Below are 56,715 nucleotides of genomic sequence, written 5' to 3' on the forward strand. Positions count from 1 at the left end.
TGTGAGAGTAGGGAACTGCCAGGCATCAAATAAAACGAAAGGCTCAGTCGAAAGACTGGGCCTTTTGTTTTTGCGTTTTAAAAAGAACCCCGTCCCGAAAGGTGCGGGGTTTTTTGCTGTGTGGGTATGTCTCCCCGGTGGCGCTGCGCTTACCGGGGCTACGGATTCGCACCCGCCCTGCACGACCTGTAGCCCGGACAAGGTGCGCTGCACCGCCTCCGGGGAGGCCCCTGTCTGCCGATGCCATTCATTAACGTCTGTGTTAAGAAGCAACCCTACCGATAAACTGCTAATGCCTCTCTAACCAATTCGCAATAAATGTCGCGATCTGTTGAATATCATTTAAATCCAACTGCGGAAGCGAGGTCGCGATGGGCATATCGCTGGCCACGGCGATGGTATGTTCATCAATTATCAGCTCTTCTACACGATGGCCGCTGTTTTGCCGAAAAAGTAGGATCTTCGGCACGGGTTCATGCTTGAACCCCTCCACTAAAACCAGGTCCAGTTTGCTGGCATCCATTCGACTGACAAGCCACGTGAGATCTAATTCCGGCGTCTCTGGCGTCTCCGTCATCAACGCCCAGCGCTGTTCGCTGGCGACAATAGTCTGCGCAGCGCCCGCCTTACGTAATTCATAGCTATCTTTGCCGGGTTTATCGACGTCCATATCATGATGGGTATGTTTTATCAGCCCGGGACGCAGACCTCTGACGCAAAGCTCAGGGATAAGACGCTTTAATAATGTTGTTTTTCCAGTACCGCTCCATGCGGCGATCGCCAGTAATGGGGTCATGATGGCTCCTGCATCTGCTGCAAATCTTCAAGCGTATTTACATTGATGAACGCTGATTTCACATCGCTGAAATTCACCGGGCGCCCACCCACTTGTCGCATAAAGACCATCACCCTGCGCTCTCCATGAGCCAGATAAGCCTCCAGTTCCGGAATGATTTGACGATGAACTAATGCAACGGCGGGATGATCCCGTTCGCCGTCATGGGCCCAAACGACCGGTGCGGCCCCTCTCTGCTGGATAAAGCGCTCCACCAAAAAGGACGGAATGAACGGCGTGTCGCAGGGGCAAAAAACAAACCATGGGCTCGCGACCTGCTGCATCACAGCAAGCATTCCGGCCAGCGGCCCCTGATAACCCTTCTGTATGTCTCGAAAGACCGGATATCCGCTGGCACGCCACTGTTCAAGATGACGATTGGCGCTAATGACTAACTCATCTACCTGCGGGGCTAATGTCTCCGCGACGTGACGCCAGAGAGGGCGACCATTTAGCGCCTGTAATCCTTTATCAATGCCGCCCATTCGCGTGGCTTTGCCGCCTGCCAGCACGACGCCGGTTATCGCCTCGCTTTGCATCTGAATATCGCCTCTTTCATTGTGGGATTGACCCTGTTAACTTGTCCCTATCAAGAGTAAGGAGCATGACCATGAAATGTAAACGTCTGAATGAAGTAATTGAACTCCTCCAGCCTGCCTGGCAGAAAGAGCCTGAACTGAATCTGATGCAATTTTTGCAGAAACTGGCGAAAGAGGCTGGCTATGATGGCGAACTGAGCGATCTTTCCGACGATATTCTGATCTATCACCTGAAGATGCGTGACTCTTCTAAAGATGCTGTCATTCCCGGTATTCAGAAGGATTATGAAGAGGACTTTAAAACCGCGCTGCTGCGCGCCCGCGGGGTAATAAAAGAGTAAAAGGTTGTAAGCGCTGCCGCGTAAAGTGCAATGAGATGATATCCTGAACTATTCGTACGATTATCGGAAGTCAGGATGCACGATAAGGCTTTTACTTTTCAGACGCTTCGCCCGGATACCATTATCGATGGGTTATTCGATCTGGGTATGCGGGTGGACTCCGGTCTCACCCCGCTAAACAGCTATGAGAACCGCGTTTATCAGTTCCAGGACGAAGAGCGCCATCGCTATGTGGTAAAGTTCTATCGTCCTGAGCGCTGGTCCGCAGAACAGATCCTTGAAGAACACCAGTTTGCACTTCAGCTTGTAGAAGATGAAGTGCCCGTTGCTGCGCCGCTCTTCTTTAACGACAGCACGCTTCATCAGCATCAGGGATTCTACTTTGCCGTTTTCCCAAGCCTTGGCGGTCGTCAGTTCGAAGCGGATAACCTTGATCAGATGGAATGGGTTGGCCGCTATCTGGGGCGCCTGCACCAGACGGGCCGCAAACAGCGCTTTACTGCCCGCCCGGAAATTGGCGTCCAGGAGTACCTGCTGGAACCGCGCCAGGTGTTTGAACAGGCGACGCTGATCCCCTCTGGCCTGAAGGCCGATTTCCTGAAGGCGACCGATAAACTCATTGCTGCCGTCATGGAGCAATGGCACGGCCGCGGGAACACGTTACGCCTGCACGGTGACTGCCATGCGGGTAATATCCTCTGGCGCGACGGGCCACTGTTTGTCGACTTAGACGATGCGCGAACCGGCCCGGCGATTCAGGATCTGTGGATGCTGCTCAACGGTGATAAGGCTGAACAGCGTATGCAGCTGGAGACCATTGTCGAGGCCTATGAGGAATTCAGCCCCTTTAACAGCGATGAAATCGCGCTAATTGAACCTTTACGCGCTATGCGACTGGTTTATTATCTGGCGTGGTTGCTCAGACGCTGGGACGATCCCGCTTTCCCGGTCAATTTCCCCTGGTTAACCGGGGAGGATTACTGGCGGGGGCAGACGTCGACTTTTCTTGAGCAGGTGAAGGTTCTACAGGAACCCCCTCTTCAGTTAACGCCAATGTATTAATGTGATATATCCAGGAGAGAGTAAATCATGAAAAAAGTTTGGCTGGCGCTGGCTGGTATGATTCTGGCTTTTAGTGCATCCGCTGCCCAGATCACCGATGGCAAGCAGTACATCACCCTTGATAAGCCGATTGCTGGCGAGCCGCAGGTGCTCGAGTTCTTCTCATTCTACTGCCCGCACTGCTACCAGTTTGAAGAAGTGCTGCATGTTTCTGACAATGTGCGTCAGAAACTGCCGGAAGGCACCAAAATGACCAAATACCACGTTGAGTTCCTGGGCCCTCTGGGCAAGGATCTGACGCAGGCGTGGGCGGTGGCCATCGCGCTGGGTGTTGAAGATAAAATTACTGCGCCGATGTTCGAAGCCGTGCAGAAAACCCAGACCGTGCAGAGCGTGGCTGACATTCGTAAAGTGTTTGTCGACGCTGGCGTGAAAGGGGAAGACTACGATGCCGCATGGAATAGCTTCGTGGTGAAATCTCTGGTCGCTCAGCAAGAGAAAGCGGCAGCCGATCTGCAGCTGCAGGGGGTACCGGCTATGTATGTTAATGGTAAATACCAGCTGAACCCGCAGGGGATGGACACCAGCAATATGGATGTCTTCGTCGCTCAGTATGCGGATACCGTGAAGCAACTGGTAGAGAAGAAATAAAAAAAACGCCGGTCACTGACCGGCGTTACCTTAGCTGTTCTGGCAGTGGCTATCTTTCTTTGTCCCGCATGATGTCAGTCAACTGACGGTCTTTCTCTTCCCATAGCCCATTGAGCCAGCGCTGGAAGCCGCGCTTAAAGTTCTTATCGTTAACGTAATCGCCGTGCAGCTCTTCACCGATAGGAACCAGATTGATACGTACTACAATGCGCGTCAGGCGGCCGCTTAACATATCGTAAAACGGCTTTGTATTATTCTCCGGGTAGCACAGCGTGACATTCAGTAGTTTATCGAACTGCGAACCGAGCACGTTTAACGCCATGGCGATACCTGCCGCTTTAGGCGGTAGCAGGTTATCGTAAGGCGAGCGCGTCTCGTGCTTTTTGGCTTCGGTAAAACGCGAGCCTTCCACAAAATTGACGATAGTCGTCGGATGCGCGCGAAATTTTTCACATGAACGGCGGGTGGTTTCGACATCTTTACCGCGGCGTTCCGGGTGTCTAATAAGGTAACTGCGTGAATAGCGGCGCATAAAGGGCATATCCAACGCCCAGCAGGCGAGGCCGATGAAGGGTACCCACGCCAGCTGTTGTTTAAGGAAGTACTTATTCATCGGAATATGCTTGCGGAACAGCACGCACAGCACCACGATATCTGCCCAGCTATGGTGGTTACTGATCAGCAGATACCAGTTCTTTTTATTTAAGCCTTCCAGACCCTCGACGTCCCATTTAAGCCAGGGATTGAGATGCAACAGCAGCGCCAGCCCTTCGCACCAGCAATACATCATAAAATTGCAAAAAACAGATATAGAGCGCCATACCGCTGGAATGGGGACCAGCAGTTTAATCAGCCCGGCGACGATGATCGGTACAGAGCAGATAATGGTGACTAAGATGGTTAAGGCGATACTCAGCGGAAGTGTTATCGCAGCGAGTAATCTCGACATAGTTAGTTTATTCAGAAAGTTAGGCTGACAAAGAGCGCCTTTAAGCTGCGCAAGGGGCTGATTTTACCAGAAAACGCGGCAAATGACGGGTCTTACGAGAACAGAAAAAAACAAGGATCTTCTATCCACATGGAACATTGGGTCATCAAATTGATGCCAGGATCGTCGATCTGTTTTTAATTAACTGATATATAAAGAGTAATAGTATTTGTTCATTTATTTTCAGGGGCGGTAAAGCTGACGCTGTAAAACTATGCACAAAGTTATCCACAAGCAAAGTTCTTATGCGATCGCGACGATCGTTGAATCTTTTCCGCGAAATGCGGGAAAAATTCAGGATTTCATGCCCGTCTGTGGCATCCTTTACCCATAATCTGATAAACAGGCACGGAAATTATGGTTCAGATCCCAGAAAACCCTCTCATCCTCGTTGACGGCTCATCCTATCTTTATCGGGCGTATCATGCGTTTCCGCCGCTGACTAACAGCGCAGGGGAGCCGACCGGGGCTATGTACGGCGTACTGAATATGCTGCGCAGTTTGATCCTGCAGTATCAACCGACTCACGCCGTCGTGGTCTTTGATGCGAAAGGGAAAACCTTCCGTGATGAATTGTTCGAACATTACAAGTCCCACCGCCCGCCGATGCCGGACGATCTGCGCGCGCAGATTGAGCCGTTGCATAAGATGGTGAAAGCGATGGGGCTGCCGCTAATGGCAGTTCCGGGTGTTGAAGCCGACGATGTGATTGGCACCCTGGCGCGGGAAGCGGAAAGGGCGGGTCGTCCGGTGCTGATCAGCACCGGTGATAAAGACATGGCTCAGCTGGTGACGCCGGGGATCACCCTAATCAATACCATGACTAACACCATCCTTGGACCGGATGAGGTGGTCTCCAAGTATGGCGTCCCGCCGGAGCTGATTATCGATTTCCTGGCACTGATGGGCGACTCTTCGGATAACATTCCTGGCGTGCCGGGCGTGGGCGAGAAGACCGCCCAGGCGCTGCTGCAAGGCCTTGGCGGCCTTGATACGCTGTATGCGGAACCGGAGAAAATTGCTGCACTGAGCTTCCGCGGCGCGAAAACGATGGCGGCGAAGCTGGAGCAGAACAAGGACGTGGCTTATCTCTCTTATCAGCTGGCGACCATTAAAACCGACGTCGAGCTGGAGCTCACATGCGAAGAGCTGGAGGTGCAGCCACCGGCGGCTGACGATCTGCTGGCGCTGTTCAGGCAGTATGAGTTTAAGCGCTGGACAACCGACGTCGAGGCCGGGAAATGGCTGCAAGCGAAGGGCGGCAAACCGGCCGCTAAACCTGCAGAGCCTGCGGCAGCGGCACAGGCAGAAGCAGAGGATGAACCGGCCTCCGCCCTTTCAGCAGAGCACTACGTCACTATCCTTGATGAGGCCACGCTGGTCACCTGGATCGATAAGCTGAAGCAAGCGCCGCTCTTTGCCTTTGATACGGAAACCGACAGCCTGGATAATATCTCTGCCAATATGGTCGGTCTTTCATTCGCGGTTGAGCCTGGCGTGGCCGCCTATGTCCCTGTGGCGCATGATTATCTTGATGCGCCGGATCAGATCCCCCGCGAGCGCGTACTGGCGTTACTTAAACCGCTGCTGGAGGATGAGAAGCTGCTCAAGGTCGGGCAAAATCTCAAATACGATCGCGGTATTTTGGCCAACTATGACATTGAGCTGCGCGGGATTGCATTCGATACCATGCTGGAATCCTACATTCTCGACAGCGTGGCGGGCCGCCACGATATGGACAGTCTTTCCGACCGCTGGCTGAAGCATAAAACCATTACCTTTGAAGAGATCGCTGGTAAAGGTAAGAACCAGCTCACCTTTAACCAGATTGCACTGGAGGAGGCTGGCCGCTACGCGGCGGAAGATGCCGACGTCACGCTCCAGCTGCATCTGAAGATGTGGCCGAAGCTGCAGCAGCATGAAGGTCCGCTGAATATCTTTAAGCATATCGAAATGCCGCTGGTGCCGGTGCTGTCTCGGGTTGAGCGCAATGGTGTGAAAATCGACCCTGCCGTGCTGCATGCGCATTCCCAGGAGATCGCCCAGCGTCTGGTTGAGCTGGAGCAGCGCGCACATGAGATTGCCGGGGAAGCGTTTAATCTCTCCTCCACTAAACAGCTGCAAACGATCCTGTTTGAGAAACAGGGTATCAAGCCGCTGAAGAAAACGCCGGGTGGTGCGCCATCCACGTCTGAAGAGGTCCTGGAGGAGCTGGCGCTGGATTATCCGTTGCCAAAAGTGATTCTGGAGTATCGCGGGCTGGCGAAACTGAAGTCGACCTATACCGATAAACTGCCGCTGATGATTAACCCTAAAACGGGGCGCGTGCATACCTCCTATCATCAGGCGGTCACTGCCACTGGCCGTTTGTCGTCTACCGATCCAAACCTGCAAAATATTCCAGTGCGTAACGAAGAAGGACGGCGCATTCGCCAGGCGTTTATCGCGCCGGAAGATTACGTCATTGTCTCAGCGGACTACTCGCAAATCGAACTGCGTATTATGGCGCACCTGTCGCGGGATAAAGGCCTGCTGACCGCCTTCGCTGAAGGGAAAGATATTCACCGGGCGACGGCGGCTGAAGTGTTTGGCTTACTACTGGACAGCGTCAGCAGCGAACAGCGCCGCAGTGCGAAAGCCATCAACTTCGGTCTGATCTACGGCATGAGCGCCTTCGGCCTGGCCCGCCAGCTGAACATCCCGCGTAAAGAAGCACAGAAGTATATGGATCTTTATTTCGAGCGTTACCCGGGCGTCCTGGAGTATATGGAGCGCACCCGCGCTCAGGCGAAAGAGCAAGGGTACGTTGAAACGCTGGATGGCCGTCGACTCTATCTGCCGGATATTAAATCCAGCAATGGTGCCCGTCGCGCCGGCGCGGAACGTGCGGCGATCAACGCCCCGATGCAGGGGACTGCGGCAGACATTATCAAGCGGGCGATGATTGCTGTTGATGAATGGCTGCGGAAGGAGCAACCTCGCGTGCGGATGATCATGCAGGTTCACGATGAACTGGTCTTTGAAGTGCATAAAGATGAGCTCGATGCCGTGTCGAAAAAGATCCATGAACTGATGGAAAACAGCACTACGCTGGCGGTGCCGCTGCTGGTGGAAGTCGGTAGTGGTGAAAACTGGGATCAAGCGCACTAAGTATACAAAGCGCAAAGCGATTTTCTGTAAGTAAGCAACATAACTTATAGCGTTTTGTGAGGATCATTTGAATTTGCTATGTAAATAGTGAAAAAAAACTACAAAAAATGCTTTATCCGTGAGCGAAAGAAGAGTAGAGTTAATCGCGTAGGGTACAGAGGTAAGATGTTCTATCTTTCAGACCTTTTACTTCACGTAATCGGATTTGGCTGAATATTTTAGCCGCCCCGGTCATTTATGACCGGGGCGTTTTTTATTGCGCGAAAGAAAAGTTTGATGCAGTTAAAAGCGCGTAATATGAACGTCCGGATAGGGCGCTACGCGCCGTTATCCGGAAAAAGCGGGGGTTACTCGGCGTCTTCAACGGCTTCTTGCGGCGGGATTTCGTTAAACCAGCTATCCAGCTTCTGTCGCAGCTTATCCACGCCGGATTTTTTCAGCGAAGAGAAAGGTTCAACCTGAATATCGCCATTGAAGGCCAGTACCGCTTCACGCACCATATTCACTTGCGCTTTACGCGCGCCGCTGGCGAGCTTATCGGCTTTGGTCAACAGCACCAGCACCTGAATATCGCTTTCTACCGCCCACTCGATCATTTGCTGATCGAGATCTTTAAGCGGGTGGCGAATATCCATTAGCACCACCAGGCCCTTCAGGCACAGACGTTTTTCCAGGTACTCTCCCAGCGCGCGCTGCCACTTGATCTTCATCTCTTCAGGTACTTGCGCATAACCATAGCCGGGCAGGTCAACCAGGCGTTTGCCCTCGGCGACTTCGAACAGGTTAATCAGCTGCGTACGTCCAGGAGTCTTGGAGGTACGCGCCAGGCTCTTCTGGTTGGTCAGCGTATTTAGCGCGCTGGATTTTCCCGCGTTGGAGCGGCCGGCGAACGCCACTTCAATGCCGGTATCGGCAGGAAGATGGCGGATATCTGGCGCGCTAGTGACAAAGTGCGTCAGTTGATAATTCCAGTTGGTCAAGACGGTCGTCTCCGTTAAAACAGGCTATGGCAGGGATTATACCTGAACAGCAGAAAAAGGCTGTTTTTACCGCACGCCGTTCCTGTAAGTAAAAACCATATGGTTTGTGAGACATTGACTATTCTTCGTATAGGACATACCTGAGAAAAATAAGACGATACAGATGTAATTAACTGAAAAAAAACAAGTTATAAAAATAGAGAAATCTGAAAATGTTTTTTTAACGGCCTGGCTGGTTGTCGATTTTTGTCAACAGGGTAAAGTAATACACAACGGCGGGGACGCTGAAAGGATTAAGACTCAGGACGAGGGGTCAGGAAGCGCCAGGAGGCGAAGACCACAGGATAGTCAGGATGACGCGCGTCTTGGAGACGTTTCAAAGGGAAAAGGAAGAAACAGGGACCGTTGGACGCTAAGGGAAAGACAGGGTAAGTCGTTAGCGAACAGGGAAAGAAGAAGCCCGTTAAGGGTGGTCAGTGAGGAAAAAGGCGACAGAGTAATCTGTCGCCTTTTTTCTTTGCTTGCTTTCTGCTAGATTCCGCCTCAATTCTATACTGAATAATACTGTCTGAAGATTACACACCATGAAAAAACCGACATCCGCCACCCGTGGCAAATCCGGCCGCAAGTCGCGTGAAGAGTTAAATCAGGAAGCTCGCGATCGCAAACGGCAGAAGAAACATCGTGGCCACGCGGCAGGCAGTCGCGCGAACGGCGGCGATGCGGCTTCAGCGGGCAAAAAACAGAGCCAGACGCAAGACCCGCGCGTCGGCAGTAAAAAACCGATCCCGCTGGGCGTGAGCGAAAGCAGCACCCCAGCCCCCAAGCAGCATAAACCAAAGAGCGAGAAACCTATGCTTTCACCGCAGGCTGAGCTGGAGTTGCTGGAGAATGATGAGCGCCTGGACGCGCTGCTGGAACGTCTGGAAGAGGGGGGCACCCTGAATGCTGAAGAGCAGAGCTGGGTGGACGCCAAACTGGATCGCATTGATGAGCTGATGCAGCAGCTCGGCCTCTCTTACGATGACGAAGATGAAGAAGAGGAAGAGCGTCAGGAAGATATGATGCGTCTGCTGAAGGGTGGAAACTAACATTTGCATCCCATCGGATTCCCGGTACTGCTTATAACCCTTCTGGTTATATGTTATCTGCTGTGGTTATTCGTTAAACTACGACGGTTGTCGCGGCGTCAGAAATGGCTGCGCAACCGGCTCATGACCCGCGGTGCGGTGGGGCCGGGACGGCGTACCCGTCGGCGGCACCATCGGAAGGAGTGAGCATGTCTGAGCAGATAATCGACTGGGATCTGGCCCTGATCCAGAAATATAACTATTCCGGGCCGCGCTATACCTCGTATCCCACCGCGCTGGAGTTTTCACCGCAATTTGGCGCGGCGGAATTCGATGCCGCTGTGGCCCGTTACCCACAGCGTCCCCTGTCGCTGTACGTGCATATCCCGTTTTGCCATAAGCTGTGTTATTTCTGCGGCTGCAATAAGATAGTCACCCGCCAGCAGCATAAGGCCGATCAATATCTCGATGTCCTTGAACAGGAGATCATCCACCGCGCGCCGCTGTTTGCCAGTCGCCAGGTTAAGCAACTGCACTGGGGTGGCGGCACGCCAACCTATCTCAATAAGGCGCAAATCAGTCGCCTGATGGATCTGTTGCGCAGCCACTTCCATTTCAGCGCGGAAGCCGAGATCTCCATTGAGGTCGATCCACGTGAGATCGAGCTGGATGTCCTCGATCATTTACGCACCGAGGGTTTCAACCGCCTGAGTATGGGCGTGCAGGACTTCAATAAAGAGGTTCAGCGCCTGGTTAACCGTGAGCAGGACGAAGCGTTCATCTTTGATTTGCTCCACCATGCGCGGGAGATTGGTTTTACCTCAACCAATATCGACCTCATCTACGGCCTGCCGAAGCAAACGCCGGAGAGCTTCGCCTTTACCCTGCAAAAGGTCGCCGAGCTCAATCCTGACCGCCTGAGCGTGTTTAACTATGCGCATCTGCCCACGCTCTTTGCCGCACAGCGCAAAATTAAAGATGCCGATCTCCCCTCCGCTGAACAGAAGCTGGAGATCCTCCAGGAGACCATCGGCTCGCTGACGGCGGCAGGCTATCAGTTTATCGGCATGGACCACTTTGCTCGCCCAGACGATGAATTAGCGGTCGCGCAACGTCATGGCATACTGCACCGCAATTTCCAGGGTTACACCACCCAGGGGGATACCGATCTGCTGGGGATGGGCGTGTCCGCGATCAGCATGATTGGCGACAGCTACGCCCAGAACCAAAAAGAGCTGAAGCTGTACTACCAGCAGGTGGCAGAGCAAGGGGACGCTCTATGGCGCGGGATCGCGTTAACCCGCGATGACTGTTTACGTCGCGACGTGATTAAGGCGTTGATCTGTAATTTCCGTCTGGATATTGAGGCTGTAGAGGCGCAGTGGGATGTGGATTTTCAGTCTTATTTTGCCGAAGACCTGAAGCTGCTGGCGCCGCTGGCGCATGACGGGCTGGTGGCTGTGGATGATAAGGCCATTCAGGTGACGGCGAAAGGCCGACTGCTGATCCGCAATATCTGCATGTGCTTTGATGCCTATCTACGGCAAAAAGCTCGGATGCAACAGTTCTCCCGGGTCATTTAATGTTTTCCCCTCTCCCGCGGCCGCAGGAGAGGGGAACCATTAGCTGAACAGCCCGACCAGCGCAGCGCACAACACGGCAGCGACTGCCGTTTGTGGCGTGTGACTGGCTGCGGCGCCGCTCGATATCATACTCACCAGTGATTCAAACATGATGCTCTCCCCTAATGCCGGGCACGATCATACTCAACTCATCGGAACAGTAAAGTACAAAATAGCAGCACTTTGCGCTGAACGGCTAATTTTCATAATGCCGTTAATCACTACTCCATTCCCAGCTCTTTTAGCTTACGCGTCAGGGTATTACGACCCCATCCCAGCAGACGCGCAGCCTCCTGCTTGTGCCCCTGGGTATGGCGCAGGGCGGTCGTCAGCAGCGTGCGCTCCATTTCGGGTTGCGCTTCTGAGAGCAGGTTTTGATGACCGGATCGCAACGCCCGATCGGCCCACTGACCCAGCAGCGTCGCCCAGCTGTCGGGCTGCATCTGCGTCGGGCTGTCCGGAACCGTGGTCTCAAACAGTTCGCTCGGCAGATCCTGCGTCAGTACCTCCTGGCCGGCGGCCATGACGGTGAGCCAGCGACAGGTGTTTTCCAGCTGACGGACGTTGCCAGGCCACGCCAGGCGTGTCAGCGCTGTCTCCGTTTCCGGATGCAACTGTTTGGCTTCAACACCGAGCTCGCGGGCGGCTATCTGCAGAAAATGGCGGGCCAGGCGTGGAATATCTTCCCGGCGCTCGCGCAGCGGCGGTAAATGCACTCGGATCACGTTCAGGCGGTGGAACAAATCTTCACGGAATTTCCCCTCCTGCACGCGCTGTTCCAGGTTCTGGTGGGTGGCGGCGATGATCCGCACATCGACCTTCACCGGCGCGTAACCGCCCACGCGATAAAACTGGCCATCCGCCAGCACGCGCAGCAGACGAGTCTGGACATCAAGCGGCATATCGCCAATTTCATCCAGGAATAGCGTGCCGCCGTCAGCCTGTTCGAAGCGTCCCTGGCGGACGGTATTGGCGCCGGTAAAGGCCCCTTTTTCATGCCCGAACAGCTCGGACTCAATCAGGTCTTTGGGTATTGCCGCCATATTCAGTGCGATAAACGGCGCTTTTGAACGTGGGCTATGACGATGCAGGGCGTGAGCGACGAGCTCTTTACCGGTACCGGATTCGCCATTAATCAGCACGCTGATGGATGATCGCGACAAACGGCCAATAATGCGAAAGACATCCTGCATTGCCGGCGCTTCGCCGATGATGTCGGCAGTTGGGCTGCTTATTGGCGCATTTCGCGGCTGTTGCTGCTCCTGATAGTGGCTTATCGCCCGGTCGACCAGGGCGACGGCTTCATCAATATCAAAAGGTTTGGGCAGATAATCAAACGCGCCTTGCTGATAAGCGCTGACCGCAGCGTCCAGATCGGAATGTGCGGTCATTATGATGACCGGAAGCATTGGATGACGCTGCTTAATCTGTTTGAGCAGCGCCAGACCATCCATTCCCGGCATACGGATATCTGACAGCAGTACATCCGGGGTTTTGGTGGTGAGGGCATCTAGCACCTCATTGCCGCTTTCGAACGTTGTGCAGCTCAAGCCGGCTCCGGTGAGCGCGCGTTCAAGCACCCAGCGGATGGAGCTATCGTCATCAACGATCCAGGCTATCCCTCGTTGCATAAACACCTCTACTTCCGAATAGGCAGGTATACCGAAAATTCGGTATGACCCGGCCAGCTGGTGAATTCAATTTTGCCGGAGTGCTGATCGATAAGGCTGCGGGCGATAGATAAGCCCAGGCCGGTACCGCCTTCGCGGCCGCTGACCATCGGATAAAACAGCGTATCCTGGAGATGGGGCGGAATACCCGGGCCATTATCTTCAACGTCAATACGTGCGGCGAGGCGATAACGCACCCCGTGCAGCGTCAGCTGGAAAGCGGTGCGGGTGCGGAGAACAATTTCGCCCCCTTCCGGCCCCAGCGCCTGCAGCGCATTACGGACGATGTTCAGCAACACCTGTTCAATTTGATCCGGGTCGTGGGGCAGCTCTGGTAGGCTGGGGTCGTAATCACGGATTAACTTCACGTTGTCCGGTAACTCCATGGAGACCAGTTTCACTACCCGCTCGGCGACTTTATGGATACTTTCAGTAACGTGCATGCCCGGATGCTGTGGCCCAAGCAGGCGATCGACCAGATTTCTCAGCCGGTCAGCCTGCTCGATGATCACTTTGGTATATTCCGTTAGCGCCGGGTCGGGCAGGGCTTTGCTGAGCAGCTGTGCCGCGCCGCGCAGGCCGCCTAACGGATTTTTTATCTCATGTGCCAGGCCGCGGACCAGATCGCGGGCGGCGACCTGCTGCGCGTGCTGCAGCTGCTCCTGGCTCAGGCGGCGCTGGTTATCCATCGGCGCCATTTCCAGCAGAATAAAGCCTTCCGGCAGCCGCTGGGCGGTCAGCGACAGGATGTGCGAGCGGCCATCAATAACCAGCGTGACTTCGTTATCGGTAAACCCCTGGCCCGCCTGCAGGCTCTCCTGCATCAGCCCGATATTCAACGAAAAATAGCTCAACAGCTCAGGTAACGGGGTGCCAAACAGCTTGCGTGAACTTTGCGCCAGCAGCTGCTGCGCCGCAGGATTGGCAAAGTGCACCGCCAGGTCATCATCGACCAGTAAGATACTGTTGATAAGAGAGTTGAGGATCTGCCCAGCATCGGGCAGTGTGCCTGTTGCCATTCGACAGTCTCCTGAAAAAGAGTGCACCAATTTAGTGCAGTATAGCTTTTTATCGGTAAAAAGCTCGCGAGATCAGCGTGTTGGTGGAGAAAAAAGCCCATCCTGAGATGGGCTGAAAGTTTCCACGGCAACAAAATATCCCGGGCATCCCGCGCCACAACACGACATACCCTGGATTTACAGCAAAATTAGACGCTGTAGTACAGTTCGAACTCAACCGGATGCGGAGTCATGCGTACGCGGTCGTTCTCTTCCAGACGCAGGGCGATGTAAGCATCGATAGCGTCATTGGTGAACACGCCGCCAGCCGTCAGGAACTCGCGGTCAGCATCCAGGGCCTGCAGGGCTTCTTCCAGAGAGCCTGCAACCTGCGGGATCTCTTTCGCTTCTTCCGGCGGCAGGTCATACAGGTTTTTGTCCATTGCTTCGCCCGGATGGATTTTGTTCTTGATACCATCAAGGCCAGCCATCAGCAGCGCCGCAAAGCACAGGTACGGGTTGGCAGCCGGGTCCGGGAAGCGCACTTCGATACGACGCGCTTTCGGAGAGGTCACCACCGGAATACGGATGGAGGCAGAGCGGTTACGCGCAGAGTAAGCCAGCATAACCGGCGCTTCGTAACCCGGGACCAGACGCTTGTAGGAGTTGGTGGTCGGGTTCGCCAGGGCGTTGATAGCTTTAGCGTGTTTGATTACGCCGCCGATGTAGAACAGCGCCTGCTCAGACAGACCTGCGTATTTGTCGCCGGAGAACAGGTTAGTCCCGTTTTTCGCCAGAGACATATGGCAGTGCATGCCGGAGCCGTTATCGCCGAACATTGGTTTCGGCATAAAGGTCGCGGTTTTACCGAAGCGGTGAGCGACGTTGTGAACAACGTATTTGTAAATCTGAATTTCGTCCGCTTTTTTGGTCATGGTGTTGAAGCGGGTTGCCACTTCGTTCTGACCTGCGGTAGCCACTTCGTGGTGGTGAGCTTCAACAACCAGGCCCATCTCTTCCATGATCATACACATGGTGGAACGGATATCCTGAGAAGAGTCTACTGGCGGAACCGGGAAGTAACCCCCTTTCACGCCCGGACGGTGACCTTTGTTACCGCCTTCGTATTTGGTGGAGGAGTTCCACGCACCTTCGATGTCATCGATCGCGACATGGGAGCCGGAGATAGAGGCGCCAAAACGGATGTCGTCGAACAGGAAGAATTCTGGTTCTGGCCCGAACAGGACGGTGTCAGCGATGCCGGTGGCGCGCAGGTACTCTTCAGCGCGTTTCGCGATGGAGCGCGGGTCACGGTCATAGCCCTGCAGGGTGCCTGGCTCGAGGATATCGCAGCGGATGATCAGGGTCGGTTCTTCGTAGAACGGGTCAATGACCGCGGTGGAAGCGTCCGGCATCAGGACCATGTCAGATTCGTTGATACCTTTCCAGCCACCGATCGAGGAGCCATCAAACATTTTGCCTTCTTCGAAGAATTCGGCATTTACCTGATGAGACGGAATCGTGACGTGCTGTTCTTTACCTTTGGTATCGGTGAAGCGCAGATCGACAAACTTCACTTCGTGCTCGTTCAGCATCGTCAAAACGTGTTCAGCGGACATACTTAAACTCTCCCGGATTGGTCATTGTCGTCGTGGTAACGAAAACTTCATACTGCTTAAAAGTGGCGTTGTTGCCTTAAAAAATATAAAGCGAAATCTGTGCCAACTTTTAAATGCCCTATAAAACGCTGTATCATGCGCACCATAGTGCAAAAGGACTGCACCATGATGGAGATAATGCACCAAAGTAGTGCCTCAGTGTGAACATTGAGCACCATTTTGGTGCAATTTTTGTTACGGTGCCCTTTTATCGCTCCGTGAAAGCGGTCACAAAGAAACTCTGCAATACTTGTTTGCGGAGGATGTTTGTGATCCTGTTCAGTCCTTCGCTTAATACGTGTACAATAACGCGCTATTTCTAATGCCTGAGGCAAAGTTGTGATCGAAAATCTGCGTAATATCGCCATCATCGCGCACGTTGACCATGGTAAAACTACCCTGGTTGACAAGCTGCTACAGCAATCCGGTACGTTCGACGCACGTACTGAAGCACAAGAACGTGTGATGGACTCCAACGATTTGGAGAAAGAGCGTGGGATTACCATCCTCGCGAAAAACACCGCAATCAAATGGAATGATTACCGTATCAACATCGTTGATACCCCAGGGCACGCCGACTTCGGAGGTGAGGTTGAGCGTGTTATGTCCATGGTTGACTCTGTGCTGCTGGTGGTCGATGCCTTTGATGGCCCGATGCCGCAAACGCGCTTCGTGACCAAAAAAGCTTTTGCCCACGGCCTGAAGCCGATCGTGGTCATCAACAAAGTTGACCGCCCGGGCGCCCGTCCGGACTGGGTTGTCGATCAGGTCTTCGACCTGTTCGTTAACCTTGATGCGACCGACGAACAGCTGGACTTCCCGATCGTTTACGCGTCCGCGCTGAACGGTATCGCGGGCCTGGACCACGAAGACATGGCTGACGACATGACCCCGCTGTACCAGGCGATTGTTGATCGCGTGCCGGCGCCGGACGTTGACCTTGACGGTCCGCTGCAGATGCAGATCTCCCAGCTGGACTACAACAACTACGTTGGCGTCATCGGTATCGGCCGCATCAAACGCGGTAAAGTGAAGCCGAACCAGCAGGTCACTATCATCGATAGCGAAGGCAAAACCCGTAACGGTAAAGTCGGTAAAGTGCTGACTCACCTGGGTCTGGAGCGTATCGAGAGTGACGTAGCCGAAGCTGGCGACATCATCGCGATCACCGGTCTGGGCGAGCTGAACATCTCCGACACCATCTGCGATCCGCAGAATGTCGAAGCGCTGCCGGCACTGTCCGTTGATGAGCCGACCGTAACCATGTTCTTCAACGTCAACACCTCGCCGTTCTGCGGTAAAGAAGGTAAGTTCGTTACCTCTCGCCAGATCCTGGACCGTCTGAACAAAGAGCTGGTGCACAACGTGGCGCTGCGCGTTGAAGAAACCGAAGACGCTGATGCGTTCCGCGTTTCCGGCCGTGGTGAACTGCACCTGTCCGTTCTGATTGAAAACATGCGTCGTGAAGGTTTCGAGATGGCGGTTTCCCGTCCGAAAGTTATCTTCCGCGAAATCGATGGCCGTAAACAAGAGCCGTTCGAAAACGTGACGCTGGACGTCGAAGAGCAGCACCAGGGTTCTGTCATGCAGGCGCTGGGCGAGCGTAAAGGCGACCTGAAAAACATGAATCCAGACGGTAAAGGCCGCGTACGTCTCGACTACGTGATCCCAAGCCGTGGTCTGATCGGCTTCCGTTCAGAGTTCATGACCATGACTTCTGGTACCGGTCTGCTGTACTCCACCTTCAGCCACTACGACGACGTTCGTCCGGGCGAAGTGGGTCAGCGTAACAACGGCGTACTGATCTCTAACGGTCAGGGTAAAGCGGTTGCGTTCGCCCTGTTCGGTCTGCAGGATCGCGGTAAGCTGTTCCTCGGCCACGGCGCTGAAGTTTACGAAGGCCAGATCATCGGTATTCACAGTCGCTCTAACGACCTGACGGTAAACTGCCTGACCGGTAAGAAACTGACCAACATGCGTGCGTCCGGTACTGACGAAGCAACGGTTCTGGTTCCGCCGATTAAGATGACCCTGGAGCAGGCTCTGGAGTTCATCGATGACGACGAACTGGTAGAAGTGACCCCTACGTCTATCCGTATCCGTAAACGTCACCTGACTGAGAACGACCGTAAACGCGCAATGCGCGGTGCAAAAGAAGAGTAATTTTTCTTCTTGTTGTTCGCTAAACCCCGCCTCTCCGGCGGGGTTTCTTTTTTTCATTCCTGCATCATACGCCAATAGTCAAATCCTGCCTTTCCCGCTAAAGTTAATTTTCCACGGCGCGGAAGGAGACAAAAATGCTCTATATCTTTGATTTAGGTAATGTGATTGTCGACATTGACTTCAACCGGGTATTGGGAGCCTGGAGTGATTTAACCCGCATCCCGCTGGCGACGCTGAAGCAGCATTTCACCATGGGAGAGGCTTTCCACCAGCATGAGCGTGGCGAGATTAGCGATGAAGACTTTGCCGCCGCCATGTGTCATGAAATGAATATGTCCCTCAGCTATGAGCAGTTTGCTCACGGCTGGCAGGCGGTATTTGTCGCGCTGCGCCCGGAGGTAATTACCATCATGCATAAACTTCGTGCCCAGGGGCATCGGGTGGTGGTGCTCTCCAATACCAATCGTCTTCACACCACATTCTGGCCCGATGAATACCCGGAAGTGCGCGCTGCCGCCGATCGCATTTATCTGTCACAGGAGATGGGATTGCGTAAGCCTGAAGCGCAAATTTATCTGCGAGTACTGGAAGAAGAGGGATTTTCCGCCGCAGATACGGTCTTTTTTGATGATAACGTCGATAATATAGCAGGGGCCAACCGGTTAGGGATCACCAGTATTCTGGTGACCGGGAAGAAGACCATCCCTGACTATTTCGCGAATCAGCTATGCTAAAAACCGTTCAGCAAAAATTACACCACCATACCCGGCCGCTGCTGGCTTGGCTTAAGCTGCTGTGGCGGCGCATTGATGAAGACCATATGACGACTCTGGCGGGGAACCTCGCCTATGTGTCATTACTTTCCCTGGTGCCGCTGATAGCCGTCGTGTTCGCGCTGTTTGCGGCCTTTCCCATGTTTTCCGAAGTCAGCGTGCAGATTCGCCATTTTATCTTCGCCAATTTTATTCCGGCGACCGGGGATGTGATTCAGGGGTATATCGAACAGTTCGTGGCTAACTCCAGCCGTATGACCGCCGTAGGCGCGTTTGGCCTGATCGTCACCTCGCTGCTGCTGATGTACTCGATCGACAGCGCGCTAAACACCATCTGGCGCAGCACGCGCAGCCGTCCCAAAGTTTACTCCTTTGCCGTTTACTGGATGATCCTGACTCTTGGCCCGTTGCTGGCAGGCGCCAGCCTGGCGATCAGTTCGTATCTGCTGTCGCTGCGCTGGGCGAGCGATCTGGACGGCGTGATTGATAATCTACTCCGCCTCTTCCCGCTGATCCTTTCATGGGCGGCATTCTGGCTGCTCTACAGTATTGTACCGACCACCCAGGTGCGTAACCGCGATGCAGTGATCGGGGCGCTGGTGGCGGCGCTGCTGTTCGAGGCAGGTAAAAAAGCGTTTGCCCTCTATATCACCACCTTTCCGTCCTATCAGTTAATTTATGGCGTGATTTCGGTGGTGCCGATTTTGTTCGTCTGGGTGTACTGGACCTGGTGTATCGTCTTGCTTGGCGCTGAAATTACTGTCACTCTCGGTGAATACCGCAAACTTAAAACAGAAGAAACAGAACAACCATGATTGCATTAATTCAACGCGTATCCCGTGCAAGCGTTACCGTGGAGGATGAAGTGACGGGCGAAATTGGTCCGGGGCTTCTGGTGCTGCTGGGCGTCGAGAAAGACGATGATGAACAAAAGGCGAATCGCCTTTGTGAACGGGTGCTGGGCTACCGCATCTTCAGCGATGCGGACGGGAAAATGAACCTGAATGTCCAGCAGGCGGGCGGCAGCGTGCTGGTGGTTTCGCAATTTACGCTGGCGGCGGATACCGAGCGGGGGATGCGACCGAGTTTCTCGAAAGGCGCTGCCCCTGACCGCGCCGAGGCGCTGTATGAGTATTTCGTCGCCCGCTGTCGCCAGCAGGAAATGAACACCCAGACCGGAAGATTCGCTGCGGATATGCAGGTTTCTTTGGTCAATGATGGTCCCGTGACCTTTTGGTTGCAGGTATGACCCAGCTTCCGGGCAGGCTGCGGGTAACAAAAGAGAGTACGACTATGTATCACCTTCGTGTACCGCAAACAGCAGAAGAGTTAGAGAGCTACTATCAGTTCCGCTGGGAGATGCTGCGTAAGCCGCTGCATCAGCCTAAAGGATCGGAACGCGACGCCTGGGATGCGATGGCGCATCATCAGATGGTGGTGGATGAAGAGGGTAATCTGGTCGCCATCGGTCGGCTATATATCAATGCGGAAAATGAAGCCTCCATTCGCTTTATGGCCGTTCATCCCTCCGTACAGGATAAAGGGCTGGGGACGCTGATGGCGATGACCCTGGAGTCGGTAGCGCGTCAGGAAGGGGTGAAGCGGGTCACCTGTAGCGCCCGCGAAGATGCGGTGGAGTTTTTCGCCAAGCTTGGCTTTGTCAATCAGGGGGAGATCACTACCCCGACCACCACGCCGATCCGTCATTTTCTGATGATCAAACCGATCGCGTCGCTGGACGATATTTTGCACCGTGGCGACTGGTGCGCGCAGCTCCAGCAGGCGTGGTATCAGCATATCCCGCTGAGTGAAAAAATGGGCGTACGCATTCAGCAGTACACCGGGCAGAAATTTATAACCACCATGCCGGAAGCGGGGAACCAGAATCCGCACCATACGCTGTTTGCCGGTAGCCTGTTTTCGCTCGCTACCTTAACAGGATGGGGACTTATCTGGCTGATGCTGCGCGAGCGGCATCTGGGGGGCACCATCATTTTGGCGGATGCGCATATTCGATACAGTCAGCCCATTAGCGGCCGCCCCAGCGCCATCGCCGACCTGGGATCGCTGAGCGGCGACCTCGACCGCCTGGCGCGTGGGCGTAAAGCCCGCGTGCAAATGCAGGTGGAGCTTTTTGGCGATGATAAACAGGGTGCGGTTTTCGAGGGGATCTACATCGTGCTGCCGGCGAAGCCTTTTGGTTCGTACGAAGAGGGCGGCAACGAGGAAGAGTAAGTGCCCTCTGGCCGTTATCGTCCTGGCGATGCCACACGCCAGGCGATATCCCGCATAGCATCACGCGCGGCGTGGCTGACGCCACCCAGCTGAAAGAAGCCGTGGATCACCCCCAGATAACGCTGACAGGAACTCTCCACCCCTTGCTCCGTCAGCCTTCGGTACAGCACTTCGCCCTCATCGCGTAAAGGATCGAACTCCGCCGTCAGAATATGCACCGGTGGCAGCCCGTTAAAATCTTCGCGCCAGAGCGGACTGGCATCCGGATGGTTTGCCAGCGTCGAGGCGAGGTATATTTCGTAGCCGCTCAGTAGCGTGTCCCGGGTAATCACATAGTCATCGCCATTGCTGAGGTAGCTCGCCATGCTGGCGGTGGGGTCAAGCATCGGATAAATCAGAATCAGTTGTGCAGGATGCCACGCCGCTTTCGCTTTCAGGCGCAGAGCCGTGACCAGGGCGAGGTGCCCGCCGGCGCTGTCGCCGGCCAGCGTGATACGCGAGGCATCAACGCCAAGCTGCTTTGCGTGCTGGTGAATAATCGTAGCACCTCGTTCTGCATCATCGTGCGCCGCCGGAAAGGTATGCTCCGGCGCCAGGCGGTACTGTACAGCGATCACCCGGCAACCGCTGAACATGGCTAACTGACGGAGTTGGTTATCGTGGGTGGTAAAGCCGCCGCTGACAAAACAGCCGCCGTGGTAGTAGATAAGCGTGGGTAGCAGGCCGTCGGCAGTGGGCGGTGAAACGACGCGGAAGTGCATCCCCTCCAGGGTGATATCCTCCACCCGCACTCGCGTTTCCGTCTCCCCGGCGAGTACTGTACTGGCGATATAGCCGGCCCTCCGATCATCAATATGTTGATCGCGCGATGACGGACGACCTGCCGCAATAAATGCCTCAACCAGCGAAGCAATCCCTTTCTCCAGCGCCATATGAAGTTCCTTGTACTGTTTTAATATCCAGTGTTATAGCCTGGATTATGGCGAAAAGACAGGCCTGTTGAGGTCGCTTGTGCATTATGGAAAGCGGCTCGCAAAAATGCGTTTACCTGGCAAAATCCTTTTTGTTTCCGATTTCAAAAGCTGTAGATTGCTCATAACTTCATCACTGGTGATATACTTGAGGTATATATGAGCATGATGGCTGAAAGGGATATGGGCAGAATTCTTCTCGATTTATCAGACGATGTCATTCAACGTCTCGATGACCTCAAAGTGCAGCGTAACATTCCGCGAGCGGAACTGTTACGTGAAGCGGTTGAACAATATCTGGAGAAACAAGATCGAGCTAAAGATACCATCTCCAGTGCGCTGGGTCTGTGGCAAGACTGCGAAGAAGACGGCATGGAATATCAACGTCAGCTACGCAAGGAGTGGTAATGACCTCCGGATCTGCGCTTTTTGATACCAATATTCTTATTGATTTATTTAGCGGGCGTCGCGAAGCCAAACAGGCGCTGGAGGCCTGGCCACCGCAGAATGCGATCAGTCTGATTACCTGGATGGAGGTGATGGTTGGCGCTAAAAAATATCACCAGGAGCAGCGCACGCGAATGGCGCTAAGCACCTTTAATATCATTAACATCTCACAGGATATTGCAGAGCGAAGCGTTGCGCTGCGGCAGGAGTATAAGCTTAAGCTGCCGGATGCCATCATTCTGGCGACGGCGCAACTCCATCGTCTGGAACTGATTACGCGGAATACGAAGGATTTTGCCGGTATTCCTGGCGTAGTCACGCCGTACGAACTACACCCTGAATAATTCGAGTGGCAGGAGGACGACAAGTGAGCGACAAACTCGTCTGAAACGAGTGTGTCCAGCCAAAGGCTGACCTCTGATGACAGTCAGTGGCTCGGGTAGTCATCCTTGCCTACGCTCGTGTCGCAAGAAGGAAAGCGGGCGGCAAGAGCCGCCCGAAATCACACCGCAGAACTTACTCCCCTTCGCCGGGGAACATGAACGGGTTAATTGAGCTCCTGGCGAAGCCTTCCTGTTCCATACGGGCGTCGAGCACCAGGGACGCCAAATCGTCGGCGACGGCTTCGACTTTCGGATCCTTCTCCTGATACATAATCTTCAGGTAGGTTCCGCAGTCGCCACAGCTTTCGGCTTTCACCGCTGCCTGCTCGTTGTCCAGCGACCAGTAGTGCAGGTCGCGGCTCTGTTCACAGTTGCTGCACTTGACGCGCACCACGTGCCACTCGGTTTCGCACAGGTTGCAGTGCAGATAGCGCAGCCCCTGAGTGGTGCCGATCTGCACGATGCTGGAGACCGGCATCGAGCCGCATACCGGGCAGAACTGACGCTGTTCGCCGTATTCGGCGCGCGCTTTCCCCGGGATCAGGCTGGCCATCTGCGCCCAGTAGAGCGACAACGCGGCCCAGATGAACGGCGCTTTATCACTGCTGACGGAGGCGAAGTCGGAAACAAACAGCGCGCTGGCCATCTGCTCCAGCTCCTGCTCAGAGGCTTTTTCCAGATTCTCAATGACCGCCAGCGCCGGGCCGCTCATTTCCGGCTTCAGCTCGGCAATCAGCGAGTGCAACAGCTTGTGCCAGTGCTTGTCGCGCGGCAGAACGTGGATATCCAGCGGCGGTTTACCCTGTTCGCTGGCCGCTTTAATGCGAGCCGTCAGATCCATCTGCAGCGGATGGTCGTACAGCACCACTTCCTGGGCATGGGCGATCAGCGCGGCAAAGCGCAGGTAATCGCCCAGCGGGTTGTTGGCGGCCAGCTCACGCAGGCGTTCAGCGCGGCGGTTATAAAGATTTTTCAGCCTGGGGAACAGTAACGGCGGAATTGCTTCCGCCGTGCGTTTCTCGCTCGAACCCAGCTCGTCTTGCGGGATTATGCGAATACTCATTCAGATGACTTTTCCTGTTTCTGGCGGACCTCTCGGTACCAGCGCGGGTGATGTTTCTTCGCCCACGTTTTGGTAACCCAGCCTTCCACCATCGCGGTAATGGTGCCTTTCACCCAGAGGGCGGCGTAGATATGCACCATGATAACCACAATTAACGCCACTGCGGCAAATGAATGCAGCATCAGCGCAAATCGGATCACCGGGATTGAGAAAGCCGGCGCAAAATACGGACGCCAGATGATCACACCGCTCACCAGCAGCAGTACCAGCAAAATAATCGCCGCCCAGAACACGCATTTCTGGCCGAAGTTATAGCGCCCGGTATCGCCCACCTCCTCGTTGACGACGATCTTACGAATATTCTTCGCCCAAAAGATATCATCCCGATTGATTAGGTTGTGGTGCCAGTAACGGAAAAACATGATGATAAACGACGCGAACATCACCACCCCGACGAACGGGTGGAGAATACGCGCCAGCTGCGGCGTACCGAGAATATGCATCAGCCAGTTAAAGGACGGGAAGAAAAAGCCTAACCCGCTCACTGCCGCCAGGACGAAGCAGAAGGCGGTGACCCAGTGGTTGATGCGTTCCGGCGCCGTGTAGCGCACGATGGTGTCACGTCTTTTCATTTGCGCACCTCGTCTTTCTCTTCATGCAGGTTGTCCTCTTCCTCTTCCGCGCGGTTCGGACCGACGCCGACGTAGTGGAAGATACTGGCTGCGAAGGTCGCGGCGAAGCCGACGGCCGCCAGCGGTTTCCAGATGCCTTTCCAGAACTTCACGGTCTGGCTGATCTCCGGGTTTTCCGGCAGGCCATGGTACAGATTCGGCTTGTCGGCATGGTGCAGCACGTACATGACGTGGGTGCCGCCGACGCCGGCCGGATCGTACAGGCCCGCATTGTCATAACCGCGGGTTTTCAGCTCAGCCACGCGTTCACCGGCCAGCGTTTTCATATCCTCTTTGGAGCCAAAGTGGATTGCGCCGGTCGGACAGGTTTTCACGCAGGCAGGCTCCTGGCCGACGGTCACGCGGTCTACGCACAGGGTACATTTGTAGACGCGGTTGTCTTCCGGGTTCAGACGCGGTACATCGAACGGACAGCCGGCGATACAGTAGCCGCAGCCGATGCACTGCTCGGACTGGAAGTCGACGATACCGTTGGCGTACTGAATGATCGCGCCTTCTGACGGGCAGGCCTTCAGGCAGCCCGGGTCCGCGCAATGCATGCAGCCATCCTTGCGAATGAGCCATTCCAGCTTGTCGTTTTGTTCCACTTCCGAGAAGCGCATGACCGTCCATGACTTGGCGGTCAGGTCCGCCGGGTTGTCATACACCCCGACGTTGTGACCGACTTCATCACGAATATCGTTCCATTCGGAGCAGGCCACCTGACAGGCTTTGCAGCCGATACAGGTGGTGACGTCGATAAGCTTCGCCACCTCCTGCTGGTGGTCCCGCGCCTGAGGCGCGGGGGTGAAACCGTTAGTCGCGGAACGACGAATAATATCTTGCGATTGATAAGCCATAAGTCGTCTCCGTTACACCTTTTCCACGTTCACGAGGAAAGCTTTGAACTCCGGTGTCTGCGTATTTGCATCACCGACGAACGGCGTCAGGGTATTAGCAATAAAGCCTTTTTTCGCTACGCCCTCATAGCCCCAGTGAATAGGAATGCCGATGGTATCGATATCCTTACCGTCAACTTTCAGCGTGCGAATACGCTTGGTCACCACTGCCTTGGCTTTGATATAGCCGCGGTTAGAGGAAACTTTCACGGTATCGCCGTGGCCGATGCCGAGCTTATTCGCCAGTTTTTCACCGATCTCCACAAACTGCTCCGGCTGCGCGATGGCGTTAAGCAACGCGTGCTTGGTCCAGTAGTGGAAGTGTTCGGTCAGGCGGTAAGTGGTGCCGACGTACGGGAATTTGTCCGCTTTGCCCATCTGCTCGAGATCGCCTTTGAAGACGCGAGCGGCCGGGTTAGAGACCACGTTCGGATGCAGCGGGTTAGTCCCCAGCGGCGTTTCAAACGGCTCGTAGTGTTCCGGGAACGGTCCTTCCGCCATCTTATCGATAGCGAACAGACGGCCCATCCCTTCCGGCTGCATGATAAACGGACCGACGTCGCTGCCAGGCGCGGCGGCGCTGTAGTCCGGAATATCCACGCCACCCCATTTGGCGCCGTCCCACTTCAGCAACTGACGTTTAGGATCCCACGGTTTGCCCTGCGGGTCCGCGGAGGCGCGGTTATACAGGATGCGGCGGTTGAGCGGCCAGGCCCAGGCCCAACCCAGCGTGTTGCCGAGGCCTGACGGATCGGCGTTATCGCGGCGCGCCATCTGGTTGCCGTCTGGCGTCCAGCTACCGGCGAAGATCCAGCAGCCGCTGGAGGTGGTGCCATCATCGCGCAGCTGGGCAAAGGAGCTCAACTGCTGCCCTTTCTTAACGATCACCGCGCCGGTCGCCGGGTCGGTGATATCCGCCAGCGCTTTACCGTTGCTTTCCATCGCCACTTCTTCAGATGCCGGCTCGTGCGGAGTGGAGTAGTTCCACGTCATGTTGAGCACCGGCTCCGGCGCCGGGCCACCCTCGTCGGCATACATCTTACGCAGGCGAATGAAGATACCGGCGAGGATTTCACCATCGGTGACAGCGATCCCCGGGGCGTCCGCGCCTTTCCAGTGCCACTGCAGCCAGCGGCCGGAGTTGACGATCGACCCGTTCTCTTCAGCGAAACAGGTGGAGGGCAGGCGGAACACTTCGGTCTGGATTTTCGACGGGTCAACATCGTTCGACTCACCGTGGTTTTGCCAGAAGGTGGACGTTTCGGTGTTCAACGGGTCGATGGTCACAAGGAACTTCAGCTTCGACAGAGAAGCCACCACCTTGTTTTTGTTCGGGAACGAGGCGACCGGGTTAAAGCCCTGGCAAATATAGCCATTCACTTTGCCCTGATTCATCATCTCGAAATACTGCAGAACGTCGTAGCTCTTATCCCACTTCGGCAGCCAGTCAAAGCCCCAGCTGTTTTCTGCCGTAGCTTTGTCGCCGAAGAAGGCTTTCATCATGGAGACGAAGAACTTCGGATAGTTGCCCCAGTAGTTGACCTGGTCTTTCAGCAGCGGCTTCGGCGTGTTAGCCGTCAGGTAGGTCTGCAGGTCGGCCTGTTTTTCATTCGGCAGCGACATGTAGCCCGGCAGGCTGGTGGAGAGCAGGCCGAGGTCGGTCAGACCCTGGATATTGGAGTGACCGCGCAGGGCGTTGACACCGCCGCCGGCCATCCCCATGTTGCCGAGCAGCAGCTGGATCATCGCCATGGTGCGGATGTTCTGTGCGCCGATGGAGTGCTGGGTCCAGCCGAGAGCATACAGGAACGACGCGGTCTTATCCGGCGCGCTGGTTTCGGCAATGTATTCGCAAACTTTAAGGAAGTCGGCCTTCGGCGTACCGCAGATGTTTTCGACTACATCCGGGGTATAACGAGAAACGTGCTGCTTCAGCAGGTTCCAGACGCAGCGCGGATGTTGCAGCGTGGTATCGCGTTTGGCGAAGCCGTTCTCATCCAGCTCATAGTTCCAGCTGGTTTTGTCGTACTGGCGTTTTTCTGCGTTATAGCCGCTGAACAGCCCGTCGTCGAAGCTGTAGTCCTCACGCACGATCAGGCTGGCGTTGGTGTAGGCTTCGGTGTATTCGCGGTTGAATTTTTCGTTATTCAGCAGGTACAGGATCACGCCCGACAGGAAGGTTATGTCGGTACCGGAACGAATTGGGGTATAGAAGTCAGCCACCGACGCCGTACGCGTAAAGCGCGGATCGATAACGATGAGCTTGGCGCCATTATGAATTTTGGCTTCCATCGCCCAGCGGAACCCCACCGGATGCGCTTCTGCGGCGTTACCGCCCATCACCACGATCAGGTTGGCGTTCTTAATATCCACCCAGTGGTTGGTCATCGCACCGCGACCAAATGTTGGAGCAAGACTTGCTACCGTTGGTCCGTGTCAGACACGCGCCTGGTTATCCACCGCCAGCATCCCGAGGGCGCGGGTGAATTTTTGCGTTAAATAACCGGTTTCGTTACTGGAGGCGGAGGCGCACAGCATCCCGGTGGTCAACCAGCGGTTGACGGTGGTGCCGGCGTCGTTTTGCGCGATAAAGTTGGCGTCGCGGTCCTCTTTCATCAGCTTGGCGATGCGATCAAACGCTTCGTCCCAGCTGATTTGCTGCCATTTATCGGAACCTGGCGCGCGATATTCCGGGAATTTCAGGCGGCTTTCAGAATGGATAAAGTCCACCAGACCGGCCCCTTTCGGGCAGAGCGCACCACGGTTAACCGGATGATCCGGATCGCCTTCGATATGGAAAATGGATGCTTTGGCGTTTTTTGCGCCGTCGCCGAGGCTATACATCAACAGCCCACAGCCGACAGAACAGTATGTACAGGTGTTACGGGTTTCTCGCGTGCGCAGCAATTTGTACTGCCGTGTCTCCGCGAGCGCAGTTGCCGGGGCAAAGCCCAGCGCTGCTGCCGTGGTTCCCGCCATACCGCCAGCGCAGATCTTAAAGAACTGCCTTCTGCTGACCTGCATGGTTCGCTCCTTGTTTCGACATTGTCACATGTAGTTATTTGCTTTGCGGTGAAGGCCGCAAAGGTTCAGAATTAGGGCTAATTTCCCTCATTCCTGAAGGGATAAAAACAGAATACCACATTGTGTGTATGCCTGTTCCAATACGGTTAAAGCAAAGTGAACAAGAAGCCTCTCGAACAAATCAAAAATGTGACGAATGTCACAGGATATCGCCAGGTCTCCCTCTGGAAACGCGAGGATCTGCAACACCCTCAGCCAGACGAGTTAGCCGAAGAAATTCCCGTCGCGCTGGTCTACAACGGTATCTCCCATGTGGTGATGATGGCCACGCCGAAAGACCTGGAGCAATTCGCCGTCGGCTTTTCCTTATCCGAAGGGATTATCGAGCATCGGCGGGAGATTTTCGGCATGGACGTGGTGTCGGTGTGCAATGGCCTTGAGGTACAGATTGAGCTCTCCAGCCGACGTTTTATGGGGCTCAAAGCCCGGCGTCGCGCGCTGGCCGGGCGCACCGGCTGCGGGGTATGCGGCGTCGAGCAGCTCAATGATATTGGTAAGCCAGTTCAGCCGCTACCATTCACTCAGACGTTCGATCTAGCCAACCTCGACCACGCCCTGGCGCATCTTAACGACTTTCAACCGGTCGGCCGGCTCACCGGCTGTACCCATGCGGCTGCCTGGGTCAGGACGACTGGCGAGCTGGCGGGCGGTTTTGAAGACGTTGGCCGGCATGTCGCCCTGGATAAACTGCTGGGCCAGCGCGCGGAAATTGGCGAGGACTGGCAGCATGGCGCCGCGCTGGTCTCCAGCCGCGCCAGCTATGAAATGGTGCAGAAGGCCGCGATGTGCGGCGTCGAGATCCTGTTCGCGGTCTCGGCGGCCACCACCTTAGCGGTGGAAGTGGCCGAGCGCTGCAATCTGACGCTGGTGGGCTTTTGCAAGCCGGGCAGGGCGACAGTTTACACCCATCCGCAGCGTTTAATTGCGGGTTAAATATCGATCAATAAATTTGAACAATGACAGCAAATCCTTCCGCTTTTTGTTTAGCGATGTGCGGGCTACTATTTAACACATCAAGGCACGGCGCCTTATCTAAACAACTAAATGAAAGGGTTTATATCATGAAAAGCATCAAAACTTTTGTCGCAGTAATCGCACTGGCCGCTTCTTTTGGTTCATTCGCTGCTGAAACCGTGACCGCCACCGCTGCCACGATGGATGGTGCGGAAGCGAAAATCGCTGCTCAGGCGCAGGCTGCTGGCGCTTCGTCTTACAAAATTACCGAAGCCTTTACCGGCAACCGCGTGCATATGACTGCGGAACTGAACAAATAAGCATAAAGTTACTGTCGAAAGAGCGCCTTAGGGCGCTTTTTTTGTTTCGCTTCCCGCATCGGCGAAATTACCCGATATTCCCCTCTGCTACGAAAAAAATGTGGCAGTAATCACGTTTCCGTTCTTTTCTTAAATCCCTATATTAACGGCAAAGGAAAGGTCTGCACGCCTGAATATCTCGATATTTTAACGCTATGAAATATAAAGATATTAAAAACAGAAAGCGATGGCGATCATCCTCTTTAAATGAGATGTTTATCACAGAAATAAGCATGTCACTGCTACTGTCAACCATTCACTGACGTAATTTAATACGCATTATGTGATCTTTATTGCAAATAGAAGGCTTGTACTCAGGGAAAAATGTTGTCAGGCAAATGAGCGAGGAAGCGTCATGAAAATTGGCATCGTTATTAGCGGCGGGGATGTTTCGGGAATGAATAATTTTATATTCCAGATAGCCAGGCAGGCTAATGCCGATATCACGCTGTTTAATGGCGGTATTCCAGGGCTACTGGAGAAAAGTCATCAGGATATGGCGTGGCGCGATCTGGTTGATTTCTCCATTACCGCGGTGCCGATCATTACCTCGGGGCGAACCAGTCGCAAACTGCAGCGCAGTGAATATGAAAGCATTGCTAAAAAACTTAAATCTCTGCGTATTGATGTGCTCATTATGGCCGGGGGGGATGGCAGCCTGCAGTTTCTGAATACCCTTAGTGAATTTGAGATTAATTGCTTTGGTGTCGGGATGACTATCGATAATGATGTGTATGGCAGTGATTATACGATTGGTTTTTCCACGGCCTGTGAGCAAATTATTAAAGAAGTCTCCCGTTTAAGAAATACCGGAAGAGCGCTGCCGGGTCGGGTTTTTATGATTGAGATATTAGGAGGCTATTGTGGAGAACTAACGTTACAGTCCGCCATTAAATGTAATGCTGATATTGCCCTGATCCCGGAGGCACAGATGCCGCTGACCATGCTTGCGGAACGGATTACCCGGAAGCTGAGCACGCAAAATAGCGTCGTGATCCTCTGCTCAGAAGGCTATACCAAAGAGTACTCTCCCGGCTTTCAGGGGGCGATTGATACCATGATTAAACAGCTGGAACCACAAATAGGTGTCCGTATCCGTAAAACGATCGTCGGCTATGGTTTACGCAGCGGTGATCCAACCTGTGAAGAGATTTATCAGGGTACCATTATGGCCAGTGAAGTGGTTCGCTGTATTCAGTCAGGTATGAAAAATAAAGCCATAATAATTAATTCCAGTAACAAACCTATTCCGATTGATCTAGTCAGTATGAAAAAACGTCTGGTCGATACTGAAGGACATCATTATAAACTTGCCAAGCAACTCAATATTATTTGAGGAGACCCTCCATGCTGAAAATTTTATGCGTATGTGGCTGCGGCCTCGGTTCAAGCTTTGCCATTGAAATGACGGCGAAGGCAGTTTTAAAGAAGCTGGAAATTCCCGCTCATATTGAACACACCACCGTTTCCGAAGCTGGGGCCTTTAAATCGGATATCATTCTGACGCAAAAAACCTTTGCCGACATCTTAACCGCCGATGCCAGTGAAGAAGAAATTAAACGTGTCGTGGTATTGAATAAACTTACTGATAAAGAGGAGATTGAAACCAAGATCGTCGCATTCTTAAAAGAACGTCATCTGAAGGTGGCTGATTATGAATAGCTTCGTTGCGTTTATCGTTAAGGATTTACTCGGCCAGGCATCCATCCTTATTGCTTTTATTGCCATGCTTGGCCTGAACCTGCAAAAGAAATCGCCAGGCAAAACCCTGGAAGGGACATTTAAAACGCTGCTCGGTTTCTTAATTATGATGGCCGGGATAAACATCATTGTCGCCACCCTGACCTTCCTGAATGATATCTTCACCCAGGGGTTTGGCATGAAAGGCTATATTACCGATGTGGCCGCCATCGCCGGGTTAGCGAATCGGGAATTAGGTTCGGAAGTGGCGCTGACGCTGCTGGTGATCTTTGCTGTCAACATTATTATCGCCCGTCTGACGCCGCTAAAATATATTTTCCTGACCGGCCAGGCGCTGCTGTGGATGGCGACAATTGGGGCTGTGATTGGCTATAAGTCCGGGCTCACTGGCGTACCGCTGATTTTAACCGGGGGTATCTTCGGCGGTGTGATGGCGGTCTTAATGCCGGCCCTGGCTCAGCCGGTGGTCAGGCGCATTACCGGGTCTGACGATGTGGCCCTGGGGCACTTCTGTACCATCGGCTATCTGGTGCAGGCTGCGGTCGCTAAAGTTGTCGGAAAAGGCTCTCGCTCCACGGAAGATCTCGAACTGCCTGATAACTTTAAGTTTCTGCAGGATACCTATCTGGCCATGGCGGTGGTGATGGTGCCGATGTATCTCATCCCGGCTATTGCGGCGGGGCCGCAGTACATCGCGCAATTCTCCGGCGGCATTAATTACCTGATGTATGCCTTCATGCAGTCCATTCAGTTTGTCGCCGGGGTCTTTGTCCTCTATAGCGGTGTGCGTTTATTACTCAATGAGCTGGTGCCGGCTTTTCGCGGTATCGCGATGCGTATTGTCCCGGATGCAAAGCCTGCTCTCGATTGCCCGGTGCTGTTTCCCTATGCGCCAAATGCGGTGATTGTCGGATTTCTGGCGACGACTGTCGGCTCGATTATCGGCATGCTGGTTTTCCCGATGTTCGGTCTGGCGATGATCCTCCCCGGGCTGTTAACCAACTTTTTCGCCGGCGGTACGGCAGGGGTATTTGGTAATGCGCTGGGCGGACGTCGCGGGGCGATGATCGGCGGGGTTATCCACGGTCTGTTTATCACTTTTCTGCCGGCTATTCTGGTGCCCATGCTGGAGAGCTACGGCTTTACGGGCGTCACCTTCAGCGATTCTGACGTCATCAGCTCCGGTCTGGTATTAGGCCACGCCTTCCAGAATAACTGGCTCTTTGTCGCCTTGTTTATTGTGTTTGTCGCCGCACTGGCATGGTTTGTAAACGGTAAATCCGCTAAGCCGAAAGGGGAAAATGTTCATGAGTCTGTATAATTTTAATGAGATTTTAAACATCGCTCAGGAAAGAAATTTTAAAGCGATTGGCTCGTTTAACTTGCACTGTATTGAGATGTTACCGGCTTTTTTCAAAGCCGCGCAAAACAGCCACAGCCCATTAATGATCCAAATATCAACCGGTACCGCAGAGTATCTGGGGTATCGGTTACTGGTCGATGCCGTGCGTTCATTAGCAGACAGTGAAAATATCCCGACCTGCCTGCACCTCGATCACTGCTCCGATATTAAAGCCATCGAGACGGCAATGAATGCGGGCTTTTCTTCGGTGATGTACGACGGGTCTCACTTAAGCCTCGAGGAAAATATCGGTAACACGCGGATTGTGGTGGAAATGGCCCGGCCGCGGAATATTACGGTAGAAGGTGAGCTGGGGGCGATCGGCGGGTCAGAGGATGGAAAAGCGGTGGCTGCCGAAGATATCTGTTTTACTACCGTCGACGACGCGAAACGTTTTGTGGAGGAGACGCAGGTCGATATGCTGGCCGTCTCGGTGGGCACTGTGCATGGCCTGTACACCGGTAAAGCGCAGATACAGCATGCGCGGCTGAAGGCGATAAGCGAAGCGACTGGCGTGCCGCTGGTGCTGCATGGCGGCACAGGCGTTAGTGACGACGATATGCGGCTGGCCGTCACTGAAGGGATTAATAAAGTGAACGTCGGAACGGAAATGAACGTGCAGTGGGTCGACCGCTGTAAATCAACGTTCGAGAAAGGAAAAGTAAATGACAGCGTACGGAAATTTTTAATTCCCGCCAACCAGGCAGTGACTGCCGTATTAATGGAAAAAATGGCGCTATTTAAATAGCGTTTTTACCGACACATATCTTTTGTTGCCCTGTCTTCCGCCAGGGAGGGAGCTTGCTATGTTTGAATCATTGAAAACGCTGTGGAAAAAAGAGCAAAACCCGCTGCAGGATTATGATCAACAGTCCCGTCAGCTGGCGGAAGAGATCGCCAGACTGGAAGGCGAATTACAGCGCCAGCCCGATAATAGCGACGTGCAAAAAACATTGATGTTGACTTACAACCGGGCATTATCGGTATATGCCAAGAGTAAGAGCCACCGGCAGGATATCGATGCGCTGTTTCTGCAGATTGATAATTTACGCAATATTATTCGTCGCAATATCTAGGAACAGAGAATGACCATAAAAGAACTGCTTATTGAGGCCGATGCCATTCAGGTTGGCGTTGTGGAATCCGACTGGCAGCGGGTAATAAAGTTGGCTGCCCGCCCGCTGGAGGCGAAAGGCTTTATTTCGGCGGAATATAGCCAGGCGGTGATCGATAATACCTTGAATCATGGCGCTTATTACGTTTTTGATGAAGGGATTGCCATCCCCCATGCCCGCCCCGAGTGCGGCGTCAGACGCAACTGCTTTAGCCTGGTGGTGCTGAAAAAGCCCATCCCGTTTGCGGACAGTGAAAAGGCGGACATTGTTATTATGTTTGGTGCCCGGGACAGCAATGCGCATATCGAGGAGGGCATCCGTTCCATCGTCGCGCTGCTGGATAACAATGACACCATGGCCAAACTGCGGACGGCCCGCAGCCGGGAGGAGGTCGTCGCATTACTATGAACAGACATCTGACCCCAGGCTGCAAAACGGCCATATTAATCAACGGCATTCCGGCGTCGGGGAAGAGCACCATCACCCGTTTGCTGGCGGAGACCTTTAGTCTACCAGTGTTGACGATCGACGGCATCAAAGAGCCGTTTATGGCGCGCCTGGCCCCTGTCGACCGGCCGATGAATCGCCAGCTGGGCTGTGCGGCGTATGAGGTGATTTGGTCGATTGTCGGCGCGTCGCCTGCCAGCATGGTTTGGTTGATCGACGCCTGGTTCGGTTTTCAGCCGCGGGAGACCTTGCAGAGACTGCTACAGCAGGCGGGCGTGGAGCAGGTAATTGAGATCTGGAACCATATTACCCCGGAGCTGGCCGTCGCACGCTATGCCTCGCGGCTGGCGACGCGGCCGCCGGGCCACCCCGGCGAGGAGTATCTGCCGGAGCTGGCCCAGCTGGCCGGGCGGGCGCAGCCCATGTCTTTAGGGCCCGTATTGACGATAGACCAGCGGTATCCGCTGGAGATAAAACCGATTATTCACTGGCTTGAAGGCACGATCGCTGGAAAGCACGCCGGTTTGGCGGATTACGCTTACCCGCCCTAAGGCATACCCGCCAGGCGCAGCAGCGCGGTCACCACGGCGGCGGCGATAATCACGCCGATCAGCGGGACCTTGCGCCAGGCGAGGAACACGGCGACAGCCACACCCAGAACGCGCGCCATGCCGGCGAAATGCGCCCCTTCATAGAAGGTGGTGGCCAGGGCGACGGAAAAAAGCAGCACCGTCGCCGCATCGGAAAGCAGCGCCTGCGAGCGCTCGGAAAATGCCAGCCGATTGCCGAGCTTCGCGCCGCCGAGGCGCATCAGATAGGTTCCCAGCGACAGGATGGCGATACCGGCGATAAACAGCGTCATATTGCCCATTATTTTTTCCTCGACAGTAAACCAAACAGCGAAAGCAGCACCGGCAGCCCGGTGGGTACAAACGGTACGGCGGCAAGCGCCAGTGCGGCGCCGCTGGCGGCGCGGATCAGCGTAGTGCGGTTTTTAAAGGCCGGGATCACCAGCGCCAGCAGGATCGCCGGGAAGACCGCATCAAGCCCGATGGTTTCCGGCGCTGGCAGCAGTTTGCCGATGGCCGCGCCGGTTAGCGTGCCGAGGGGCCAGATCAGCGCGACGCCGGCGCCGCACAGCCAGTAAGCCGCTTTACGCTGCGCGGGGGTGGGCTGCGACAAGCCAAAGACCACGCTCTCGTCGTTCATAATGTGGCACCCGATAAAGCTTAAGGCGCGCCGACCAACCAGTTCGCGCACGGTCACCCCGAACGGGATATGGCGCGCGTTGACTAACAGGCCAGCGGCAGCGGCGGCCAGTGGGCTACCGCCGCTGGCGATAATGCCGATAAACATGAATTCAGAAGCGCCTGCCAGCACGGACACCGAAAGCAAGAGCGGCACCCATAAGGGGAAGCCGTAAGCCACCGCCAGCGACCCATAGGACATACCCACCACCCCGACGGCAAGGCAGACCAAAACGATCGCTTTTATCGTGTCTCCGCTGAGACTGGAGAGAGTTTGTTTCATATCACTTAGCCATATCGAACGATTTCCCATTATAATGAACACATAATGAACGTTTTTCAAGACGAACGAATCGTTCGATATAAAAAACAAAGGGGCGGGTATGACACAGCCAATCAGCGTTATTGCCAAAAGCCTGGTGCGGGAGCGGGCGCGGACCGGTCTCTCGCTGGCGGAAGTCGCGCGTCGGGCGGGTATCGCAAAATCCACGCTATCGCAACTGGAGTCCGGCAACGGCAATCCGAGTCTGGAAACGCTGTGGTCGCTCTGCGTGGCGCTGGATATCCCGTTTGCCCGCCTGCTTGAGCCGCAGATGAACAAAACGCAGGTGATCCGCCGCGGAGAGGGGACAAAGGTGGTGGCGGAGCAGGCGAACTATCAGGCCATTTTGCTGGCCGCTTGTCCGCCAGGCGCGCGTCGGGACATCTATTTACTGTTAACCCAGCCCGGTGCCGATCGTATTTCGCATCCGCATCCGCCAGGCTCGGTGGAACATATTATCGTCACCCAGGGGCGGGCGCGGGTAGGGCTGACGTCGGCGCCGGAAGAGCTCGGCGAGGGCGACTATATCTGCTACCCGGCGGATCAGGAGCATGTTTTTCAGGCGCTGGAGCCGGATACGCAGGCTCTGCTGATCGCTGAGCAAAACTGACATCGCGTCGGCGAGGGACGCGCGCTCGCTGGACGTCATAGCCATATTGCGGGAAACTAGCTTTCCTATGCGAAAACAGGGATTTTTATGTCGCTGAAAGCCATTGCCAAACAACTTGGGATCTCCGTCACGACCGTCAGCCGGGCGTTGAACGGCTATGACGATGTGTCACAGGAGACCCGCGCCCGGGTTGAGGCTGAAGCGCAGCGCCGGGGCTATCGCCCCAACACTTTCGCCCGCCGTCTGAAAATGGGCACCATTGATGCCGTTGGTCTTGTCTTCCCTGTCCGCCCCGCGCCGCTCAACAATAACGTTTTTCTCGAGATGGTTGGGGAGATCAGCCATGAGCTGGCGCGCCATGACATTGATTTGTTGCTGATCGCCGATGATGAACAGTCGGATAAACATGGCTATATGCGCATGGTGCAGGGCCGTCGCGTCGACGCTTTAATCGTGGCCCATACCCTGGATGACGATCCGCGGCTGGCGCAGCTGCAGGCCTCAGGCTTTCCGTTTCTGGCGCTTGGCCGTAGCCGCCTGACACAGCCCTACGCCTGGTTTGATTTCGATAACTATGCCGGCACCTGCCGCGCCACCCGCCATCTGATTCAACAGGGCCACCAGCGTATCGCGCTGTTGGGCGAGAACAACAATCAGGCGTTTATTTTGCAACGGCGTAACGGCTACCTCGATGCTCTGCGCGAGGCGGGATTATCCGATGCGTGGCTGCGTAGCGTGCCGGCGACGCGCCGCGGCGGCTATCAGGCCACGCTGGAGCTGCTGCGTCTGCCGGAGCCGCCTACCGCGATCATCACCGACTGCAACACCCATGGCGATGGCGCCGCCATGGCGCTCGCCCATCTGGGCCGTTTAACCGGCGACAACCGCGTCGCCCTGGTGGTGTATGACGGGCTGCCGCAGGACAGCATCATAGAGACCGATGTCGCCGCGGTGATCCAGTCCACGCGCCAGGGCGTGGGGCGGCAGATTGCCGATATGGTCCGCCGCTTAATTGCTGGCGAGGATCTGGCCTCGCTGCAGGTGCTCTGGCAGCCCGAATTCATCCCCGGCGAAACTGCCTGACCTGACCCCTTTTTAACCCGTAATTCTGAAGCCGATCACGGATCCGAAACGTTTTGGTTGGCATCCGAAACGTTTCGGATCAACAGTAAGACATTCCTTGTTATGGAGATGTCTGATGTCTGATTCGCTGATTCACCTGCAAAGCGCCGGTGCCGATGTTGTCATTAAAACTCGCCCTTTCGCCGAAATTGTCTACTGGGGGCCACATTTAAGCCACTTTTCACCGCAGGATGCCGACAGCCTGACGCGCCCGGTCGCCAACGGCAGACTGGATGTCGATTCGCCAGTGACCTTAATGGCGGAGCTGGGCCATGGCCTGTTTGGTGCGCCGGGCATTGAAGGCCATCGTCAGGGTCTGGATGCCTCTCCGCTGTTCACCACCAGCGAAGTGCGGCACGAGGGCCAGACGCTGACCCTGGTCAGCGAAGATCCACAGGCCGGCCTGCGTCTGCACAGCGAGATCGCGCTGGATGCCAGCGGCGTGCTGAGTGTGCGCCATGGCGTGACCAATCTGCGCGCCAGCCCATGGCAGGTGGATCGCCTGGCGGTCACATTGCCGGTCGCCGAACGCGCTCGCGAGGTGATGGCTTTCCATGGCCGCTGGATCCGCGAGTTTCAGCCTCACCGCCTGACGCTGGAGCACGACAGCTTTGTGCTGGAGAACCGCCGCGGGCGCACCTCTCACGAACATTTCCCGGCCCTGATCACCGGCAGCCGCGCCTTTAGCGAGATGCAGGGTGAAGTCTGGGGCGTACATCTGGCCTGGAGCGGTAACCATCGCCTGCGGGCAGAGGTGAAAACCGATGGCCGCCGCTATCTGCAGGCCGAGGCGCTCTATCTGCCGGGCGAAATGGCGCTGGCGGAAGGGGAAACCTTGTGGACGCCGTACCTGTATGCCAGCTACTCGGCGAACGGGCTGAACGGCATGAGCCAGCAGTTCCATCGTTATCTGCGCGAACGGATTATTCGCTTCCCGGGCAACAAGCCGCGCCCGGTGCATCTCAACACCTGGGAGGGGATCTATTTCGACCACGACCCGGACTACATCATGCGCATGGCGGATGAAGCGGCGGCCCTGGGCGTCGAGCGCTTTATTATCGATGACGGCTGGTTTAAAGGGCGCAACGACGACTGGGCGGCGCTTGGGGACTGGTATCTTGATGAGAAAAAATACCCCTACGGCCTGACGCCGGTTATCGATCATGTGAAATCGCTGGGGATGGAATTCGGTATTTGGGTGGAGCCGGAAATGATTAACCCGGATTCCGATCTGTACCGGGCGCACCCGGACTGGGTGCTGGCGCTGCCGGGCTATACCCCGCTGACCGGCCGCCATCAGTTTGTCCTGAATCTTAACATTCCGGAAGCGTTTGATTATCTGCTGGAGCGGATGAGCTGGCTGCTGGGCGAGCACGCGGTGGACTACGTGAAGTGGGATATGAACCGCGAGCTGGTGCAGCCTGGGCATCAGGGACGCGCCGCCGCGGACGCGCAAACGCGCCAGTTCTACCGCCTGCTGGATACGCTGGTGGCCCGTTTCCCGCACATTGAATTTGAATCCTGCTCCTCCGGGGGCGGGCGGATCGATTATGAAGTCCTCAAGCGCAGCCATCGCTTCTGGGCGTCTGACAATAATGACGCCCTTGAGCGCAACACCATCCAGCGCGGCATGAGCTACTTCTTCCCGCCGGAGGTGATGGGCGCGCATATTGGCAATCGCCACTGTCATGCCACTTTCCGCCAGCACAGTATCGCCTTCCGCGGCCTGACGGCGCTGTTTGGTCATATGGGACTTGAGCTGGATCCGGTGAGCGCTGATGAAGAAGAGCGCGCCGGATACCGGAAATATGCGGCTCTGCATAAGCAGTGGCGCGACGTGATCCATCACGGCGTGCAGTGGCGGATGGATATGCCGGACGCTACCACCCTTGCCCATGGCGTCGTCAGCCCGGATAAAGCGCAGGCGATTTTCCTCGTCAGCCAGCTGGCGATGCCGGACTACACCCTGATGGCGCCGCTGCGCCTGGCGGGGCTGGAGGCGAACGCCCGCTATCAGGTGACGCTCCTCGATCATCCGAACATTCAGATCACCGGCGAGGGCGGCCACACCATGCGGAAGCTGCCGGCATGGATGACGACGCCGCAGACGGTGAGCGGTGAGTGGCTACAGCAGGCGGGGCTGGCGCTGCCCATCCTCGACCCGGAAAGCGCCATTCTGATTGGCCTGCAACGCGTGTGATGGTATCGGGCCGCGTCGCGGCCCTTCTTGAGGAAAATATAATGAACCCGACCGTCTGTACCCACAAAAACAACCCCAACTTCTGGATTTTCGGGCTGTTCTTCTTTCTCTACTTCTTCATCATGGCCACCTGCTTTCCGTTTCTGCCGATCTGGCTGTCGGACGTCATCGGCCTGAATAAAACCGAAACCGGCCTCGTTTTCTCCAGCCTGTCGCTGTTCGCCATCTGTTTCCAGCCGGTCCTCGGGGTGATCTCTGACAAGCTGGGGCTGAAAAAACACCTGATGTGGATCGTGACTGTTCTGCTGGTGCTGATTGCTCCCTTCTTCCTCTATGTTTTCGCTCCGCTGCTGAAAACCAACATCTGGCTCGGGGCGCTGAGCGGCGGCGCCTATATCGGCTTTGTATTCTCCGCAGGCGGCGGCGCGATGGAGGCCTATATCGAACGGGTAAGCCGCAACAGCGGGTTTGAATACGGCAAGGCGCGCACCTTTGGCTGTCTGGGATGGGCGCTGTGCGCGACCACCGCCGGAATGCTGTTCAGCATTAATCCCGAATGGGTGTTCTGGATGGGGTCGGCCGCCGCGCTGCTGCTGGTGGTACTGGTGGCCATCGCCAAACCGCAGGCCAGTCAGTCCGCGCAGGTGATGGATTCGCTCGGCGCCAATCGCCCGGCGATCGATTTAAAAACGGCGGTGCGCATGTTCCGCCAGCGTAAGATGTGGATGTTTATTCTGTATGTCATCGGCGTGGCCTGCGTGTATGACGTTTTTGATCAGCAGTTCGCCACCTTTTTTAAATCGTTCTTCGCGACCCCGGAAGCGGGCACCCGCGCCTTTGGTTTCGCCACCACCGCGGGAGAAATATGTAACGCCATCATTATGTTCAGCTCGCCGTGGATTATTAACCGCATCGGGGCGAAGAATACCCTGCTGATCGCCGGGATGGTGATGGCGGCAAGAATGATTGGCTCTTCCTTCGCCACTACGGCCGCGGAAGTCATAGCGTTGAAAATGCTCCATGCGCTGGAGGTGCCGTTCCTGCTGGTGGGCGCCTTTAAATACATTACCGGTGTGTTTGATGTCCGGCTGTCGGCGACCATTTACCTGGTGGGCTTCCAGTTCGCCAAGCAGGTGGCGGCGATCTTCCTCTCCGCCTTCGCCGGCAATATGTACGATCGGATCGGCTTTCAGGATACCTATATGATCCTCGGCGGTATTGCCCTGACGGTCACCTTAATCTCCGCGTTTACGTTAGCGGGTAAGGCGAAAACCGAGCCGCTTCGGGATAATGCGATGATTGTTTAATCTCCGAAATTTCATGGCACAGGAATGTGCCTGAAAGATAAGAAAGTTGATATGTTAAATATGAGAAACACATGAAAGGGCTATGGGTTGTTTTTCTTCAGTAAAGAAGTATTAATACTTGAATAGCTAACCCCCTCATCCCCGTGATGAGGGGTAATGATATAATCACTCCTCTGTTTTTCCTGCCTAAAAATATTGATATCTTTTGAGTTCATTAATTTCTCTCAAGAAACGTAAATGAATAACGATGGCCAGTAAAATAAAAATGCGAGGCCAGAGTATGGATCTATGTAACGCAGCAACATGTGAACTGGATTACATTCTTGGCAGAGATCACAATTTATAGTGAACACCATTGTTAAAGGGTATGTTCAATCATCATGGCATCTATTAAAGACGTAGCGAAAAGAGCTGGGGTCTCGACGGCAACCGTATCGCGAGTGCTCAACAATCATCCCAGCGTCGTGCCGGAAACGCGGCAGGCTGTGCGTGATGCGATGGATTATCTCTGCTATGTCCCCAGCAAAAGTTCGTTTCAGCTTAGCGGTAAATGTTCAGGGTTGATTGGTGTGGTTTTGCCTAACCTGGTGAATCCTCATTTCTGTGAACTGCTGGCGACGGTGGAAGAAGAGGCCCGGTATATCGGCAAATCGGTGATCGTTAAAACGCATCAGAATCAGCCGCAGCAGGATAAACATATTATTCTGACCTTAGTGGGGATGGGCATTGACAGTTTGCTATGGGTGCCGACAGAAGCAGAAGCCGAACTTTCAGAATGGTTAAGCATTACCCGGATCCCGGTCGCCGTCGTCACCCAGGTGTCCCGGTTCTTTAACTCCGTATCGATTAACCAGGACCGGGGGGCAGAAAGTATTGCGGAACATTTTATTCATACAGGCCATCTTTCGTTTGGCTTTGTTGCCCAGGAAGGGGTTGATAATCGTAAGGTTTCATCGTATACCAAAAAAATAGCGAGTCATGGTTTAAAACTTGCTAAAGATAATTCGTTCTGGATAGCCAAAGGAGAGGGGGAAAAGATATCAGGCCATATTAGCATTCTTGATGATATTATTGCGAAACTCAGCGATCCGAAGCGAATCTGTACATGTCTGCTAGTGTATAACGATATTGCGGCAAATTATATTATCGATGGGCTAAAAGAAAAAGGCATCTCCATTCCTGAAGATGTTGCGATTGCCAGTTTTGACAATACCTTGCTGGCACAAACTAAAAAAATAACCAGCGTTGCACAGCCGGTAAATGAAATTGCTCACCTCGCGTTTCAGATGGTGAAGCATCAACAGCAGCCGGACAGTATTGAAATGCACGAAATTGTCTCTCGGTTAATTGTTCGTGAGAGCAGCGTAAAAATTAATATTACTTCCCTGTAAGGGATGTATGTTTAGAAATGGCGCGACAATTTTCGCCATGGGCTCCTTTTAACAAAAAATAGGTATATTTATGTCTGCTACCGCAATGGAAAAGCCAAGTGCTTATGAAAAGCTGGGGTTGAGGGAGAAGATCGGCTACGGGATGGGGGACGCTGGTTCAGGAATGATATGGAGTGTACTGGCGCTCTATCTGACGTGGTTTTATACCGATGTCTATGGCCTCAATGCCGGGGTGGTGGGCACATTATTCCTCGTTATTCGCATCTTTGACGCGTTTAGCGATCCGCTGATGGGGGCAATCTGCGACCGCACGGTGTCACGCTGGGGAAAATTCCGTCCATGGCTATTATGGATGGCGCTTCCGTTTGGTCTAGGCGCGGTACTGATGTTCACTACCCCAGAACTCAGCATGAACGGAAAGATTATCTATGCCTGGGTTACTTATCTGGTCATGTCGCTGATTTATACCGCGATTAATATTCCCTATTGCTCCGTCGGCGGCGTCATTACCCTCAATCAAAAAGAGCGCATGGGTTGTCTGTCATGGCGCTTTTTCCTGAATGGCCTGGCAACATTAATTATCTCCTCCTCTATTCTGCCGTTAACCGACTGGCTGGGTAACGGCGACCGCGCCTCCGGTTTCCAGCTGACCATGGTCATTATGGGCGGGGCGGCAACGCTGATGTTCCTGTTCTGCTTTTCCAGCATTAAAGAGCGGGTGGTATCGGTTAAGCAAAACGAGTCGTTGAAGAAAGACCTGCGGGATATTATCAAAAACGATCAGTGGCTCTTAATGATCTCTATTACTTTCCTGAACGTTTTTCCGGCATTTATCCGCGGTGGCGTCACTATTTATTATGCGACTTATGTCATGAAGGCGTCTGTCGGATTTATTACCTTCTTTATGGCGCTGGGCGTGGCCTGTAATATGCTGGGCAGCGTGCTTGCCAAACCGCTTACCGATCGCTTTGATAAGCTGGCGCTGTTCCGTATTATTAATATTATTCTCGGGTTTCTGTCATTGGCGCTGTGGTTTATCGATCCGCAATCGTTGACCCCGCTGATGGCGCTATTTATCGTCATTAACGTTCTGCATTTAATTCAATCTGGCCCCATTCTGTGGGCGATGATGTCCGATGTCGATGACTACGGTGACTGGAAGTTCGGTAAACGCCTGACCGGTATCTCTTTCGCGGGTAACCTTTTTATGCTCAAAATGGGGCTGGCGGTGGCTGGCGCAATCGTCGCCTGGATTCTGGCGTTTACCGGCTATATCGCTAATGAACCACAGCAAAATTCCCAGACCATTCAAGGCATTATCATGATGTTCTCACTGCTGCCGATGGTGAGTTATTTCATTAGTGCGTATCTGGTGCGCTACTTCAAGCTGAATAACGCCTTCCTTGAAAAAATCAAAGCCGATCTTGCAAAACGTGAACTGGAAAAAGGACGCGGTTAATGGGTAGGGGAGCAGGCTATCCGTATTATTTATCATTCAATATCAGTCTTAATGAAACTAGAATGTTTTAAGTGATTTTCTTTTCATATCAGAGGAGGTTCTTTATGACGCATAATAATTATTATGACGTGACGCAGTGGCATATCGGTAATCCTTATAAGGATATTGGGGAGGTTATTAACAGTATTATCCTCGATATTAAAAAACGACAAACCGCAACTGATGTTAATAACGGCGGGAAACCTGGCGCCGTTATCTATATTCCGCCCGGCGATTATCATCTCAAGACGCAGGTTTTTATCGATATCAGTTATTTAAAAATTATGGGTGCCGGACACGGTTTTGTCTCCTCAAGTATTCGTTTCAATACGCCGGCTGTCGAGTGGGCGTATTTGCATGATGTTTGGCCGGGTGGTAGCCGTATTCTGGTCGATATTTGTGTGTATCCCGGCGATGAAGAACATGCTGGCGCTGCATTTTACGTGAAACGCAGCGGAGCGCCGCGAATTAGTTCGGTGGCGTTTGAAAACTTCTGTATTGATGGCCTGCACTTTATTGATGATGGATTGGGAAACAACGATCCGGAAAATAGCTATATTAACGGCAAAACAGGGATTTATATCGCCAGCGCTCAGGATGCTTTCCGGATTACAGGCATGGGATTTATCTATCTTGAGCATGGTCTCACGACGTACAATAGTGATGCTATGGCTATCCATAATAACTTTATCGCCGAATGCGGCAACTGCATCGAGCTTCGTGGCGCCGGACAGGCTTCTAAAATAACCGATAATCTGATTGGCGCAGGCTATAAAGGTTATTCGATTTATGCCCAAAACTTCGGTGGGTTATTGATTTCCGGTAACAATATCTTTCCGCGTGGCGCCAGCAGCGTTCATTTATCTGGCGTTGTTCGTTCTAGCGTTACTAGTAATCGATTGCACTCATTTTATCCAGGAATGTTGGTTCTTGAAAATAACTGTGCGGAGAATCTCATCGCTGCAAATCATTTTTTCCGCGATCGCGAACCCTGGCCGCCGATGCAGACCTATGACAATGGCCTGGATGATGCCTATGGTCTGCTGCATATCAATGGTAGTAATAACTCGGTTATTGCCAATCATATTTCCGAAACTATTGATATCCAGTATCTTCGGCCACAGGGAATAAAGCCGGTCATCATCCGGCTGGTTGCCGGTAAAGGAAACTACCTTGCGAATAATCATATTGTTGCGACCACGGAAGCGTCAGTGCAGCAGGCGCACCCTTCCGAAGAGGACGCTTGCTTTGCGGCTCAGGTCAGCGCTTTGCTGACGACGGATAGATTAAAAGCCCTTGATGCGGTCGCGGTGCTGGTAGAAAAAGCGTCGTCTCAAAACACGATACTTGATTGCGGCAATAGCCAACAGGTGATGATGGACAGAGCGACGAATGCCTTCAGGGCTACGCCAGCTCCCGGCAATATAGAGATGGAATAAACCGGCAGGAGACGCAACGGCGCAGAGTAAGTCGTCCTACTCAGCGCTGAAAACGGCTGCCCCACTCAGCACAGCGAGGCAGCCATGATTTCACGCCAGATAAAACACTTCTTTGAGCTCCGCGCTCAGCGGGCTGTTGTCCGGGTTGCTGGGCATCACCTCGCGCATGTATTTCCACCAGCGCTGGCATACTTCCGTGCTGGCAACCGCCTCCCAGCGGGCTTCCGACTCAATCTCCACCGTCGCGAACAGCAGATGGCGTTCTTTATCGAGATAAATGGCGTAATGGTGCGCGCCGTGGTCCTTCAGCACCGCTTCCAGCTCCGGCCAGATGGGGTTATGGCGGCGCTGGTACTCCTCGTGCGCGTCGGGGTTCACCTGCATGACGAAAGCTTTACGGATCATAAGGCCTCCAGATAGAGCTCGCGAACCTCATCGCGGCTGGCGGGGCGCGGGTTACACGGCGCGCAAGGGTCGGCCAGCGCTTTATCCAGCCAGCCTTCGATATCGGCTTTGCTGACGCCAAGCTGGCTGAAACCCTGGGGGATCCCTACGCGTTTGCTCAGCGTGCGGATGGCATTGATGGCCTCCATGCTGGCAGCCTCATCGCTCATGCCGCGGGTATCGACGCCCATCGCCTGCGCCACGCGGGCAAAGCGCGCCACCGCGTTCGGGCGGTTAAAGTTTTCGATGATCGGCAGCAGGATGGCGTTGCACACCCCGTGCGGCAGGTTGTGGGTGGCGCCAGGCTGATGGGCCAGGGCGTGTACCAGCCCGAGACCGGCGCTATTGAACGCCATGCCCGCCAGGTATTGGCCAAACGCCATCTGCTCGCGGGCCTGCAGATCGTGACCATCGTCTACCGCTTTCGGCAGCCACAGGTTGATCAGGCGAATGGCCTCGAGGGCGTTGGCGTCGGTCAGGGGATGGGCGCCAACGGAGACAAAGGCCTCGATGGCGTGGGTCAGGGCATCCATGCCGGTGGCGGCGGTAACGGCTGGCGGGATGTCGAGCATCACGCTGGCGTCGTCGACGGCGATATCCGGGATCAGGTTCGGGTCGATAATCACCTCTTTTACCTGCCGCTCGCTATCGATAATCACGGCATTGCTGGTCATCTCCGCCGCCGTGCCGGCGGTGGTGTTGATGGCCACCAGCGGCACGCCAGCGTTTTTCACTTTGCCGACGCCGGAGTAGGCTGTGGAGGGACCAGGGTTGGCGGTGAGGATTTTTATCGCCTTGGCGGTATCAATCGGGCTACCGCCGCCGAAGGCGATCAGGTAATCGCAGCGGGCCGCCTGGTAAGCCGCGTAGCCTTGCTGCACCAGCGCTTCGGTGGGGTTGGGGAACACCTCGTCAAATAGCTGATAAGCCATCTGCTGTTCATCCAGCGCGGAAAACAGACTGTCCAGCAGGCCCAGCTTCACCAGTTGACCGTCGGTGACGATCAGCGCCTTGCCCCACTGCTTACCGGCCACCAGTTTAACCATATCACCGATAGCGCCTGCGCCGTGGAGGCTGATTTTAGGTAGTGCCAACATAAAACTCATGATAATTCTCCTTAATGTTGATTTTGGAAAATCCGTTTCCCCTCACCCCAGCCCTCTCCCGCAGGGAGAGGGGGAAAACCGGTCCCGGACTACAGGCTGCCTGCGTGCGCCGGGCAGTCCCCTCTCCCTTGGGGAGAGGGCCAGGGTGAGGGGGAAATTAACATCGTCTTCGCTGCATCATCCGCCGGGTCATAATCGGCAGGGAGATCACCACGATCAGCATGGCGCCGATAATCACCGACATCACGATACCGGGGACGTTCAGCAGGCTCAGGCCGAAGGTCACCAGCCCCATCAGAAAGGCGGCAATGATCACCCCGGGCATGCTGCCGGAGCCGCCGAGAATATTGACGCCGCCGAGCACCGCCATGGTGACAACCGCCAGCTCCCAACCCATCGCCAGGGTAGGGCGGGTACTGCCGAGCCGTGAGGTCAGCAGGACCGCCGCCAGCCCGGCCATCAGCCCGACCAGCGCGAACAGCACCAGGTTATGACGCTTAACATTGATCCCCGAAAACCAGGCGCCGGTCGGGTTATTGCCGATGGCGTAGGTCCGGCGACCAAAGTTGGTTTTATGCAGCAGGAAGGTGAAGGCGGCCGCGAGGAGGATAAACAGCGCAAACTCAAAAGAGAGCGCCCCCCACACGTAGCCCTGGCCGAACCAGGCGAAGCTCTCCGGATAGTGATTGAGCGCCTGATCGCCCAGCAGGATATAGGTGATGCCGCGATACAGGCTCATGGTGCCGATGGTGATCACAATGGACGACAGGTTAAAGCGAGTCACCAGCAAGCCGTTGAACAGGCCGCACAGCAGACCTACGCCCAGGCCGATGATCACCAGCAGCGGCGTGTCCACCCCCGCTGCCGCGCAGAAGCCCATCACCGTTGAGCTGAGCGCCATCGTCGAGGCCACCGACAGATCGATTTCCCGGGCGATAATCAGCATCGCCATCGGCAGGACGACGATCGCCTTCTCGGTAAAGGTAAAGGTCGCGTCCGAGAGGTTCCAGATATTGAGGAAGTACGGGGAAGCCACCGCGTTGCCGATAAATACCGCCAGGGTGACCGCCAGTAAAAACCCTTCCCAGCACAGCAGGCGGCGCAGCGGCGACGGCGCGGCCGGGGCGTTTTTCATCTCTTCAGATACCATCATCTTGCTCATGATTTTACCGCCTGTTTCTGTCGGGCTAACGCCGCGTTGCGCAGGATTAACCGCCCGTGACCGCGATTGCCGCGCTCGTTGAGCAGCACCGCCATGACGATCACCGCCCCGGAGATCGCCATTTGCCAGAAGGGCGAGATGCCGATCACCGGCAGGGCGTTATTGATGACCCCGAGGAACAGCGCGCCGCACAGGCAGCCCAGCACCCGTCCGCTTCCGCCCATGGTACTGATACCGCCGATCACGCAGGCCGCGACCACCTGCAGTTCAAAGCCGTTCGCCACGTCGACATAGGCGACGGCGAAGCGCGAGATCCACAGATAGCCGCAGAAGCCGGCCAGCGCGCCGGAGAGACAGAAACTGACGAACTGCATTTTTCCGGCGTTAATGCCGGTGTAGTACGCCGCCGTCGCGTTGCCGCCTGCGGTGTATAAGGCCCGGCCGGTACGGCTGTAGCGCAGGAAATAACCCACCAGCAGCAGCGCGGCGATGGCGCACCAGCTCAGAAGCGGCAATCCCATGAGCGTGCTGCGCGGCAGACTGAGAAAATCAGCGCTCATCTGATGTGAGTTAACCCAGCCGCCGTCAGTCAGCAGGAAGATAATGCCGCGATAAATGCTCATGGTGCCCAGGGTCACCACGATGGCGGGAATGCCGAGGCGCCAAACCAGCAGGCCGTTAATCATCCCCATCAGCAGGCCCAGCAGGGTTGCCAGTGCCAGCAGCGCCACCACCGGAATACCCGGATAGTGGGCGTTAAGCAGGGCGACGATCATCCCGGTCAGCGCCAGGTTGGCGGCCATCGACAGATCGATGCCTTTGGTGAGCAACACCATCATCTGCCCGAGGGCGAGGATGATAAGGATGGCGGTATCGTTAAACATCTCCACCAGATTGCCCGGTGAAACGAACGACGGCGCCCGGCTGCCGATGGCGCCGATCATCAAAATGATGACCAACGCCAGCAGCGCTTCGCGATGTTTAAGCCATGCGTGTCCCATCATGCCGCCTCCTGGCCGATGCCGCTGGCCGCGCTAACGATGGTTTCCGCTGTCGCTTCCCCGGCCTGGTATTCGGCGACCATCAGCCCTTCGTGCATCACGATAATCCGGTCGGCCATGCCCATCACTTCCGGCAGCTCTGACGAGACCATAATCACCGCCAGTCCCTGGCTGACCAGCTCGGACATAAACTGATGCACGGCGGCTTTTGAGCCGATATCGATGCCTTTGGTCGGCTCATCGAGGATAATCACCTCGGGATGGGTCGCCAGCCATTTGCCGATCACCACTTTCTGCTGGTTGCCGCCAGAGAGGGTCTCCACCGGCTGCCGCCAGCTGAAGGCTTTAACCTGCAGGCGCGAGGCGTACTCGTCCGCCAGCCGCCATTCCCGGGCGTCGTTCAGGACGCCGTTAGGATTGAGCTTGCTGAGCTGCGGCAGACTGATGTTCTGGGCGATGGGCAGGGCGATGATCGCCCCCTGTTTCTGCCGCTCTTCCGGCACGCAGACGATGCCCGCGCGGATGGCGTCGGCGGGCTGGCGAAAGCGCATGGGGCTGCCGTTCAGGCGGATCTCGCCGGAGGAGGGACGCGAGACACCGGAGAGCGCCTGCATCAGCTCGGTGCGTCCGGCGCCCACCAGGCCGTAAAAGCCGAGAATTTCGCCCTTGCGCAGGCGGAAGCTGATATGGGCAAACTCGGTAGGATGACAGAGATCGGTCACCTCCAGCACCGTTTCTCCGGGCGTGCAGTCGATTTTCGGGTAGGTTTGGGTGATCGCCCGGCCCACCATCATCGACACCATTCGCTCTTCGGTGATGTCGCTTATCGCCCCGGAGCTGACGTACACCCCATCGCGCAGGATGGTGTAATAATCGGCCAGCTCGAAAATTTCATCGAACTTATGCGAGATAAACAGGATCGCTTTGCCGTCCTGCTTCAGACGCTCAACGATGTGATAAAACTCCAGGATTTCATGCTGGGAGAGGGCGGCGGTCGGCTCATCGAGGATCACCACCTGGGCGTCGAAAGCCAGCGCCCGGGCAATCGCCACCATGTGCCGCTGGGCGATGCTGAGGGTTTTCAGCGTGGCCCGCGGGTCGATCTGGACTTCCAGCCGGGTGAGGATCTCGCTGGCTCTGCGGTGCATCGCCGGCCAGTCGAGCGTTTTTAACAGTCCCTTATACAGATACTGGCCGACGAAAATATTTTCACTGACCGAGAGTTCGTCAAACAGCACGGTTTCCTGGTGAATGGCGGTGATCCCTACCTTATGCGCCGATTCCGGCGTTGGCAGATGAATAGGGATCGCTTTATAGAGGATCTCGCCCTCTTCGGGCTGATAAATACCGGTCATCACTTTGACCAGCGTGGATTTCCCCGCGCCGTTTTCGCCGATTAAGGCGGTCACTTTGCCGGGCCAGAGATCAAGCTGCACGTTCTCAAGGGCGCGCACACCGGGAAAAGTCTTGGTGATCCCCTTCAGCGACAGCAGTGGCGTTGATGCTGACATGATAGTTCTCCACAAAAATCATCCCTCACCCTAACCCTCTCCCCAAAGGGGCGTGGGAACGGTCCGGCGTCCGCTGGCCACATCGTGCAGAGGACCAGCCTTTCCCCCTCTCCCTCCGGGAGAGGGCCGGGGTGAGGGAACAAGGGTTAGAAAATTTTCGAGAACTTATCGATGTTGCTCGCATCGTAGACGAACGGCTCGGCCATCGCGCCATTCCCCTCAGCATCCAGCTTCACTTTGCCCAGCTTGCCCATACTGGCTTCGGTTTTGGTCGCCGTGCCTTTGACTAAATCGTCGGCCAGATAGGTGGCGGCGTAGCCCAGGTCAATCGGGTTCCAGATGGCGAAGCTTTTGCTGGCGCCGGACTTGATCGCGCCGGCCATTTCCGACGGCAGCCCCAGCCCGGTGACATAGACTTTGCCGATTTTGCCCTGATCCTTCACCGCCTGCGCGGCGGCAACAATGCCCACCGATGACGGCGAAACAATGACTTTCAGGTCCGGATATGATTTCAGCAGGCCCACCGCTTCGCGGTAGCTTTTATCCGACAGATCGTCACCGTAGGCGACGGTGACCAGCTGTACGGACGGATACTGCGGCAGCACCTTTTTCATCTCCTCAATCCAGATGTTCTGGTTAGTGGAGGTTGGGGTGGCGCTTAACACGGCCACCTCGCCTTTCTCAACGTTCAGCGCCTTCAGCGCATCGGCGGCGAGCTTGACGTTGGTTTCGCCAATTAAGGCGTTATTCGAGGGGTTAAGATGGATCTGGCGGCCTGCCGGCGCCACGCCGGAGTCCCACGAGACCACCTTGATGCCGCGCTGCATCGCTTTTTTCAGCACCGGCACCACCGCGTCCGGATCGTTGGCGGAAATGGCGATCGCATCCACCCCCTGGGCGATCAACCCATTCAGCACGTCGATCTGCGCTTCGGCGGTGGTAGTGGTCGGGCCGGTGTAGATCACTTTGACATCACCTAACTCTTTGGCTGCCTGTTGGGCGCCAGCGTTGGCGGCTTCGAAGAAGCCATTTCCCAGCGATTTCGCCACAAGGGCGATTTTAACTTCGGCTAAGGCGGAACCGGACAACGCCAGGGCGGCAACGGTGAGGATCAAGCTTGTCTTTGTTTTCATTGCTTTTACTCCACATGAGTTAGTTTTGTAGGGTTTGCAGGTGATATTTCGCCCCGTCTCGGTGAGCGGGGCGCGATGTTGTTATGGATAAAGATCTAAAGCGGACTGCAGCGGCTGCACATTGAAGCGTTTACCAAGGGCGATAAGCTCTTCGCGGGTGATGGTCTGCTTCATCCCGCCCATCGACAAGACTTTCACCAGCACTTCGGCGGACTTCTCGGCGGTGTCGATCAGGCCGAAGGTCTCATCCAGCGTGGGGCCGCTGCCGAAGACGCCGTGGAATGGCCACAGCACCAGCGAGTGTTTTTGCATGGTTTCGGCGGTCGCCTGGCCGATTTCATCGGTGCCCGGCACCATCCACGGCAGAATGCCGACGCCGTCCGGGAAGACCACCAGACATTCGGTGCTACCTTCCCACAGCTTGCGGGTGAACAGATCGCTGTGGTTCTCCAGAACATAGGTCAGGGCGATCAGGTTGGTGGCATGGCAGTGCATGATCACCCGGTCTTTGCCGCCGGTCAGTTTGATGCGCTCGCTATGCGACAGGAAGTGTGCCGGCAGCTCGGAGGTCGGTACGGCATCCTCGGTGAGGCCCCACAGGATATGGTATCCCGCGCCATCGCTGTCGACCTTTACCACGCCGAGGTTAGCGGCCGGGTCGAGCTGGACGTTACGGAAGAATTTGCCGGAGCCGGTGACGATAAATGGCTGGTTGGCCAGGATTGGCATCGGCTGGCTGAGGGCGATGTAACGCGGTTTGGCGTGGAAATCCGCCGCATAAGGTTCGATATCCGCTTCATCCAGACGCAGCGTCAGGTTGCCGCCGTTGCGTTCGTCCCAGCCTTTCAGCCAGGCGTCGGAGGTGGCTTTGATCATGCCCTGGACGAACCAGGCGTCGATAATGGTCTGCATAGTCTTGTCTTTCCTGTTGATTCGGTGGGGGTAGCCCCTCACCCTAACCCTCTCCCCACAGGGGAGAGGGAACTGTTCGGTGCGCTCTGGCAACATCGCGCAGTTCGTAGCCCAGGTAAGGCGTCAGCCGCGACCCGGGAAAGCCCGTGCATTACCCGCGCTGGCTCAGAACCGCATTCTCATAAGCCCGCACGTTGTCCAGCCACTGACTGCCCGCCGGCGTGTCGTGACGCTGACAGTACATCTCCCAGATAGCCTGCCACGGCAGCGATTTTTGCTCTTCGAGCAGCGCCAGGCGGGCGGTGTAATCGCCGTCGTTCTCCAGCTGACGAAGCTGAGCAGTTGGTTCCAGCAGGGCGCGCAGCAGCGCTTTTTTCATATTCCGGGTACCAATCACCCAGGCTGCGATGCGGTTGATGGAGGCATCGAAGAAGTCGAGGCCGATGTGCACGCGGTCAAACAGGTTATGGCGAATGATTTCACTGGCGATGGCCTGGGTTTCATCATCCAGCAGCACCACGTGGTCGCTGTCCCAACGTACCGGGCGGCTGACGTGCAGCAGCAGGCGCGGGATGTAGAGCATGGCGGCAGAGATTTTGTCGGAGATCACTTCCGTCGGGTGGAAATGGCCGGCATCGAGACACAGCGCCGTCTGGCGGCTGGTGGCGTAGCCCATATAGAACTCGTTGGAGCCGACGGTGTAGCTTTCGGCGCCGATGCCGAACAGCTTGCTCTCCACGGCGTCAATATGGTGCGCCGGGTCGAGCTTCTCGCTGATCACTTCATCAAGGGCATTCAGCAACCGCTGGCGCGGCGCGAAGCGGTCAACGGTAATATCCTTCATGCCGTCCGGCACCCAGATATTCATCACCGATGGGGTACCCAGCTGTTCGCCAAAATAAGCGGATACGCGACGGCTGGCTTTGCAGTGGTCGATCCAGAACTGGCGGATCTCATCGTTGGCGTGCGACAGGGTAAAGCCGTCGGCGCTCAGCGGATGCGAGAAGCAGGAGGGGTTGAAATCCAGCCCCAGTTTGTTGGCTTTCGCCCACGTAACCCAGTTTTTAAAGTGCTCCGGCTTAATCTCATTGCGCGCTACCGGCGCGTCGGATTCCAGGTAAATAGCGTGCAGGTTGAGACGCTTTGGTCCCGGGATCAGGCTCAGCGCCTGCTCAAGGTCGGCGCGTAGCTCTTCAGCATTGCGCGCTTTGCCTGGGTAGTTGCCGGTCGCCTGGATGCCGCCGGTCAGGCTTCCCGCCGGGTTTTCGAAACCGGCGACGTCGTCACCCTGCCAGCAGTGCATGGAGACGGGCAGACGGTCCAGCTGGCGCAGGGCCTCCTCGACATCCACGCCGACGGCGGCGTAGCGCTGCTTAGCAATTTCCCAGGCTTGTTCAAGTTGAGTGGTCATGCGCAAAGCTCCTTGGTCTGTTGTGGCTGAAACTGCGCCACGAAACGGGCAATTTCACTATCAGGATTGGGGGTAAAAGCGGTGAGCGCCGCGTTGTCGCGCACCACTTGACGAAACTCATCGACATTGGCCAGCTCGTCGAGGGTCATTAACTGGATGCCGATATTGCCGAGGGTGGAGGCCTCCACCGGGCCGGCCACGACGGCGATCCCGCAGGCGTCAGCGCACAGCTGGTTAAGCAGCGCGTTCTGGCAGCCGCCGCCGACGATATGCAGCTGGCTGAAGGGCTGGCCGCGCAGCGCCACCAGCTCGTTAAGCACCCGGGCGTAGAGCAGCGCCAGGCTGTCGAAAATGCAGCGCGCCAGCTCGGCATCGCTTTCAGGAACGGGCTGCCCGGCATCGCGACAGGCGGCCTGGATCTCGGCGCTCATACTGGCCGGGTTGATAAAGCGGTCATCGTTGCAGTCAATCATGAAGCGGCACGCCGGTAGCGCGGCGGTGCGGGCGATCAGCCCCTGCAGGTCGCTGACGTGTTGTTCTTTCAGCACCCGCTGCAGCAGCCACAGGCCCATGATATTTTTCAGCACCCGGTAGCGGCCTTCGGCTCCGCCTTCGTTGGTGATATTGGCCTGCAGCGCCGCGTCGCAGGTGTATGGAGTCAGGTTTTCAAACCCCATCAGCGACCAGGTGCCGGAGGAGAGATAGGCGGCATGGCGGTCGGCCAGCGGGGAGGCGATCACCGCGCTGGCGGTGTCGTGGCTGGCGACCGCGACCACCGGAATACGGTTGCCCTGCGGGCAGATCCAGTGACCAATCACATTGCCGGGGTGGGTCGGCGTTCCGAACCACGCCAACGGCGCGCCGGTCCAGTTCAGCAGCGTCTCATCCCAGCTATCGCGATTGATGTTAACCAGCTGGGTGGTGGTGGCGTTGGTATATTCCCAGTTCAGATTGCCGGTCAGGCGGAAGCTGAAATAGTCGGGGATCAGCAGGGCATGCGCGGCCTGACTGACCAGCTCCGGCTGCTGCTCCACCAGGGCGCGCAGCTGGTAAAGGGTGTTAAACGGCAGAAACTGAATACCACTGCGGCGATAGATCTCCGCCCGGCCCAGCTGTTCTTCAGCGTGACGTAGCAGGCCCTGGGTGCGGTCGTCGCGATAGGAGATCGGCAGTCCGACGCGCTGGCCCTGCTTATCCAGCAGGACATAATCCACCCCCCAGGTATCGATGCCGATACTGTCGATCAGGATGCCCTGCTCACACACTTTCTCCAGCCCGCGACGGATCTCGCCTTCCAGGCTATCCACATCCCAGCAGTCGAAGCCATCCACCTTCTGCAGGCTGTTGGTGAAGCGATGGATTTCCCGCAGGGTCAGGGCGCGTGGCCCGGACTGATATCTGGCGAGCATCACCCGCCCGCTGGAGGCGCCTAAATCGACGGCGACACAATGACGAATACTCATGGAAAGACCCTTCTTAAAATCATTGTCCGCAGTCTAAAAAAGGCCGCTTACTGACACCTTCTCGCTACGGACAGTCAAAACTGGCCGCTGGCAAGAAAGCAAAGGTGACCGTGAGGGAAATCACAATTTGCGGTTTTAGGGGGTGGCGGGGGGGATGTGATGGCGTCCGCAGTTCCGTATCTTTCCGGCTGATTCTTGAAAAAGCGGCAGGATTTACGAATTTCATGGTCAAAAATTGAAGGCCGGATAGCCAACCCTTCATTACTATCAGCCGGTGACTGATAATTTTTCTCATTACGAGGGTGGCATCATGACCATATTGCACAGTACGGATTTCTTTAAGGCCGGGATCTCGACGGTGGCTATTGAACCCCGCCTCCCTCAGTCGGCCTTTCCGGAACATCACCATGATTTCCATGAAATTGTCATCGTGGAGCAGGGCACGGGTATTCACGTCTTCAATGGTCAGCCCTATACCATCGGCGGCGGTTCGGTCTGCTTTATTCGCGATCACGACCGGCATCTTTACGAGCATACGGACAATCTGTGTCTGACCAATGTGCTCTATCGCGCGCCAGATGCGTTTCGTTTTCTCGCCGGGGTCAGCCAACTGCTGCCCCAGGAGCAGGAGGGGAACTACCCGTCGCACTGGCGGGTGAACCAGACGGTCCTGCAGCAGGTTCGGCATATCGTGGCGCAGATGGAGGCCATGGGGAGCGAAACGGATACCCATGCCGTCGCCAGCCGTGAGATCCTGTTTATGCAGCTGCTGGTGCTGTTGCGTAAAAGCAGTCTTGCGGAAGAGGCCACCAACAATGATGCGCGGCTGAATCAGCTGCTGGCCTGGCTGGAAGATCATTTTGCCCAGGAGATCTGCTGGGAGGAGGTGGCGGCGCAGTTTTCGCTGTCGCTGCGTACCCTGCACCGCCAGCTGAAGCAGCAGACCGGCCTGACGCCGCAGCGCTATCTTAATCGGGTGCGCCTGATGAAGGCCCGGCATCTGCTGCGCCACAGCGATGAAAGCGTGACTGATATCGCTTTTCGCTGCGGCTTCGGCGACAGTAACCACTTTTCGACGCTTTTTCGCCGCGAATTTGACTGGTCGCCACGCGATATCCGCCAGGGCCGCGACGCCATTCTTCAGTAACGCGAGAAGAGTCAACGTATTGCGGGCTAAAAACGCGAATAATGCGCCCTTATCCGCG

54 protein-coding genes are annotated in these 56,715 nt (G+C 55.5%); 30 read left to right on the forward strand and 24 right to left on the reverse strand.

The features are described 5' to 3' along the window. Window positions 1-289: 289 nt before the first annotated feature. Window positions 290-796 (reverse strand): molybdopterin-guanine dinucleotide biosynthesis protein MobB, encoded by a 507-nt coding sequence (mobB, locus tag HMPREF3142_RS15835; protein WP_008807921.1) that lies wholly within the window; start codon window positions 794-796, stop codon window positions 290-292. Then, on the reverse strand, window positions 793-1,374 hold the full coding sequence (gene mobA / locus HMPREF3142_RS15840; protein ID WP_032741506.1) for a molybdenum cofactor guanylyltransferase MobA: 582 nt from the start codon (window positions 1,372-1,374) through the stop codon (window positions 793-795). The genes mobB and mobA overlap by 4 nt, the downstream gene beginning before the upstream one ends. A 71-nt stretch (window positions 1,375-1,445) precedes the next feature. Here mobA and HMPREF3142_RS15845 point away from each other — a divergent pair, with 71 nt between their 5' ends. The 3 genes from HMPREF3142_RS15845 to dsbA all read left to right on the forward strand — a co-directional run bounded on the left by HMPREF3142_RS15845 (window position 1,446) and on the right by dsbA (window position 3,428). Further along, window positions 1,446-1,715 carry a YihD family protein gene (locus tag HMPREF3142_RS15845; RefSeq protein ID WP_002882612.1) on the forward strand — a complete coding sequence of 90 codons (270 nt, stop codon included), beginning with the start codon at window positions 1,446-1,448 and terminating at the stop codon, window positions 1,713-1,715. Window positions 1,716-1,790: 75 nt separating this feature from the next. After that, complete coding sequence (locus HMPREF3142_RS15850) at window positions 1,791-2,777, forward strand: serine/threonine protein kinase (RefSeq protein WP_008807918.1); 987 nt, start codon at window positions 1,791-1,793, stop codon at window positions 2,775-2,777. Window positions 2,778-2,804: 27 nt separating this feature from the next. Further along, window positions 2,805-3,428 (forward strand): thiol:disulfide interchange protein DsbA, encoded by a 624-nt coding sequence (dsbA, locus tag HMPREF3142_RS15855; RefSeq protein WP_008807917.1) that lies wholly within the window; start codon window positions 2,805-2,807, stop codon window positions 3,426-3,428. Window positions 3,429-3,477: 49 nt separating this feature from the next. On the opposite strand, the gene HMPREF3142_RS15860 is transcribed toward dsbA, so the two are convergent. Next, window positions 3,478-4,377: an acyltransferase gene (locus HMPREF3142_RS15860; protein ID WP_008807916.1), complete on the reverse strand. Its 900-nt coding sequence runs from the start codon at window positions 4,375-4,377 to the stop codon at window positions 3,478-3,480. Between the two features lie 396 nt (window positions 4,378-4,773). Here HMPREF3142_RS15860 and polA point away from each other — a divergent pair, with 396 nt between their 5' ends. Continuing rightward, a complete protein-coding gene (polA, locus tag HMPREF3142_RS15865; RefSeq protein ID WP_070612217.1) occupies window positions 4,774-7,566 on the forward strand; it encodes a DNA polymerase I in 2,793 nt (930 codons plus the stop codon). Between the two features lie 347 nt (window positions 7,567-7,913). Here polA and yihA read toward each other — a convergent pair whose 3' ends face one another. Continuing rightward, window positions 7,914-8,546 (reverse strand): ribosome biogenesis GTP-binding protein YihA/YsxC, encoded by a 633-nt coding sequence (gene yihA, locus HMPREF3142_RS15870; protein WP_008807914.1) that lies wholly within the window; start codon window positions 8,544-8,546, stop codon window positions 7,914-7,916. 584 nt (window positions 8,547-9,130) lie between these two features. On the opposite strand from yihA, the gene yihI reads away from it, so the two are divergent. Next, on the forward strand, window positions 9,131-9,637 hold the full coding sequence (yihI, locus tag HMPREF3142_RS15875) for a Der GTPase-activating protein YihI (RefSeq protein ID WP_008807913.1): 507 nt from the start codon (window positions 9,131-9,133) through the stop codon (window positions 9,635-9,637). Window positions 9,638-9,825: 188 nt separating this feature from the next. After that, a complete protein-coding gene (hemN, locus tag HMPREF3142_RS15880; RefSeq protein ID WP_008807912.1) occupies window positions 9,826-11,199 on the forward strand; it encodes an oxygen-independent coproporphyrinogen III oxidase in 1,374 nt (457 codons plus the stop codon). Between the two features lie 39 nt (window positions 11,200-11,238). On the opposite strand, the gene HMPREF3142_RS29075 is transcribed toward hemN, so the two are convergent. From HMPREF3142_RS29075 to glnA, 4 genes are all read right to left on the reverse strand, one after another. Continuing rightward, on the reverse strand, window positions 11,239-11,349 hold the full coding sequence (locus HMPREF3142_RS29075; protein WP_004152951.1) for a YshB family small membrane protein: 111 nt from the start codon (window positions 11,347-11,349) through the stop codon (window positions 11,239-11,241). A gap of 110 nt (window positions 11,350-11,459) precedes the next feature. After that, entirely contained in the window at window positions 11,460-12,869 is a 1,410-nt protein-coding gene (gene glnG, locus HMPREF3142_RS15885) for a nitrogen regulation protein NR(I) (RefSeq protein ID WP_008807911.1), read from the reverse strand. 8 nt (window positions 12,870-12,877) lie between these two features. Then, window positions 12,878-13,927: a nitrogen regulation protein NR(II) gene (glnL, locus tag HMPREF3142_RS15890; RefSeq protein ID WP_008807910.1), complete on the reverse strand. Its 1,050-nt coding sequence runs from the start codon at window positions 13,925-13,927 to the stop codon at window positions 12,878-12,880. A 188-nt stretch (window positions 13,928-14,115) separates the two neighbouring features. Next, window positions 14,116-15,525 (reverse strand): glutamate--ammonia ligase, encoded by a 1,410-nt coding sequence (gene glnA / locus HMPREF3142_RS15895; RefSeq protein WP_004203622.1) that lies wholly within the window; start codon window positions 15,523-15,525, stop codon window positions 14,116-14,118. A gap of 378 nt (window positions 15,526-15,903) precedes the next feature. Between glnA and typA the strand changes: the two genes are divergently transcribed. The 5 genes from typA to fabY all read left to right on the forward strand — a co-directional run bounded on the left by typA (window position 15,904) and on the right by fabY (window position 20,735). After that, a complete protein-coding gene (gene typA / locus HMPREF3142_RS15900; RefSeq protein ID WP_008807909.1) occupies window positions 15,904-17,727 on the forward strand; it encodes a ribosome-dependent GTPase TypA in 1,824 nt (607 codons plus the stop codon). Window positions 17,728-17,861: 134 nt separating this feature from the next. After that, the gene (gene yihX, locus HMPREF3142_RS15905) at window positions 17,862-18,461 is read left to right on the forward strand and encodes a glucose-1-phosphatase (protein ID WP_064142974.1); all 600 of its coding nucleotides are present in this window, start codon (window positions 17,862-17,864) and stop codon (window positions 18,459-18,461) included. Next, complete coding sequence (locus HMPREF3142_RS15910) at window positions 18,455-19,315, forward strand: virulence factor BrkB family protein (protein WP_008807907.1); 861 nt, start codon at window positions 18,455-18,457, stop codon at window positions 19,313-19,315. Before yihX ends, HMPREF3142_RS15910 begins: the two co-directional genes overlap by 7 nt. Then, window positions 19,312-19,749, forward strand: a complete 438-nt coding sequence (gene dtd / locus HMPREF3142_RS15915) for a D-aminoacyl-tRNA deacylase (RefSeq protein ID WP_008807906.1) — start codon at window positions 19,312-19,314, stop codon at window positions 19,747-19,749. Before HMPREF3142_RS15910 ends, dtd begins: the two co-directional genes overlap by 4 nt. Window positions 19,750-19,793: 44 nt before the next feature. Then, a complete protein-coding gene (gene fabY / locus HMPREF3142_RS15920) occupies window positions 19,794-20,735 on the forward strand; it encodes a fatty acid biosynthesis protein FabY (protein ID WP_046622720.1) in 942 nt (313 codons plus the stop codon). A 14-nt stretch (window positions 20,736-20,749) separates the two neighbouring features. On the opposite strand, the gene HMPREF3142_RS15925 is transcribed toward fabY, so the two are convergent. After that, window positions 20,750-21,667, reverse strand: coding sequence for an alpha/beta hydrolase (locus tag HMPREF3142_RS15925; protein ID WP_032756518.1), 918 nt, complete (start codon window positions 21,665-21,667; stop codon window positions 20,750-20,752). 204 nt (window positions 21,668-21,871) lie between these two features. Here HMPREF3142_RS15925 and HMPREF3142_RS15930 point away from each other — a divergent pair, with 204 nt between their 5' ends. Both HMPREF3142_RS15930 and HMPREF3142_RS15935 read left to right on the forward strand, forming a co-directional pair. Further along, window positions 21,872-22,114 (forward strand): ribbon-helix-helix domain-containing protein, encoded by a 243-nt coding sequence (locus HMPREF3142_RS15930; protein ID WP_004150355.1) that lies wholly within the window; start codon window positions 21,872-21,874, stop codon window positions 22,112-22,114. Next, a complete protein-coding gene (locus HMPREF3142_RS15935) occupies window positions 22,114-22,497 on the forward strand; it encodes a type II toxin-antitoxin system VapC family toxin (RefSeq protein ID WP_008807903.1) in 384 nt (127 codons plus the stop codon). The genes HMPREF3142_RS15930 and HMPREF3142_RS15935 overlap by 1 nt, the downstream gene beginning before the upstream one ends. 172 nt (window positions 22,498-22,669) lie before the next feature. Here HMPREF3142_RS15935 and fdhE read toward each other — a convergent pair whose 3' ends face one another. Genes fdhE through fdnG form a run of 4 tightly spaced genes read right to left on the reverse strand, consistent with a single transcriptional unit; the run spans window position 22,670 to window position 28,193 of the window. Further along, complete coding sequence (fdhE, locus tag HMPREF3142_RS15940) at window positions 22,670-23,599, reverse strand: formate dehydrogenase accessory protein FdhE (RefSeq protein WP_004150358.1); 930 nt, start codon at window positions 23,597-23,599, stop codon at window positions 22,670-22,672. Continuing rightward, window positions 23,596-24,231 (reverse strand): formate dehydrogenase cytochrome b556 subunit, encoded by a 636-nt coding sequence (gene fdoI / locus HMPREF3142_RS15945; RefSeq protein ID WP_008807902.1) that lies wholly within the window; start codon window positions 24,229-24,231, stop codon window positions 23,596-23,598. Before fdoI ends, fdhE begins: the two co-directional genes overlap by 4 nt. After that, window positions 24,228-25,130 carry a formate dehydrogenase subunit beta gene (gene fdxH, locus HMPREF3142_RS15950; RefSeq protein WP_002882822.1) on the reverse strand — a complete coding sequence of 301 codons (903 nt, stop codon included), beginning with the start codon at window positions 25,128-25,130 and terminating at the stop codon, window positions 24,228-24,230. The genes fdoI and fdxH overlap by 4 nt, the downstream gene beginning before the upstream one ends. Before the next feature lie 12 nt (window positions 25,131-25,142). Then, entirely contained in the window at window positions 25,143-28,193 is a 3,051-nt protein-coding gene (gene fdnG, locus HMPREF3142_RS15955; protein WP_086631404.1) for a formate dehydrogenase-N subunit alpha, read from the reverse strand. Between the two features lie 156 nt (window positions 28,194-28,349). Here fdnG and fdhD point away from each other — a divergent pair, with 156 nt between their 5' ends. The 9 genes from fdhD to HMPREF3142_RS16005 all read left to right on the forward strand — a co-directional run bounded on the left by fdhD (window position 28,350) and on the right by HMPREF3142_RS16005 (window position 34,782). Then, a complete protein-coding gene (gene fdhD, locus HMPREF3142_RS15965) occupies window positions 28,350-29,186 on the forward strand; it encodes a formate dehydrogenase accessory sulfurtransferase FdhD (RefSeq protein ID WP_012969233.1) in 837 nt (278 codons plus the stop codon). A gap of 128 nt (window positions 29,187-29,314) precedes the next feature. Further along, complete coding sequence (locus HMPREF3142_RS15970; RefSeq protein ID WP_004127125.1) at window positions 29,315-29,527, forward strand: YdgH/BhsA/McbA-like domain containing protein; 213 nt, start codon at window positions 29,315-29,317, stop codon at window positions 29,525-29,527. 394 nt (window positions 29,528-29,921) lie between these two features. After that, a complete protein-coding gene (locus HMPREF3142_RS15975) occupies window positions 29,922-30,902 on the forward strand; it encodes a 6-phosphofructokinase (RefSeq protein ID WP_070612218.1) in 981 nt (326 codons plus the stop codon). Window positions 30,903-30,913: 11 nt separating this feature from the next. Continuing rightward, window positions 30,914-31,228 carry a PTS sugar transporter subunit IIB gene (locus HMPREF3142_RS15980; protein WP_070612219.1) on the forward strand — a complete coding sequence of 105 codons (315 nt, stop codon included), beginning with the start codon at window positions 30,914-30,916 and terminating at the stop codon, window positions 31,226-31,228. Beyond that, entirely contained in the window at window positions 31,221-32,588 is a 1,368-nt protein-coding gene (locus tag HMPREF3142_RS15985) for a PTS sugar transporter subunit IIC (RefSeq protein WP_070612220.1), read from the forward strand. The genes HMPREF3142_RS15980 and HMPREF3142_RS15985 overlap by 8 nt, the downstream gene beginning before the upstream one ends. Further along, a complete protein-coding gene (locus tag HMPREF3142_RS15990) occupies window positions 32,575-33,417 on the forward strand; it encodes a class II fructose-bisphosphate aldolase (protein ID WP_008807896.1) in 843 nt (280 codons plus the stop codon). Before HMPREF3142_RS15985 ends, HMPREF3142_RS15990 begins: the two co-directional genes overlap by 14 nt. 58 nt (window positions 33,418-33,475) lie before the next feature. Continuing rightward, window positions 33,476-33,745 (forward strand): hypothetical protein, encoded by a 270-nt coding sequence (locus HMPREF3142_RS15995; protein WP_002882858.1) that lies wholly within the window; start codon window positions 33,476-33,478, stop codon window positions 33,743-33,745. Window positions 33,746-33,754: 9 nt separating this feature from the next. Further along, window positions 33,755-34,192, forward strand: coding sequence for a PTS sugar transporter subunit IIA (locus HMPREF3142_RS16000; RefSeq protein ID WP_008807895.1), 438 nt, complete (start codon window positions 33,755-33,757; stop codon window positions 34,190-34,192). Beyond that, on the forward strand, window positions 34,189-34,782 hold the full coding sequence (locus HMPREF3142_RS16005; RefSeq protein ID WP_008807894.1) for a P-loop nucleotide/nucleoside kinase family protein: 594 nt from the start codon (window positions 34,189-34,191) through the stop codon (window positions 34,780-34,782). The genes HMPREF3142_RS16000 and HMPREF3142_RS16005 overlap by 4 nt, the downstream gene beginning before the upstream one ends. Here HMPREF3142_RS16005 and HMPREF3142_RS16010 read toward each other — a convergent pair. Both HMPREF3142_RS16010 and HMPREF3142_RS16015 read right to left on the reverse strand, forming a co-directional pair. Then, entirely contained in the window at window positions 34,779-35,102 is a 324-nt protein-coding gene (locus HMPREF3142_RS16010) for an AzlD domain-containing protein (RefSeq protein ID WP_008807893.1), read from the reverse strand. The genes HMPREF3142_RS16005 and HMPREF3142_RS16010 overlap by 4 nt on opposite strands. Then, on the reverse strand, window positions 35,102-35,761 hold the full coding sequence (locus tag HMPREF3142_RS16015; RefSeq protein WP_070612221.1) for an AzlC family ABC transporter permease: 660 nt from the start codon (window positions 35,759-35,761) through the stop codon (window positions 35,102-35,104). The genes HMPREF3142_RS16010 and HMPREF3142_RS16015 overlap by 1 nt, the downstream gene beginning before the upstream one ends. Window positions 35,762-35,861: 100 nt before the next feature. On the opposite strand from HMPREF3142_RS16015, the gene HMPREF3142_RS16020 reads away from it, so the two are divergent. The 7 genes from HMPREF3142_RS16020 (at window position 35,862) to HMPREF3142_RS16050 (ending at window position 45,367) form a co-directional block, all read left to right on the forward strand. Continuing rightward, window positions 35,862-36,410 carry a helix-turn-helix domain-containing protein gene (locus HMPREF3142_RS16020; RefSeq protein ID WP_050887633.1) on the forward strand — a complete coding sequence of 183 codons (549 nt, stop codon included), beginning with the start codon at window positions 35,862-35,864 and terminating at the stop codon, window positions 36,408-36,410. An 87-nt stretch (window positions 36,411-36,497) separates the two neighbouring features. After that, window positions 36,498-37,493: a substrate-binding domain-containing protein gene (locus HMPREF3142_RS16025; protein ID WP_070612222.1), complete on the forward strand. Its 996-nt coding sequence runs from the start codon at window positions 36,498-36,500 to the stop codon at window positions 37,491-37,493. Window positions 37,494-37,608: 115 nt separating this feature from the next. Further along, window positions 37,609-39,732: an alpha-galactosidase gene (locus tag HMPREF3142_RS16030; protein ID WP_008807890.1), complete on the forward strand. Its 2,124-nt coding sequence runs from the start codon at window positions 37,609-37,611 to the stop codon at window positions 39,730-39,732. A 41-nt stretch (window positions 39,733-39,773) separates the two neighbouring features. Beyond that, on the forward strand, window positions 39,774-41,039 hold the full coding sequence (locus tag HMPREF3142_RS16035; RefSeq protein WP_070612223.1) for an MFS transporter: 1,266 nt from the start codon (window positions 39,774-39,776) through the stop codon (window positions 41,037-41,039). 380 nt (window positions 41,040-41,419) lie between these two features. Further along, window positions 41,420-42,430, forward strand: a complete 1,011-nt coding sequence (locus HMPREF3142_RS16040; protein ID WP_004187910.1) for a LacI family DNA-binding transcriptional regulator — start codon at window positions 41,420-41,422, stop codon at window positions 42,428-42,430. Between the two features lie 70 nt (window positions 42,431-42,500). Continuing rightward, window positions 42,501-43,889, forward strand: a complete 1,389-nt coding sequence (locus tag HMPREF3142_RS16045; protein WP_004187899.1) for a glycoside-pentoside-hexuronide (GPH):cation symporter — start codon at window positions 42,501-42,503, stop codon at window positions 43,887-43,889. 104 nt (window positions 43,890-43,993) lie between these two features. After that, on the forward strand, window positions 43,994-45,367 hold the full coding sequence (locus HMPREF3142_RS16050) for a NosD domain-containing protein (RefSeq protein WP_016162044.1): 1,374 nt from the start codon (window positions 43,994-43,996) through the stop codon (window positions 45,365-45,367). Between the two features lie 90 nt (window positions 45,368-45,457). On the opposite strand, the gene rhaM is transcribed toward HMPREF3142_RS16050, so the two are convergent. From rhaM to rhaB, 9 genes are all read right to left on the reverse strand, one after another. Beyond that, on the reverse strand, window positions 45,458-45,772 hold the full coding sequence (gene rhaM / locus HMPREF3142_RS16055; protein WP_002882870.1) for an L-rhamnose mutarotase: 315 nt from the start codon (window positions 45,770-45,772) through the stop codon (window positions 45,458-45,460). Continuing rightward, a complete protein-coding gene (fucO, locus tag HMPREF3142_RS16060; RefSeq protein WP_023340871.1) occupies window positions 45,769-46,917 on the reverse strand; it encodes a lactaldehyde reductase in 1,149 nt (382 codons plus the stop codon). The genes rhaM and fucO overlap by 4 nt, the downstream gene beginning before the upstream one ends. Window positions 46,918-47,074: 157 nt before the next feature. Then, entirely contained in the window at window positions 47,075-48,079 is a 1,005-nt protein-coding gene (locus HMPREF3142_RS16065; RefSeq protein WP_022064611.1) for an ABC transporter permease, read from the reverse strand. Continuing rightward, window positions 48,076-49,083: an ABC transporter permease gene (locus HMPREF3142_RS16070; RefSeq protein WP_023323427.1), complete on the reverse strand. Its 1,008-nt coding sequence runs from the start codon at window positions 49,081-49,083 to the stop codon at window positions 48,076-48,078. The genes HMPREF3142_RS16065 and HMPREF3142_RS16070 overlap by 4 nt, the downstream gene beginning before the upstream one ends. Continuing rightward, window positions 49,080-50,591: a sugar ABC transporter ATP-binding protein gene (locus HMPREF3142_RS16075; protein WP_070612224.1), complete on the reverse strand. Its 1,512-nt coding sequence runs from the start codon at window positions 50,589-50,591 to the stop codon at window positions 49,080-49,082. Before HMPREF3142_RS16075 ends, HMPREF3142_RS16070 begins: the two co-directional genes overlap by 4 nt. A 146-nt stretch (window positions 50,592-50,737) precedes the next feature. After that, window positions 50,738-51,724, reverse strand: a complete 987-nt coding sequence (gene rhaS, locus HMPREF3142_RS16080; protein WP_022064613.1) for a rhamnose ABC transporter substrate-binding protein — start codon at window positions 51,722-51,724, stop codon at window positions 50,738-50,740. Between the two features lie 81 nt (window positions 51,725-51,805). Further along, window positions 51,806-52,636, reverse strand: a complete 831-nt coding sequence (rhaD, locus tag HMPREF3142_RS16085) for a rhamnulose-1-phosphate aldolase (protein WP_008807883.1) — start codon at window positions 52,634-52,636, stop codon at window positions 51,806-51,808. A gap of 151 nt (window positions 52,637-52,787) precedes the next feature. Next, complete coding sequence (rhaA, locus tag HMPREF3142_RS16090; protein ID WP_012543272.1) at window positions 52,788-54,047, reverse strand: L-rhamnose isomerase; 1,260 nt, start codon at window positions 54,045-54,047, stop codon at window positions 52,788-52,790. Next, on the reverse strand, window positions 54,044-55,510 hold the full coding sequence (rhaB, locus tag HMPREF3142_RS16095) for a rhamnulokinase (RefSeq protein WP_070612225.1): 1,467 nt from the start codon (window positions 55,508-55,510) through the stop codon (window positions 54,044-54,046). Before rhaB ends, rhaA begins: the two co-directional genes overlap by 4 nt. Window positions 55,511-55,820: 310 nt before the next feature. Between rhaB and rhaS (HMPREF3142_RS16100) the strand changes: the two genes are divergently transcribed. After that, on the forward strand, window positions 55,821-56,657 hold the full coding sequence (gene rhaS, locus HMPREF3142_RS16100) for an HTH-type transcriptional activator RhaS (RefSeq protein ID WP_008807880.1): 837 nt from the start codon (window positions 55,821-55,823) through the stop codon (window positions 56,655-56,657). Window positions 56,658-56,715: the final 58 nt, after the last annotated feature.

It is taken from the genome of Klebsiella sp. HMSC16C06 (assembly GCF_001808325.1).
In the GTDB taxonomy this organism is placed as follows: Bacteria; Pseudomonadota; Gammaproteobacteria; order Enterobacterales; family Enterobacteriaceae; genus Klebsiella; species Klebsiella variicola.

Bases quoted from the DNA above. Each gene is read 5' to 3' on its own strand.
- hemN (WP_008807912.1), top strand. From the start codon at position 9,826: ATGTCTGAGCAGATAATCGACTGGGATCTGGCCCTGATCCAGAAATAT.
- HMPREF3142_RS16070 (WP_023323427.1), bottom strand. From the start codon at position 49,083: ATGATGGGACACGCATGGCTTAAACATCGCGAAGCGCTGCTGGCGTTG.
- fdxH (WP_002882822.1), bottom strand. From the start codon at position 25,130: ATGGCTTATCAATCGCAAGATATTATTCGTCGTTCCGCGACTAACGGT.
- HMPREF3142_RS15925 (WP_032756518.1), bottom strand. From the start codon at position 21,667: ATGGCGCTGGAGAAAGGGATTGCTTCGCTGGTTGAGGCATTTATTGCG.
- HMPREF3142_RS15990 (WP_008807896.1), top strand. From the start codon at position 32,575: ATGAGTCTGTATAATTTTAATGAGATTTTAAACATCGCTCAGGAAAGA.
- glnA (WP_004203622.1), bottom strand. From the start codon at position 15,525: ATGTCCGCTGAACACGTTTTGACGATGCTGAACGAGCACGAAGTGAAG.
- dsbA (WP_008807917.1), top strand. From the start codon at position 2,805: ATGAAAAAAGTTTGGCTGGCGCTGGCTGGTATGATTCTGGCTTTTAGT.
- rhaA (WP_012543272.1), bottom strand. From the start codon at position 54,047: ATGACCACTCAACTTGAACAAGCCTGGGAAATTGCTAAGCAGCGCTAC.
- HMPREF3142_RS16050 (WP_016162044.1), top strand. From the start codon at position 43,994: ATGACGCATAATAATTATTATGACGTGACGCAGTGGCATATCGGTAAT.
- HMPREF3142_RS15975 (WP_070612218.1), top strand. From the start codon at position 29,922: ATGAAAATTGGCATCGTTATTAGCGGCGGGGATGTTTCGGGAATGAAT.
- rhaS (WP_022064613.1), bottom strand. From the start codon at position 51,724: ATGAAAACAAAGACAAGCTTGATCCTCACCGTTGCCGCCCTGGCGTTG.
- fdoI (WP_008807902.1), bottom strand. From the start codon at position 24,231: ATGAAAAGACGTGACACCATCGTGCGCTACACGGCGCCGGAACGCATC.
- HMPREF3142_RS16000 (WP_008807895.1), top strand. From the start codon at position 33,755: ATGACCATAAAAGAACTGCTTATTGAGGCCGATGCCATTCAGGTTGGC.
- HMPREF3142_RS16045 (WP_004187899.1), top strand. From the start codon at position 42,501: ATGTCTGCTACCGCAATGGAAAAGCCAAGTGCTTATGAAAAGCTGGGG.
- HMPREF3142_RS15995 (WP_002882858.1), top strand. From the start codon at position 33,476: ATGTTTGAATCATTGAAAACGCTGTGGAAAAAAGAGCAAAACCCGCTG.
- fucO (WP_023340871.1), bottom strand. From the start codon at position 46,917: ATGAGTTTTATGTTGGCACTACCTAAAATCAGCCTCCACGGCGCAGGC.
- HMPREF3142_RS16005 (WP_008807894.1), top strand. From the start codon at position 34,189: ATGAACAGACATCTGACCCCAGGCTGCAAAACGGCCATATTAATCAAC.
- rhaB (WP_070612225.1), bottom strand. From the start codon at position 55,510: ATGAGTATTCGTCATTGTGTCGCCGTCGATTTAGGCGCCTCCAGCGGG.
- rhaD (WP_008807883.1), bottom strand. From the start codon at position 52,636: ATGCAGACCATTATCGACGCCTGGTTCGTCCAGGGCATGATCAAAGCC.
- HMPREF3142_RS15845 (WP_002882612.1), top strand. From the start codon at position 1,446: ATGAAATGTAAACGTCTGAATGAAGTAATTGAACTCCTCCAGCCTGCC.
- mobA (WP_032741506.1), bottom strand. From the start codon at position 1,374: ATGCAAAGCGAGGCGATAACCGGCGTCGTGCTGGCAGGCGGCAAAGCC.
- glnL (WP_008807910.1), bottom strand. From the start codon at position 13,927: ATGGCAACAGGCACACTGCCCGATGCTGGGCAGATCCTCAACTCTCTT.
- HMPREF3142_RS16035 (WP_070612223.1), top strand. From the start codon at position 39,774: ATGAACCCGACCGTCTGTACCCACAAAAACAACCCCAACTTCTGGATT.
- HMPREF3142_RS16075 (WP_070612224.1), bottom strand. From the start codon at position 50,591: ATGTCAGCATCAACGCCACTGCTGTCGCTGAAGGGGATCACCAAGACT.
- mobB (WP_008807921.1), bottom strand. From the start codon at position 796: ATGACCCCATTACTGGCGATCGCCGCATGGAGCGGTACTGGAAAAACA.
- HMPREF3142_RS15935 (WP_008807903.1), top strand. From the start codon at position 22,114: ATGACCTCCGGATCTGCGCTTTTTGATACCAATATTCTTATTGATTTA.
- HMPREF3142_RS16015 (WP_070612221.1), bottom strand. From the start codon at position 35,761: ATGAAACAAACTCTCTCCAGTCTCAGCGGAGACACGATAAAAGCGATC.
- HMPREF3142_RS15985 (WP_070612220.1), top strand. From the start codon at position 31,221: ATGAATAGCTTCGTTGCGTTTATCGTTAAGGATTTACTCGGCCAGGCA.
- polA (WP_070612217.1), top strand. From the start codon at position 4,774: ATGGTTCAGATCCCAGAAAACCCTCTCATCCTCGTTGACGGCTCATCC.
- fdhE (WP_004150358.1), bottom strand. From the start codon at position 23,599: ATGAGTATTCGCATAATCCCGCAAGACGAGCTGGGTTCGAGCGAGAAA.
- HMPREF3142_RS15980 (WP_070612219.1), top strand. From the start codon at position 30,914: ATGCTGAAAATTTTATGCGTATGTGGCTGCGGCCTCGGTTCAAGCTTT.
- yihX (WP_064142974.1), top strand. From the start codon at position 17,862: ATGCTCTATATCTTTGATTTAGGTAATGTGATTGTCGACATTGACTTC.
- HMPREF3142_RS15970 (WP_004127125.1), top strand. From the start codon at position 29,315: ATGAAAAGCATCAAAACTTTTGTCGCAGTAATCGCACTGGCCGCTTCT.
- HMPREF3142_RS16020 (WP_050887633.1), top strand. From the start codon at position 35,862: ATGACACAGCCAATCAGCGTTATTGCCAAAAGCCTGGTGCGGGAGCGG.
- HMPREF3142_RS16040 (WP_004187910.1), top strand. From the start codon at position 41,420: ATGGCATCTATTAAAGACGTAGCGAAAAGAGCTGGGGTCTCGACGGCA.
- fabY (WP_046622720.1), top strand. From the start codon at position 19,794: ATGTATCACCTTCGTGTACCGCAAACAGCAGAAGAGTTAGAGAGCTAC.
- rhaS (WP_008807880.1), top strand. From the start codon at position 55,821: ATGACCATATTGCACAGTACGGATTTCTTTAAGGCCGGGATCTCGACG.
- HMPREF3142_RS15850 (WP_008807918.1), top strand. From the start codon at position 1,791: ATGCACGATAAGGCTTTTACTTTTCAGACGCTTCGCCCGGATACCATT.
- dtd (WP_008807906.1), top strand. From the start codon at position 19,312: ATGATTGCATTAATTCAACGCGTATCCCGTGCAAGCGTTACCGTGGAG.
- HMPREF3142_RS16065 (WP_022064611.1), bottom strand. From the start codon at position 48,079: ATGAGCAAGATGATGGTATCTGAAGAGATGAAAAACGCCCCGGCCGCG.
- rhaM (WP_002882870.1), bottom strand. From the start codon at position 45,772: ATGATCCGTAAAGCTTTCGTCATGCAGGTGAACCCCGACGCGCACGAG.
- HMPREF3142_RS16010 (WP_008807893.1), bottom strand. From the start codon at position 35,102: ATGGGCAATATGACGCTGTTTATCGCCGGTATCGCCATCCTGTCGCTG.
- HMPREF3142_RS16030 (WP_008807890.1), top strand. From the start codon at position 37,609: ATGTCTGATTCGCTGATTCACCTGCAAAGCGCCGGTGCCGATGTTGTC.
- yihI (WP_008807913.1), top strand. From the start codon at position 9,131: ATGAAAAAACCGACATCCGCCACCCGTGGCAAATCCGGCCGCAAGTCG.
- HMPREF3142_RS15860 (WP_008807916.1), bottom strand. From the start codon at position 4,377: ATGTCGAGATTACTCGCTGCGATAACACTTCCGCTGAGTATCGCCTTA.
- HMPREF3142_RS16025 (WP_070612222.1), top strand. From the start codon at position 36,498: ATGTCGCTGAAAGCCATTGCCAAACAACTTGGGATCTCCGTCACGACC.
- HMPREF3142_RS29075 (WP_004152951.1), bottom strand. From the start codon at position 11,349: ATGTTTGAATCACTGGTGAGTATGATATCGAGCGGCGCCGCAGCCAGT.
- glnG (WP_008807911.1), bottom strand. From the start codon at position 12,869: ATGCAACGAGGGATAGCCTGGATCGTTGATGACGATAGCTCCATCCGC.
- HMPREF3142_RS15910 (WP_008807907.1), top strand. From the start codon at position 18,455: ATGCTAAAAACCGTTCAGCAAAAATTACACCACCATACCCGGCCGCTG.
- HMPREF3142_RS15930 (WP_004150355.1), top strand. From the start codon at position 21,872: ATGATGGCTGAAAGGGATATGGGCAGAATTCTTCTCGATTTATCAGAC.